The organism is Massilia sp. 2TAF26, from assembly GCF_052115005.1.
Taxonomy (GTDB): domain Bacteria; phylum Pseudomonadota; class Gammaproteobacteria; order Burkholderiales; family Burkholderiaceae_D; genus Telluria.
Genome location: NZ_JBFRFV010000037.1, coordinates 1 through 43503, shown reverse-complemented (window position 1 = coordinate 43503; position 43503 = coordinate 1). Strand labels below are relative to the sequence as shown.

38 protein-coding genes, 1 tRNA gene and 3 pseudogenes are annotated in these 43503 nt (G+C 63.7%); 25 read left to right on the top strand and 17 right to left on the bottom strand.

All coding sequences use genetic code 11. The features are described from left to right. The 3 genes and pseudogenes from AB4Z32_RS24870 to waaF form a co-directional block, all read left to right on the top strand. Positions 1-237 (top strand): annotated as a pseudogene (locus AB4Z32_RS24870) (IS1595 family transposase); the annotation flags it as partial. Positions 238-407: 170 nt separating this feature from the next. Then, positions 408-971, top strand: coding sequence for a D-glycero-alpha-D-manno-heptose-1,7-bisphosphate 7-phosphatase (locus AB4Z32_RS24865; protein WP_442124538.1), 564 nt, complete (start codon positions 408-410; stop codon positions 969-971). Then, positions 968-2101, top strand: a complete 1134-nt coding sequence (waaF, locus tag AB4Z32_RS24860) for a lipopolysaccharide heptosyltransferase II (protein ID WP_442124537.1) — start codon at positions 968-970, stop codon at positions 2099-2101. Before AB4Z32_RS24865 ends, waaF begins: the two co-directional genes overlap by 4 nt. Positions 2102-2115: 14 nt before the next feature. Here the strand turns inward: waaF and ftsH are convergent, their stop codons facing one another. Together ftsH and AB4Z32_RS24850 are read right to left on the bottom strand one after the other, a co-directional pair. Continuing rightward, the gene (ftsH, locus tag AB4Z32_RS24855) at positions 2116-3990 is read right to left on the bottom strand and encodes an ATP-dependent zinc metalloprotease FtsH (RefSeq protein WP_442124541.1); all 1875 of its coding nucleotides are present in this window, start codon (positions 3988-3990) and stop codon (positions 2116-2118) included. Positions 3991-4140: 150 nt separating this feature from the next. Continuing rightward, a complete protein-coding gene (locus AB4Z32_RS24850; RefSeq protein WP_442124536.1) occupies positions 4141-4551 on the bottom strand; it encodes a hypothetical protein in 411 nt (136 codons plus the stop codon). Positions 4552-4668: 117 nt separating this feature from the next. Between AB4Z32_RS24850 and AB4Z32_RS24845 the strand changes: the two genes are divergently transcribed. The 6 genes from AB4Z32_RS24845 (at position 4669) to AB4Z32_RS24820 (ending at position 11791) form a co-directional block, all read left to right on the top strand. Then, positions 4669-5379: a S24 family peptidase gene (locus AB4Z32_RS24845; RefSeq protein WP_442124535.1), complete on the top strand. Its 711-nt coding sequence runs from the start codon at positions 4669-4671 to the stop codon at positions 5377-5379. 3 nt (positions 5380-5382) lie between these two features. Continuing rightward, the gene (locus AB4Z32_RS24840; protein ID WP_442124534.1) at positions 5383-5673 is read left to right on the top strand and encodes a hypothetical protein; all 291 of its coding nucleotides are present in this window, start codon (positions 5383-5385) and stop codon (positions 5671-5673) included. Between the two features lie 46 nt (positions 5674-5719). After that, positions 5720-6085 carry a hypothetical protein gene (locus tag AB4Z32_RS24835; protein WP_442124533.1) on the top strand — a complete coding sequence of 122 codons (366 nt, stop codon included), beginning with the start codon at positions 5720-5722 and terminating at the stop codon, positions 6083-6085. 83 nt (positions 6086-6168) lie between these two features. Continuing rightward, positions 6169-7419, top strand: coding sequence for a TolC family protein (locus tag AB4Z32_RS24830; protein ID WP_442124532.1), 1251 nt, complete (start codon positions 6169-6171; stop codon positions 7417-7419). A gap of 12 nt (positions 7420-7431) precedes the next feature. After that, entirely contained in the window at positions 7432-8652 is a 1221-nt protein-coding gene (locus AB4Z32_RS24825; RefSeq protein ID WP_442124531.1) for an efflux RND transporter periplasmic adaptor subunit, read from the top strand. A 10-nt stretch (positions 8653-8662) separates the two neighbouring features. Continuing rightward, positions 8663-11791: an efflux RND transporter permease subunit gene (locus AB4Z32_RS24820; protein WP_442124530.1), complete on the top strand. Its 3129-nt coding sequence runs from the start codon at positions 8663-8665 to the stop codon at positions 11789-11791. A gap of 26 nt (positions 11792-11817) precedes the next feature. Here the strand turns inward: AB4Z32_RS24820 and AB4Z32_RS24815 are convergent, their stop codons facing one another. Together AB4Z32_RS24815 and AB4Z32_RS24810 are read right to left on the bottom strand one after the other, a co-directional pair. Further along, positions 11818-12075 carry a hypothetical protein gene (locus tag AB4Z32_RS24815; protein ID WP_442124529.1) on the bottom strand — a complete coding sequence of 86 codons (258 nt, stop codon included), beginning with the start codon at positions 12073-12075 and terminating at the stop codon, positions 11818-11820. 105 nt (positions 12076-12180) lie between these two features. Next, a complete protein-coding gene (locus AB4Z32_RS24810) occupies positions 12181-12375 on the bottom strand; it encodes a hypothetical protein (RefSeq protein WP_442124528.1) in 195 nt (64 codons plus the stop codon). Between the two features lie 839 nt (positions 12376-13214). Between AB4Z32_RS24810 and AB4Z32_RS24805 the strand changes: the two genes are divergently transcribed. From AB4Z32_RS24805 to AB4Z32_RS24790, 4 genes are all read left to right on the top strand, one after another. After that, on the top strand, positions 13215-14549 hold the full coding sequence (locus tag AB4Z32_RS24805) for a cytochrome C (RefSeq protein ID WP_442124527.1): 1335 nt from the start codon (positions 13215-13217) through the stop codon (positions 14547-14549). Between the two features lie 158 nt (positions 14550-14707). Then, positions 14708-15256 carry a c-type cytochrome gene (locus AB4Z32_RS24800; protein WP_442124540.1) on the top strand — a complete coding sequence of 183 codons (549 nt, stop codon included), beginning with the start codon at positions 14708-14710 and terminating at the stop codon, positions 15254-15256. 176 nt (positions 15257-15432) lie between these two features. Further along, positions 15433-15849, top strand: a complete 417-nt coding sequence (locus AB4Z32_RS24795; protein ID WP_442124526.1) for a helix-turn-helix domain-containing protein — start codon at positions 15433-15435, stop codon at positions 15847-15849. Then, positions 15813-16415: an IS630 family transposase gene (locus AB4Z32_RS24790; RefSeq protein ID WP_442124525.1), complete on the top strand. Its 603-nt coding sequence runs from the start codon at positions 15813-15815 to the stop codon at positions 16413-16415. Before AB4Z32_RS24795 ends, AB4Z32_RS24790 begins: the two co-directional genes overlap by 37 nt. 7 nt (positions 16416-16422) lie before the next feature. Here AB4Z32_RS24790 and AB4Z32_RS24785 read toward each other — a convergent pair whose 3' ends face one another. Continuing rightward, positions 16423-16794 (bottom strand): Rap1a/Tai family immunity protein, encoded by a 372-nt coding sequence (locus tag AB4Z32_RS24785; protein ID WP_442124524.1) that lies wholly within the window; start codon positions 16792-16794, stop codon positions 16423-16425. A 448-nt stretch (positions 16795-17242) separates the two neighbouring features. Beyond that, positions 17243-17572: pseudogene (locus tag AB4Z32_RS24780) on the bottom strand (ComEC/Rec2 family competence protein); the annotation flags it as partial. Positions 17573-18159: 587 nt separating this feature from the next. Between AB4Z32_RS24780 and AB4Z32_RS24775 the strand changes: the two are divergent. Both AB4Z32_RS24775 and AB4Z32_RS24770 read left to right on the top strand, forming a co-directional pair. Continuing rightward, positions 18160-19551 carry a hypothetical protein gene (locus tag AB4Z32_RS24775; RefSeq protein WP_442124523.1) on the top strand — a complete coding sequence of 464 codons (1392 nt, stop codon included), beginning with the start codon at positions 18160-18162 and terminating at the stop codon, positions 19549-19551. After that, on the top strand, positions 19520-20527 hold the full coding sequence (locus AB4Z32_RS24770) for a trypsin-like serine peptidase (RefSeq protein WP_442124522.1): 1008 nt from the start codon (positions 19520-19522) through the stop codon (positions 20525-20527). The genes AB4Z32_RS24775 and AB4Z32_RS24770 overlap by 32 nt, the downstream gene beginning before the upstream one ends. A gap of 98 nt (positions 20528-20625) precedes the next feature. Here the strand turns inward: AB4Z32_RS24770 and AB4Z32_RS24765 are convergent. The 9 genes and pseudogenes from AB4Z32_RS24765 to AB4Z32_RS24725 form a co-directional block, all read right to left on the bottom strand. Then, positions 20626-21775 (bottom strand): annotated as a pseudogene (locus tag AB4Z32_RS24765) (IS3 family transposase). A 684-nt stretch (positions 21776-22459) separates the two neighbouring features. Beyond that, a tRNA-Pro gene (locus AB4Z32_RS24760) sits at positions 22460-22536 on the bottom strand. 60 nt (positions 22537-22596) lie between these two features. Beyond that, entirely contained in the window at positions 22597-24492 is a 1896-nt protein-coding gene (locus AB4Z32_RS24755; RefSeq protein ID WP_442124521.1) for an MFS transporter, read from the bottom strand. Positions 24493-24638: 146 nt separating this feature from the next. After that, on the bottom strand, positions 24639-25712 hold the full coding sequence (locus AB4Z32_RS24750) for an AbrB family transcriptional regulator (RefSeq protein WP_442124520.1): 1074 nt from the start codon (positions 25710-25712) through the stop codon (positions 24639-24641). Beyond that, the gene (locus AB4Z32_RS24745; protein ID WP_442124519.1) at positions 25700-26767 is read right to left on the bottom strand and encodes an ABC transporter ATP-binding protein; all 1068 of its coding nucleotides are present in this window, start codon (positions 26765-26767) and stop codon (positions 25700-25702) included. Before AB4Z32_RS24745 ends, AB4Z32_RS24750 begins: the two co-directional genes overlap by 13 nt. Positions 26768-26799: 32 nt before the next feature. Continuing rightward, on the bottom strand, positions 26800-28614 hold the full coding sequence (locus AB4Z32_RS24740) for an ABC transporter permease (protein ID WP_442124518.1): 1815 nt from the start codon (positions 28612-28614) through the stop codon (positions 26800-26802). Between the two features lie 96 nt (positions 28615-28710). Then, a complete protein-coding gene (locus tag AB4Z32_RS24735; protein ID WP_442124517.1) occupies positions 28711-29802 on the bottom strand; it encodes an ABC transporter substrate-binding protein in 1092 nt (363 codons plus the stop codon). A 26-nt stretch (positions 29803-29828) separates the two neighbouring features. Beyond that, on the bottom strand, positions 29829-30800 hold the full coding sequence (locus tag AB4Z32_RS24730; protein ID WP_442124516.1) for a tripartite tricarboxylate transporter substrate binding protein: 972 nt from the start codon (positions 30798-30800) through the stop codon (positions 29829-29831). Positions 30801-30836: 36 nt separating this feature from the next. Beyond that, entirely contained in the window at positions 30837-31898 is a 1062-nt protein-coding gene (locus tag AB4Z32_RS24725; protein ID WP_442124515.1) for a porin, read from the bottom strand. Positions 31899-32035: 137 nt separating this feature from the next. On the opposite strand from AB4Z32_RS24725, the gene AB4Z32_RS24720 reads away from it, so the two are divergent. The 3 genes from AB4Z32_RS24720 (at position 32036) to AB4Z32_RS24710 (ending at position 34652) form a co-directional block, all read left to right on the top strand. Then, the gene (locus AB4Z32_RS24720; protein WP_442124514.1) at positions 32036-32725 is read left to right on the top strand and encodes a response regulator; all 690 of its coding nucleotides are present in this window, start codon (positions 32036-32038) and stop codon (positions 32723-32725) included. A 3-nt stretch (positions 32726-32728) separates the two neighbouring features. Then, a complete protein-coding gene (locus tag AB4Z32_RS24715; RefSeq protein ID WP_442124513.1) occupies positions 32729-34237 on the top strand; it encodes a sensor histidine kinase in 1509 nt (502 codons plus the stop codon). A gap of 208 nt (positions 34238-34445) precedes the next feature. Continuing rightward, the gene (locus tag AB4Z32_RS24710; protein WP_442124512.1) at positions 34446-34652 is read left to right on the top strand and encodes a hypothetical protein; all 207 of its coding nucleotides are present in this window, start codon (positions 34446-34448) and stop codon (positions 34650-34652) included. 5 nt (positions 34653-34657) lie between these two features. Here the strand turns inward: AB4Z32_RS24710 and AB4Z32_RS24705 are convergent, their stop codons facing one another. Both AB4Z32_RS24705 and AB4Z32_RS24700 read right to left on the bottom strand, forming a co-directional pair. Beyond that, positions 34658-35977 (bottom strand): homoserine dehydrogenase, encoded by a 1320-nt coding sequence (locus tag AB4Z32_RS24705; protein ID WP_442124511.1) that lies wholly within the window; start codon positions 35975-35977, stop codon positions 34658-34660. A 26-nt stretch (positions 35978-36003) separates the two neighbouring features. Further along, positions 36004-37230: a pyridoxal phosphate-dependent aminotransferase gene (locus AB4Z32_RS24700; RefSeq protein ID WP_442124510.1), complete on the bottom strand. Its 1227-nt coding sequence runs from the start codon at positions 37228-37230 to the stop codon at positions 36004-36006. A 171-nt stretch (positions 37231-37401) separates the two neighbouring features. Between AB4Z32_RS24700 and AB4Z32_RS24695 the strand changes: the two genes are divergently transcribed. From AB4Z32_RS24695 to AB4Z32_RS24665, 7 genes are all read left to right on the top strand, one after another. Next, on the top strand, positions 37402-37773 hold the full coding sequence (locus AB4Z32_RS24695) for an Mth938-like domain-containing protein (RefSeq protein WP_442124509.1): 372 nt from the start codon (positions 37402-37404) through the stop codon (positions 37771-37773). After that, complete coding sequence (locus tag AB4Z32_RS24690) at positions 37770-39449, top strand: glycosyltransferase family 39 protein (protein ID WP_442124508.1); 1680 nt, start codon at positions 37770-37772, stop codon at positions 39447-39449. Before AB4Z32_RS24695 ends, AB4Z32_RS24690 begins: the two co-directional genes overlap by 4 nt. A 16-nt stretch (positions 39450-39465) precedes the next feature. Beyond that, a complete protein-coding gene (locus AB4Z32_RS24685; RefSeq protein WP_442124507.1) occupies positions 39466-39840 on the top strand; it encodes an EamA family transporter in 375 nt (124 codons plus the stop codon). Between the two features lie 72 nt (positions 39841-39912). Continuing rightward, the gene (locus AB4Z32_RS24680) at positions 39913-41052 is read left to right on the top strand and encodes a DegT/DnrJ/EryC1/StrS family aminotransferase (RefSeq protein WP_442124506.1); all 1140 of its coding nucleotides are present in this window, start codon (positions 39913-39915) and stop codon (positions 41050-41052) included. An 11-nt stretch (positions 41053-41063) separates the two neighbouring features. Further along, a complete protein-coding gene (locus AB4Z32_RS24675) occupies positions 41064-42044 on the top strand; it encodes a glycosyltransferase (protein WP_442124539.1) in 981 nt (326 codons plus the stop codon). 170 nt (positions 42045-42214) lie between these two features. After that, complete coding sequence (locus AB4Z32_RS24670; protein WP_442124505.1) at positions 42215-43132, top strand: formyltransferase; 918 nt, start codon at positions 42215-42217, stop codon at positions 43130-43132. 18 nt (positions 43133-43150) lie between these two features. Beyond that, the coding region (locus AB4Z32_RS24665) for an NAD-dependent epimerase/dehydratase family protein (protein WP_442124504.1) at positions 43151-43503 on the top strand (353 nt) is incomplete at its 3' end.

Here is a 43503-nt window from a genome sequence, read left to right as displayed (position 1 = left end):
GCGCGCTCAGGTATCGCGCATGCGTGGGTGAACGTGCAGGCGGGAGAGCGCACACGCGGCGCGATCCACGTGCAAAACGTGAACGGCTGGCATAGCCGGTTCAAGAGCTGGCTGGTGCGGTTTCGCGGCGTGGCAAGCCGTTACCTGATCAATTATTCGGGCTGGCAACGCATGCTGGATGCGCGGCGGCTGACGACGCCCCGGCATCTGCTGCAAGCTGCCGTCCAGCTCAGCTAAATGGCGCAGTCACCGAATTAACGCGAACACAGCCTTTTCTGTTGATGCAGATTCAGTCCCTCCGCTCCCAAGGGAACCCTGCCGTTCCGCGCACAGTCGAACGGCTCAGATCATCATACGGGGGAGGCCATGCGCCGCCTGAACATCCTGCTGCGTGAGGCCTCCTGGCCATGAAGGCAGTCTTCCTGGACAAGGACGGCGCCCTGGTCGACGACCTGCCCGACAAGGTCGAGCCCGGGCGCATCACGCTGTGCAGCGGCGCCGGCGCGGCCCTGCGCCTGCTGTCGCGGCTCGACTACCGGCTGTTCGTCCTCACCAACCAGGCCGGCATCGCCTTCGGACGCTTCGGCGAAGCGGCAATGAGCACCGTCCACGACCGCCTGCAGGACCTGCTGTTCCGCGAACGGCTCATCCTGGACGGCTTTTATTACTGCCCCCACCATCCGGAAGGCAGCGTCGCCGCCTACGCCCGCGACTGCCTCTGCCGCAAGCCCCTGCCCGGCCTGCTGCTGCAGGCGGCGCACGAGCACGGCGTCGACCTGCGCGCCTCCTGGATGATCGGCGACATCCTGCACGACGTCGAAGCCGGCAACCGCGCCGGCTGCCGCACGCTGCTCCTCGATAACGGCAACGAGACCGAATGGCGGCTGGGCCCGCGCCGCATCCCGACCCGCATGGCACCCAACCTGTATGCGGCGGCGGTGCTGATCGCCAGCCATGGAGACCTCGCATGAAGCCGGACCCGCTGCAGTGCTGGCAGCAGGCTCACCGCATCCTCTGCGTGCGCCTGGACGCCCTCGGCGACGTGCTGATGTGCACGCCGGCGATGCGGGCCCTGCGCGACGCCGCCCCCGGACGCAGCCTGACCCTGCTGACCTCGCCGTCGGGCGCGGCGGCCCTGCCCTTCATTCCAGAGGTCGACGAGGCGATCGTGCACGCGGCGCCCTGGATGCAGAGCGAGCTTCCTGCCGGGCCCGCCGGCCTGACGGCGCTGGCATCGGAACTGGCAGCCCGCCGCTTCGACGCGGCGGTGGTGTTCACGACCTATACGCAAAGCGCCCTGCCGGCGGCAATGCTGTGCTGGCTGGCCGGCATCCCGCTGCGGCTGGCGCACTGCCGCGAGAATCCCTACCACCTGCTGAGCGACTGGGTCGAGGATCCGGAACCGCGGCGCATGGTGCGCCACGAGGTGCAGCGCCAACTCGAGCTGGTGGTCCGCGCCGGCGTGCCGCGCCAGGCGGCAGCGCCGCCGCTCTCCTTCGCGCTGCGCGCCGCCGACCTGGCCGCCGTGCGCGTACGCCTGTTGCGCCTGGGTATCGATGCCGACCGGCCCTGGCTGTTGCTGCACCCCGGCGCCAGCGCGGCTTCGCGCCGCTATCCGGCCGGCCACTGGGCGCGTGCCCTCGGCCTGCTGGTGCGCCGCACCGGACTACCGGTGGTGCTGACCGGCGGCGCCCTCGATGCCGCACTGGTGGAGGATATCCGTGCCGGCTGCGGCGTGCCGACGCATTCGCTGGCCGGCCAGCTGAGCCTGGGCGAGCTGGGTGCGGCGCTGAGCCTGGCCGCCGTGGCGCTGACCAACAACAGCGGACCGGCCCATGTGGCGGCCGCGGTCGGCACCCCGGTGGTCGCCCTGTATGCGCTGACCAATCCCCAGCACACGCCCTGGAAGGTGCGCAGCCGGGTGCTGTTCCAGGACGTGCCCTGCCGCTTCTGCTTCAGGAGCACCTGCCCGGCCGGCCATCATGCCTGCCTGGCGGGCGTGGAACCGGAGCGCGTGGTGGAGGCCGCGCTGGAATTGCTGGCGCCGCGCCGGCCCGCTCCCGTCATGCAGGCAGCCGAGGTCCGGCTCGATAGTGGCTAGGATTCGGCGCGAGCTCAGCCCTGGCGCTGCACCAGCTCCCTGGGCGTCGCCGCCTGCTGTTCCTGGCGCAGCAGCGCATCGAGGGCTTCGCGGTCGACGGTTTCCTTTTCCAGCAGCGCATGGGCGAGCGCATCGAGCAACTTGCGCCGCTCGCCCAGGGTCGCGCGCACGCGCTCGTGCGCCTCGGACAGCAGGCGGCCGATGTCGGCGTCGATCAGGCGCGCGGTGCGCTCGCTATATTCCCTGCGCTGGCCCGGCGCCATGGCGTAGAGGGTGCTGCCCGCCGCCTGCTCGAAGGTGGCCAGCCCCAGCTGTTCGCTCATGCCGTACTGCGTGACCATGTGGCGCGCCAGATCGGTCGCCATCTGCAAGTCGTTCTGGGCGCCGGTGGAGACGTCGCCGAACACCAGTTCCTCCGCCACCCGGCCGCCCAGGTAGACGTCGATCCGGTCCAGCAGTTCGCTCTTGCGCAGCAGGTAGCGGTCCTCCGTCGGCAGCTGCTGGGTGTAGCCGAGCGCGGCGATGCCACGCGGAATGATCGAGACCTTGGCCACGCGGTCGGCGTGGCGGCGGAACTCGGCCACCAGCGCATGCCCGGCCTCATGGAAGGCCACCGTTTCCTTCTCGAGCGGATTGATCAGGCGCGAGCGCTTTTCGAGGCCGGCGATGACGCGGTCGATGGCCTCGTCGAAGTCGCTGCGGTCGACCCGCTCCTTGTCGCGCCGCGCCGCCAGCAGGGCCGCCTCGTTGACCAGGTTGGCGAGGTCGGCGCCGGACAGGCCGGGCGTGCGCGCGGCGATGCGGCCGAGGTCGACGTCGTCGGCCAGCGCTACCGTCCTCGCATGGACTTGCAGGATCTGCTGGCGTCCGCGCAGGTCGGGACGATCGAGGGCGACGTGGCGGTCGAAGCGCCCCGGGCGCAGCAGGGCCGGGTCCAGGATCTCCGGACGGTTGGTGGCGGCCAGGATGATCACGCCCTTCGCTGTGTCGAAACCGTCCATCTCGACCAATAGCTGGTTCAGGGTCTGCTCCTGCTCGTTGTAGCCGCCGACGGTGCCGGCGATGCCGCGCGCCCGGCCCAGCGCATCGAGCTCGTCGATGAAGATGATGCAGGGCGCCACCTTCTGCGCCTGCACGAACAGGTCGCGCACGCGCGCCGCGCCGACGCCGACGAACATCTCGACGAATTCCGAGCCGCTGATCGAAAAGAAGGGCACCCCGGCCTCGCCGGCCACGGCCTTGGCCAGCAGGGTCTTGCCGGTGCCGGGCGCGCCGACGATCAGCACGCCTTTCGGGATGCGTCCGCCGAGGCGGCGGTAGCGCTGCGGGTTCTTCAGGAATTCGACGATCTCCATCAGCTCTTCCCTGGCCTCGTCGGCGCCGGCGACGTCGCTGAAGCTGATCCCGGTCTTGCTCTGCATATGGACCCGGGCGCGGCTCTTGGCGATGTCGAACAGCCCGGCCGTCATGCCGCCGCGCTTCAGCATGGCGCTCCACAGCCAGAACAGCAGCAGGATGGGCAGCATCCAGGACAGCAGGGTCGACAGCCACTCGCTGTTCTGCTTGCCGGTATAGCGCACCTTGGCCRCATCCAGGTCCTTGACCAGATCGGGGTCGCTCACGCGGACGGTCGTGAAGGGGCAGCCGCCATCCGCGCCGCACTTGATGGCGTCGAGGCGCTGCTTCGGCAGCACGGCGTCCAGCCCGCTCTGCTCGAGTGTGCCGGCAACCGTGGTGTCGGACAGCGTGGCTTCCTTGACCTTGCCGCTGTGCAGGAGCTGCTTGAATTCGCTATAGGCCAGCGGCGATGTCGTCATCATCTCGAACAGCGACTGCGACAGCGTGAACAGCAGCAGCCCGAACAGCCAATACCAGAGCAAGGGGCGGATCGCTCCGCTCTTGTCGTCAGGCTTGCTGTCGCTGTCCTTCCCGGCTTTGCTGTCCACGCGTCTTCCCCCCGGCGGCTGTACCGCGCAATGACACCGTGTCCTTTGGGGCGTTCACGACTTTGATATTACTCAAATCCGAGCCTACTTGCTTCACAGCGTGTCGCGCACCTGGCGCACGGCCTCGGCGGCATCGTGCGCGATCTCGGCGATGTCCTTGCTGCGGCGCCGCTCGAACCACAGCAGCAGTGCGCCGAGGAGCCACCAGGCCGGCAGGCCGGCCAGCACCAGGAAGGGCGCCGCCGCCAGCAGCACGCCGAGCTCGGCCGGTGCGCCGGCCAGCACCGCGGCCTGCCCCGCCGAGGCGAACAGGGCCGGCCACCAGCAATAGGCGGCGATCGCCAGGAAGGGCCCGGCGACCGTACAGGCCAGCAGCGTGCAGGCAAAGCGCGCGACCGCCTCGCGGCCCGACTTCGGCCACAGCAACAGGAAGCCGAGGCCGGTAGCCGCCAGGCCGGCGGCAAACGGAACAGCGGCGAGCTCGAGAAAGGTGATCGCGTGCATGGCGGGTCTCCAGTGGTTGATGTTTGCCTTGCAAAGGTTTAGTATTTGATACGAGTATAGAACTCTAAACTGATCCAAGTCAAGAATACTAAACCTATCGAGTTTAGGATGCTAAACATGAACTCTCTCGCAGATCGCCTTCTTACCATCCATCGCCACCTGCCCCAGCTGGAGGGCGAGCGCGGCCAGACCGGCCTGGTCAAGGCTTCCGGCGCGTCCAAGAGTGTCGTCAACCAGTGGCTGACCGGGAGGATCAAGTCGATGGATATCCGCTATGCGCTGAACCTCGAACGCGAACTCGGGTTTTCCCACATCTGGCTGATGACCGGCGAAGGCGATCCCCGCCACGCGCCGCTGCATGGCATCGGGAACGTGCTGCCGGTCCACGCCGCCGCCAACGACGACGCCGACTTCGTCCAGATCGAGATGGTCAAGCTGCGCCTGTCGGCCGGCATCACCGGTTTCCAGACCGAGCCGGAGCGCCGCGACGGCGGCACCCTCGGCCTGCGCCGTTCCTGGATCGAGCGCCACCAGCTGCGTCCCGAGCACCTGATCGCCATCCTGGTCAAGGGAGAGAGCATGGAGCCCTCGCTGTACGAGGACGACATCGTGATCGTCAACACCCTGGACACCAAGCCGGTCGACGGCGCCGTGTATGCCTTCAACTACGAGGGCGAAGCGGTGGTCAAGCGCCTGGCGCGCGACGCCGGCCAATGGTGGCTGACCTCGGACAATCCGGACCAGCGGCGCTACCACCGCAAGCTGTGCAAGGGTGCGGAATGCCTGGTGATCGGGCGCGTGGTGCGCAAGGAAAGCGACCGGATCTGAGTCATGAAGATCGAGGTCGCGCTGGCGGTGCTGAAAGGAGTGCGGGTGGCGCTGGCCTTCCCGCCTCCCGCATGGGTCGTGCCCGGCATCGGCGATGCGTTGCTGGCGCGGCTGCAGCCGCACTTTCCGGCGCTGCCGGTGATGCTCGTATCGCGCCAGCCACATGGGCTCCGCGCGCATGCGGCCTTCCAGGCCCAGGCCCTGGTCGAAGGGGCCGAGCTCGATGGGCTGGTGCGCTTCGAGATCGACCTCGACCAGCCGCCGGCGGCGCCGGACGAAGCGCCGCCTTTCTAGCGCCGATGCATGAGGGCGCGTCTGGCCGGATCGCACGGCAGCCGGTATGATGACGTCCATGCGCCGCTGGGTCCTCATCATCCTGTTGCTCGTCTATCCATTCCAGCTTGCGCTGGCAGTGGCGGACAAGTGCTGCGTGACGACTTCCACCGGCGTGACCCACCACAGCGAGGATCGAGGCGCCGGCGAAGCCCGGGCCGCATCCGCCTTCGTGGCCGGCGACGATGCCTCCGGCGTATCCGACCCTCACTGCCCGGCCTGCAGCTTCGGCCACAGTTCCTGCATTCCGACCGACCTGCTCGTGACGCCCGCCGGGCCGCATGCAAGCCAGGCCGTCGCCTTCATCCCCCTCTTCCCGACTTCGCCGCCGGCGGACCGTTTCGAACGGCCGAAGTGGCCGTCCGCCGCTTGAACAGCGCGCGGATTCCCCATACGTCGAGCCAGAGGGCTCGCACGCTCACGCGCGCCTGAAACCATCCACCTTCAGGAGCACGAATGAACACCCCATCGAAACGATTGGCGGTGCTGGTCGTCGCATCCGCACTGGCGTGGCGCTGCGGCGCTGCCGAACCGGTGCGGGCGGCGTCGTCCGGCATCGCCCCCATCGACCTGCCGGCCGCCATCCGGCTGGCGCTCGCCCAGCCCGGCGTGCGCGCGGCCGGCCATGAACTGGCGGCGGCCGAAGCCGCCAGCGCCCAGGCCGGCCGCCTGCCGAATCCCGAGCTGCAGATCCTGCGCGAAGGCCAGGAGGCCGGCAACCGCACCACCACCGTCCAGCTCAACCAGCCACTCGAACTGGGCGGCAAGCGCCAGGCCCGCGTCGCCTTGACCCGGGGCGCCCTCCAGCTGGCCGACAGCGAGCTGAGAGCCCGGCGCCTGGACGTCCGCGCCGACGTCATCGCCGGCTTCCACGAAGCCATGGTGGCGGAACGCAAGAAGGAACTGGCGGAGGCCCTGGCCGCGCTGGCGCGGCGCAGCGCCGAGGTCGCCGGCAAGCGGGTCGCCGCCGGCAAGGTCTCGCCGATCGACGAGACCAAGGCGCGCCTGGCCGCGCTCGACGCCACCGCCGAGCTGCAACAGGCGATGGCCGCGCTGGCCGTCGCCAAAGCCAGACTGTTCGCCCTCACCGGCCAGCCGGCAGATGCCCTCGTGCTCGCGCAAGCGCCCGATGAACTTCCCGCGCCCGAAGCGCTGGCGGCGCTGCGGGCGCGCGCCGGCGAGGCCGGCAGCATCCGCCGCGCGCGCGGCCAGCTGGCGGTGCAGGAAGCCCAGGCGCAGGTGGAACGCGCGGCCCGCATCCCCGACCTCACGGTGTCGGTCGGCACCCAGCGCGACGAGCAGGCCGGCCGGCGCCAGGCGGTGCTCGGCCTGTCACTGCCGCTGCCGCTGTTCAACCGCAACGAGGATGCGCTGCGCGCGGCCCTGCGGCGCAGCGACCGGGCCAGGGACGAACTGGCCGCCGCCGAAACCGCCACCGCGGCGGCGCTGGCGGCCGCGCACGCGCGCTACGAGACCGCCCGGAACGAGGCCGTGCTGCTGCGGCAGGACGTGGTCCCGCAGGCGCTGTCCGCCTACGAGCTGACCCTGAAGGGCTTCGAGCACGGCAAGTTTTCCTTCCTCGACGTGCTGGATGCGCAGCGCACCTGGTTCCAGGCGCAGTCCCGCCGCTGGAACAGCACCCTCGAAGCCTGGCGCGCCCTGGCCGAGATCGAGCGCATCGCCGGCCCCGCCGAATCCAACGAATAGAGAGTCGTAGCCATGACAAAGAAACAGAAACTGACGATCGGGACAATGTGCGCGATCGCCGCCATCCTTGCCGCCCTGCTGCTGTGGCGGCAGCCTTCCTCGCCCGCCGCGCAGGCCGTCGGCGAACATGCCGGCCACCAGGACTCACACGGCCATGACGACCGCCACCCGGACGAGAACACGCAAGCGGAAGATGCGGCCGACGAGCGCAGCGTGGCGATGACGGAGGCGCAGATCAGGGCCAACGGCATCGCCATCGAGCCCGCAGGGCCATCCACGATCCGGGAGCGGCTGCACCTGCCGGCCCAGATCCGCGTCGACGCCGAACGTAGCGTGGCCCTCGCCTCGCCGGCCGAAGGCATCGTGCAGTCGGTGCTGGTATCGCCCGGCGCCGCGGTCAAGCGTGGCCAGGCACTCGCCACCATCCGGAGCCCGGCGGTGGCCCAGTGGCGCGCCGAATTGGGCAGCGCGCTGGAGCGCGAGAAACTGGCGAGGACCACCTGGCAGCGCGAGAAAACCCTGTGGGAAGAAGGCGTCTCCGCCCGCCAGGACCTCGACGCCGCGCAGTCGGCGCTGAACGAAGCCGGAATTGCCCCCCAGGCCGCGCGCCAGCGGCTGCAGGCGCTCGGCATCGCGCTTGATGCCGGCGTGTCGAGCATCGTCACCGTGCGTGCGCCGCTGGACGGCGTGGTGATCGAGAAGCCGGCCGTCGCCGGACAAGCTGTCGATGGCGGCAAGCCGCTCATGACCATCGCCGACCTCTCGCAGGTATGGATCGAAGCAGCCGTCCCCGCCGACAGCCTGGCGCAGATCGGGACCGGCATGCCGGCCAAGGTCAGCGTCAACGGCCTGGGCGAGGCGCTCGACGGCGCCGTCTCCTTCGTCGGCCCGGTTCTGGGCGAAGCCACACGCATGGCCGCCGCCAGGATCACGCTGCCCAACCGCGGACTGAAGCTGCGGCCGGGCATGCTGGCCACGGTCGACCTGCTCGGCACCCCGGCGCATGCCGCGGTGACGGTCGCCAGCGACGCCATCCAGACCATCCACGAACACGACGTCGTCTTCCTGCGCACCGCCGGGGGGTTTCGCGCCCAGGACGTCACGCTCGGACGCTCGGATGGCAAGCGCACCGAGATCGTGAAGGGATTGCCGTCCGGCGCCGCCTACGCGGCGGGCGGCAGCTTCCTGCTCAAGGCGGACCTCGGCAAGGCCGAAGCCGAACACGACGACTGAGCGAGGCCACATGTTCCAGAAACTCATCGAATTCGCCATCGCACGGCGCTGGCTGATCCTGTTCGCCGTGCTCGGCCTGGCCGGCCTGGGCGTCTACAACTACCAGCGCCTGCCGATCGACGCGGTCCCGGACATCACCAACGTCCAGGTCCAGATCAACACCGGCGCCGCCGGCTACTCGCCGCTCGAAGTCGAGCAGCGCATCACCTTCCCCATCGAGACCGCGATGAACGGCCTGCCCAGGCTCGAGCAGACCCGGTCGCTGTCGAAGTACGGACTGTCGCAGGTGACCGTGGTGTTCAAGGAAGGCACCGACATCTATTTCGCGCGCCAGCTCGTGGGCGAAAGACTGCAGCAGGCGAAAGCCGCGCTGCCGGCCGGCGTGGAACCGGCGATGGGGCCGACCGCCACCGGCCTGGGTGAGATCTTCTACTGGACCGTCGAAGCTACGGACGAGGCCCGCAAGCCGGACGGCAGCCCCTATACACCAGCCGACCTGCGCGAAATCCAGGACTGGATCGTGGCGCCGCAGCTGCGCGGCGCGGCCGGCGTCACCGAGGTCAACACCATCGGCGGCTATCTGAAGGAATACCAGGTGGCGCCCGACATGGCCAGGCTGTCGGCCCACGGCCTGTCGCTGGCCACGCTGGTCAACGCCATCGATCGCAACAACGTGAATGCCGGCGCCGGCTACATCGAACGCGGCGGCGAACAGTTCGTGGTGCGCACGCCGGGCCAGGTGAAGTCCCTCGAAGAGATCCGCAACATCGTGCTCGACGTCGTGCAGGGCGCGTCGATCCGCGTGCGCGACGTCGCCGACGTCATCCCCGGACGCGAACTGCGCACCGGCGCCGCGACCGAGAACGGCCGCGAAGTCGTGCTCGGCGCCGTCTTCATGCTGATCGGCGAGAACAGCCGGGCGGTGGCCGAAAACGCGCGCCGCAAGCTGGCCGACGTCAGCCGCTCGCTGCCGCTTGGCGTGCAAGCCCTGCCCGTCTACGACCGCTCGGTGCTGGTCAACAAGGCCATCGCCACGGTGCGCAAGAACCTGGTCGAGGGCGCCCTGCTGGTGGTCGCCATCCTCTTCCTCTTCCTCGGCAACCTGCGCGCCGCCCTGGTGACGGCGCTGGTGATTCCGCTGTCGATGCTGATGGTCTTCACTGGCATGGTCAAGGCCGGCGTCAGCGCCAACCTGATGAGCCTGGGCGCCCTCGACTTCGGCATCATCGTCGACGGCGCCGTGGTCATCGTCGAGAACTGCATCCGCCGCCTGGGCCTGGCGCGGGACGCCGCCGGCCGCGACCTGACACGCGAGGAGCGCTTTGCCGTCGTTGCGGAAGCCGCAGCCGAAGCGCGCCGTCCGCTGCTGTTCGGCCAGCTGATCATCATGACGGTCTACCTGCCGATCTTCGCCCTGTCCGGCGTCGAAGGGAAGATGTTCCATCCGATGGCGATCACGGTGGTGATGGCGCTGGCGGCGGCGATGCTGCTGTCGGTGAGCTTCGTGCCGGCCGCGGTCGCCCTCTTCGTCGGCAAGCACGCAGGCAGGCACGAGAACAGGCTGATGGACCAGGCCCGGGACTGGTATCGGCCGCTGCTCGACTGGACCCTGCGCAACCGGCCGGTGGCGCTGACCTTCGCTGCCTTGAGCGTGCTGCTGAGCGGTTTGCTGGCGACCCGGCTGGGCACCGAATTCGCGCCCAACCTGAACGAAGGCGACCTGGCGGTGCTGACCATGCGCATTCCGGGCACCAGCCTGCAGCAGTCGGTGCGGATGCAGCAGCATCTCGAAGCCAGCCTGCTGAAGCAGTTCCCGGAAATCGAGCGCATGTTCGCGCGCATCGGCACCTCGGAAGTGGCGACCGACCCGATGCCGCCGAACGCCGCCGACAGCTACATCATCCTGCGGCCGGAAAAGGACTGGCCGAAGCCGCGCAAGTCGCATGCGGAACTGGTGGCGGCGGTCACGGAAGCCGCTAACGCGATCCCGGGGAATAACTACGAGTTCTCGCAGCCGATCCAGCTGCGCTTCAACGAACTCATCTCCGGCGTGCGCAGCGACGTCGCGGTGAAGGTCTTCGGCGACGACACCGCGGCGATGACGGCCACCGCCCAGCAGGTCGCCCAGGTGCTCGGCAAGGTGGGCGGCGCGGCCGAGGTCAAGATGGAACAGCTCGAGGGGCTGCCGGCGCTGACCTTGACGGTGGACCGCATCAAGGCCGCGCGCTACGGCCTGAACGTGGCCGACGTCCAGGAAGCCTTCGGCACCCTGGTGGGCGGACGCGAGATCGGCATGGTGTTCGAAGGCGACCGCCGCTTCGCCATCACCGTGCGCCTGCCGGAAGGTACACGCAACGACATCGACAGCCTGCGCCAGCTGCCGATCGCGCTGCCGGCCCGGGATGGCCGCGCGGCCAGCATTCCGCTGTCCGAAATCGCCACCTTGAGCTTCGTGCCGGAAGCGAACCAGATCAGCCGCGAAAACGGCAAGCGCCGCATCGTCGTCACCGCCAATGTGCGCGGGCGCGACCTGGGGTCTTTCGTCGGCGAGCTTCGGTCTCGTCTGGGCACCGTGAAGCTGCCGCCGGGCGTGTGGCTCGGTTTAGGCGGGCAGTTCGAGAATCTGCAGGCGGCATCAACACGCCTGGCCATCGTGATCCCGGCCGCGCTGGCGCTGGTGTTCGCCCTGCTCTACCTGATGTTCAACAGCGTCAAGGATGGACTGCTGGTGTTCAGCGGGATCCCCTTCGCGATGAGCGGCGGCGTGCTGGCGCTGTGGCTGCGCGGACTGCCGCTGTCGATTTCGGCGGCGGTCGGCTTCATCGCGCTGTCCGGGGTCGCGGTGCTGAACGGGCTGGTGATGATTTCTTTCGTGCGCTCGCTGCGCGAGCAGGGACATGGGCCAGAAGAGGCGATGCGCAAAGGCGCGCAGGTGAGACTGCGGGCGGTGCTGATGACGGCGCTGGTGGCCTCGCTTGGCTTCGTGCCGATGGCGCTGGCGACCAGCACCGGGGCCGAGGTGCAGCGGCCGCTGGCGACGGTGGTGATTGGCGGGATTCTGTCGTCGACGGCGCTGACTCTGCTGATCCTGCCGGCGCTCTATACCTGGGCGTATCGGAGTACCAACGGAAAATCGTAGCAGGCGGCGGCGCGCGCTTTGCCATCCTATTGGGGATGCTTGTCCAGCCGGGCATCGATCCAGGCGCGCGCCAGCTTCATTGCCGCTTCCCTTGCTTCGGCTTCCGTGGCGTAGGTCTTGATCTGGTCACGCGGATGTTCGTGCAGGGTTCGCGTGAACATCGGGTTGGTGGTCGGCTCCAGGATCATGAAGGCGTCCGTCAGGGCGTCGCCAGGTTTGCCGGAGGAATGGATGAGGATGGTGTGGTCGCGGTACACGGCGGTGTTGGCGTCTTGGGTTTCCATGGCGGTTCCTTTGCGTGAAAGACAATCCTAGCACGCTCTACGCCGGTATTCGGGAAGCGAAAAAGGCCAGCCCGAAAGCTGGCCTGCCACATTGATTCTCCGCCCCTACTTCAGCGGCCAGAACCACACATCTTTGCTCGTCCAGTAGCAATCGATCCCGCAGGCCAGCGCCCCGGCCCCGCCGAGTAGCGGCGAAACGATGTCGATATGGCCGCCTTCGTAGATGCCCCCTTCGCCAATCGCCGGACCGCCGCTGAACTTCTCGGGAGCGCCCAGCATGGTCGGCCTGGACAGGATCATGGACAACCTGGCCTGCCCGGGCTCGATCATCTTCCCCTTGTGTGGCCCGATCTTAACCTGAAGTCGGCCGCCGGGAATGTGGACGCCAGAGCGCAGCAAAGCGAGACTGAGCCGAATCGAGCAGGTATTTGCATAGAAGGTAATCGCTCGCATGGCTAGAGCGCTTTCACGCTGACCTGCCATAACCCGAGTGGCGAATATATCGCTTGCACTCGTCCGCAAGAAATTGGCTCAGTAGGCAACCGATGGCTTTCCGGAGCTCGTCAATAGTCCGTTTGGCCGCTTTTCTGAGCAGGGTTTTGAGCTTGGCAAAGACCTGTTCGTTCATCTTGAAACCACTACTGTCAGCGCCCCTGCTCGGCGCTGACATCCAACCACACCCGGCCTTGGCGCTACAACATGATCGCGGGCTATCCTATTCGCATCGGCCCAGGGCCTTCAAATCCAAGCCAAGACTCACACTGCCGAAGCTGCACAAATTTATTGGCTCAAAAGAACCATGCTGACACCCGCTGCTGTTAGGTTCTGTGGAGCGGCCAAAAATGGTGAATGCGAAATGATCCAAACGAATAATATTTTACAGTTTTGATATACATCAAATTTTCTGCGCTGAGACTATTTAATCTATCACATATCTTATCTTCTGGGTTTTACGTGACAAAAAGAAATATTTAGTTTTTTCAATAAAAGTTGAGGATTTTATTTTTTAAGTGTGTAGCATTTCTCATAATTCGGCGAAAATTGCGAGAATTGGTGACTCTAAATTCGGTAAGTATCATTGAAAATTCCATCTACATTTATATGTGGAAGTCTTGGGGTGATACCATAAGGTGCTGATCATGATTCCATTCAGACTGTCGTTTTTTGGTGCCCTACGATCAGCATCTTTTAACATCATTGCTTTTTTTATTTTTCTATTACCCCATATACCTTCCAACGCACTGCCAGCATTTGCACGACAAACAGGACAAAATTGTGTAGCGTGCCATGCAGGCGGCCAGTTTCCCGAACTTACACCGTACGGTCGGCTATTCAAGTTGACTGGGTATACTATTGGCCGGCACGAGATTCCGGTGTCGGTGATGGGTGTAGCCAGCTTAAGCAAGAGTAGCAACCCGACCGCAGATGCTGCGTTCGCAAAAGATGCGGTGGCAATCTTTCAAACCGGTAGCGTGTTTTTTGCGGGGAAAGTAACGGAAAACGTTGGACTTTTTTCCCAGGTAACGCTTAACAACTACGACAGCCAAGATCCGAATACTGGTCACTGGAAGTACAAGGTCACTTCGGATAACTTCGATTTGCGCTATGCCGACCGCTACATCGACCAGAATAGGGATCTAATCTTCGGATTGTCACTGAACAACAATCCCACCGTGGCTGACCCGTGGAATACGGCACCAGCGTGGATACAATACGTGCCCACGAAATTTGGAGTGACGGGGCCTGATGCCGCGCCAATCGTCGCCCAGCTCGGGGCACAGACTGCTGGAATCAGCGCATATGCTTTTTGGAACCAGAATGTGTATGCGGAGCTCGCGGCATACCAAACAGCAAACGGGATCTGGTCGTTCCTGAGTCAGGGAATATCGAACATCGACCAAGTCAAGCTACGCGGCACCAGTCCCTATTTGCGCCTCGCCTATAGTCGCGACTGGGGACCTCATAGCACAATGGTAGGGGCGTTCGCATTTAATGCGAACGTGTACCCAGATAACTTAAACCCGTCCGGCCCCACCATTTCTTATCGCGACCGGGGAATTGATGCCCAATATCAATATCTCCTTGATCCCCACACGATCACGGCCCAGCTCAGTTACGTCAACGAATCGATCGGCAATGGCGACGTCACAGGCATCGCAACAAATTCGCACAATCGCCTCAAACAGCTTCGCTTGAAAGGAAGCTATGTGTACCGCGCGAAGTACGGAGCAAGCCTATCGTATTTCAGCACGACCGGAACTTCCGATAGCACGCTGTACGCCGACCCGGCAGGCAATCCCGACACTCGCGGCTGGATACCGGAGATCTTCTGGACGCCTGTTCAGTATGTTAGAGTCGGTGCGCAGTATTTTACGTTTGACCGCTTCCATGGGGCGTCGCGCAATTACGACGGCGCAGGGCGCTCGCCGGGCGATAACAACACACTCTTCGTTTACGTTTGGGGAGCATATTGATGGACGGCCACAAATTTTTCGTTCGGTCTTCCACGGCGTTCGCGGTTTCGAGACTCTGTTTGCTCCCGAGATTGCCTGTGATGTATGGCTGGGCTTGTATCGCGATGTTGGGTGCATGCTCAGCGGCTGACCGCTCACGCTCTCTGGAAGACGCCAGCGTGTCGCCGGTAACAACCGCTCAGCAAGTCTGTTCGAATTGTCACGGGGTCCGTGGCGTGTCCGCATCGTCCAATTTTCCGAACCTTGCAGCGCAACCCGCTGTATATCTGGAGTCCCAACTAAAAGCGTTTCGCTCACATGGTCGCTTCGATCCACCGGGTTTCGAATATATGTGGGGTATCAGTTCGAAACTCACCGATCGACAGATCGCAGGCCTCGCCGCCTATTTTTCAGCGCAGCCCGCACCGTACGTACAAACGCAGAAACATCCGACGGAAAAGCGCGGAAAAGTTATTTTCGAAAATGGCATTGCAGCCAATGCAGTCCCGGCGTGCAACTCATGTCACGGCGCGCACGGAGAGGGTTCTGGTCAGTTCCCGCGCCTCGCCGGGCAGCACGCGGACTACGTGATCAAGCAACTTCAGGTATTTCAGCGGACTGATGAGCGCCCCAATGGTGCCATGATGAAGCCGATTGCCCACTCGCTTACTTTGGAGGATATTGAAAGTATAGCCGTGTATGTTGAGTCGATACCACCAGACCATTAATCGCACGGCGGCCAGGCGACAAAGACTACATATTTCGAATGGCAGTGTCGTCTATGTGTCCGCTACGGTATATCCGGGCCAACTCGCAGATGCTGTTCAAGGATCGCATTAGAGCGTATTCGACCAGACTAGCAAGGTGAAGTAGTGGAACTTGCGGCGCTGGCGAACGATCCAAGGTGAAACAGGTGATCGGGAGTACAGTCATGGTTTGGCATCAAGGAAGGGCCTATTCGCAGGATCTGCGCGAGCGCGTGCTCGATACCGAAGGCAGTATCAAGGCGCTTGCTGCCCGGTTCGGTGTGAGCGAGTCCTATGTGGCAAGGGCGCGGTCCCGGCGCCGTCGGCTCGGCCAGGACACACCCGGGGTGCAGTGCAACCACGTTCCATGCAAGCTCGCCGGCATGGAACAGATTCTGGCCGATCAGGTGGCAGCGGCGAACGACCTGACGCTGCAACAGTTGTGTGAGTGGCTGCAAGCCGAGCATGGCGTGCAGGTTGCCGTGTCGACGTTGTGGAAGACCCTGGCGCGGATGGGGATCAGCCTCAAAAAAAGTCGTTGCGTGCCACCGAGCAGCAAACCTGTCAGGAGATAGCGCAGGCACGCCAGACATGGCAAGCCGAGCAACCTGAACTGGACGTGGACCGACTGGTCTTTCTGGACGAGACCTGGGCCACCACCGACATGACCCCGACGCGCGGACGTTCGCCGGTCGGCACACGTTGCATCGGGCACGCACCGCAAAGTCACTGGAAAACGACAACCCTGATCTGTGCCTTGCGCTGCGAAGGCCTGGTTGCGCCATGGGTCATCGATGGCCCGGTCAACGGGGCGGCGTTCCGCACATGGGTTCAACAAGTACTGGTCCCGGTGCTGCATCCAGGCGACATCGTGGTGATGGACAACCTGGGTTCGCACAAGGTCGCCGGGATTGCAGAGGCGGTCCAGGCTGCCGGCGCGCAGGTGCGCTATCTGCCTCCATACAGTCCGGACTACAATCCCATCGAACTGGTCTTTGCTAAGTTGAAAACCCTGCTCAGGAAAGCGGCCAAACGCACCGTCGACCAGCTTTGGTCGGCCATTGGCTGCCTACTGGACCAATTCCCACTCGATGAGTGCGAGCGCTATATTCGCCATGCTGGCTATGGCAAGTCAGCTTGAAAACGCTCTAGCTCCCGGCCGGGCAAGGGAAGCGGGCGGCATACAGGCGCACCAGCTCGGCGGCGCTGCCTGGCATGGTGCCGGCAGGCTGGCGCAGCTCGCTCCATATCCGGTCGTCCACCTCGGACGGCTTCATGCCCGGCGGCGCACACCATAGCCGTCCATGGGTGGCATCGACCACCCCAGCCTGATAACCCTCCGCGTAGCGCTGCCGGTAGGCCGCGTCGGCGCTCTGCTTCCACTTGTCCACGCCCGGCTGACCGGCCACTTGCGCCACAAAGTCATTGCCGGACAGGTGCCAGGGGAAGACGCCCAGGGGACGCGCCGCTGCGGCGCAGCCGGCCGACAGTACCAGAGCAGAAAGAAGGGATCGTCGCATCGGTTTCTCCATCGTGGTGTCATGGAGAAGTTTCCTGTTGCTGGTTTTACAGCAACTTATTTACCGTCAACCTTAGGCTGGCGGTGGGTCAACGGCGCTTGCGCGCCGTGGCCGGATTCGGCAACTACGGGACAGGTGAGGGAGAGCCCGGCGCCGCGCCTTACATGGTGCCGAGGCAGCTGTATTGAGGCTAAAATTTACACCCTGCTTTTTTAGGTAAGCAATACTGCTGTGTGGCAACAAAAAATATTAGGCGACTGATGTGACCTGATCGGCTAACACCGTGGCGATAAGAAAAGCGGCGTAGCTTACTGAGTGAAAAACGCCTTAAACATGCTCTATCGCACGACAAGCCTCCGCGCTGCCCACGGCCGAGCGTGACCGACCACTACCTACACCAGGCCGTCCTCAGCTTTTCCTTCACTCCTGCGCCGCGCAGCCCGATCCCGCCATAGCCGCCGAACAGGATCACCGCCACCGCGCCGAAGGATAGCCAGAATCCCGGCCACAGCATGGCCCAGGGATCGAGCAGCACGACCAAGGCCAGCGCCGCGCACTGCACGTAGTGACGCTCGATAGCCTGCCCATCCACGGCGCCAGCGCGACCACCGTCAGCACGTACAAGAGCGCGACCACCGCCCGCTCAAGTCCACACCTTTGGTGCCGGCGGCCGCAGCGGGAGCTGGGCGGCGATGAAGAAGGACCGCCGCCAAAGGCTGGAGACGACCAGTGCAGCCAGCCCGGCAATCATCGTGATATGCAGGCCCGAGATGGGGATGTTGATGGCATGAATACAACAATTGGCATGCATTGAGAATATGTAAGGTCGGAATCTTGGCGCGGCTACAACCACCACTCCCAGTAGCCGAGCTTTTCATTGGTGGATTCTCAGGCTCGACTGGGGAGGGCAGCCTCACTATAGATACTCGCAGGAAACCAATCGGGATTGAAGAGCAATTTATAAGGGTGAAGCGTAAAGCGTCAATTAAAACCGTAGGCTGAATTAGATGTAGGCAACAGAGAGAAGGTTGTGCGATCGAATTACCGAATTTGCTAGGCCGAGTCTACACATTTTGAAAACCTATCGCTTGAAATTGCCTAATGCAAATTAATCGAATATACAACGATTAGGAAGCTCCCGAAATTTTTTCTTGCCCCCCTTCTGAATGCGCAGTAATTTAAATGCTATTTAAATTAATATTTGGCTTGGCGGGACCCACCTGTCCGGGCGATTTATATTGCCTAAAGGAATATCTACAAGAAAAATTAATCCCAGAAAGGAACGCGCCTATGAAACCGAACTGCATATTAACTTTCATTTCCTCATTGATATTTTTCGCTACCGTCCTTTGCATGGAGACTGCCATGGCCGAGCAAGATGTTTCTTCGCCGAACAATAATCCTGACCTAACTTTAGAAGATCAAAGGAAAAAAATTGAAGCAGAAACGCTACTCAACAATGCAAAAAAGAGTCTTTCCGATAGTCAAAAAAGTCTCGCCGCAGCCCTCGTTTCACCTAGCGCGAGCAAAATAAGCAATGACGAAGAGCTCGCGCGGCTCACAAGCGAATTAAACTTAACCAAGGCAAAATCGGATAAGACAGCGGCAGAACTAGAACTTGCCAAGAGTAAAATAGGAAATATTCCAGACGGACCGTTTACCGGGACAGTTACCCTGGGAGAAAAGAGCGGCAATGCGGAGGCTGCATTATTAGCTGCTGTGGCAATAAAACAGATTGCAACTCGCATCGTTACGCATATGGATGCGGCTTATGCTGAGCGCACTCAGCGAGCGACCCCGAGAAACATAATTATAATGTCGACAGCAGACATTCCAAGTTTCAGTGCAGTACAAAACTTCAGAATCCAAAAATCTGTTATAGAGCAGGCTTATAAAGACTCGGAAAAAAAAGCTGAAGATGCCGATGAACGCGCTGCTCCACCCGCAACTCCAGAGTTTGTCGCCCCGCAAACTATTGGCCTCGCATTAGATGCGACCAATAAGCTACTGAATTTTTTTCGAACCGACTACTCGATTAAGGGCGTAGATATTACTGTTGAGGATTTAATGCTCGTAAACGCTCTTGGCGGGGAGATTACAAATACGCGCAAAACAAAGTATCAGGTAACCTTACCGACAACGTTCAACGGAAATGCACTTGCAACCGCCGGGTCATCAGTGATTTCGGTTTTCTTCGGCTTAGCACAGAAACGTGACGAATGCGTCGCGCGTTCAGCGCGGCACAGCCGCACTGCGGACTTCTATGTTGCGGAAAGTAAAAAGCCTGAGAAAAACGAACCCGACCGCACAATCGACGCCGAACGAGCCAACGTTCAAAAAGCGGCAGCCGATCAATGGAAATCAACCGCCACGTTAATAGATGCATTTCTCACTAAAATAACTACGCCAGACGAAAAAGGGATTATACCACTGTCTGCACTAACTAAAGAAAATTCAATTGCCGATGCGCTAAGTAAGGATACCGATATTTTGATTGTCAAAATTCATAACGCAAACGGAAGTCTTTACACAAAGAAAAATCTATTGACCGCGTTAGGAAAGATGCCTTTCTTCATTATGGGCAGCGCCGTTGCGAGCTTTTCCTTATTCGACGGACGGGACGGGAGGCTGTTATCAGCGGATTTAATTCCCATCCACGGCGGATATACTTCGGTCCAGGATGTAAAGAACACTGTAGAGATAAACGAAAGCCAGGAGCATCAAAATGACACAAAACAAAACGCAGCGGATAATTGAAAACGTGCAACGCATTACGCAACGCGATGGCGTTGGCCCATATGAGCTGTCGAAGATAATGGACACGAGCAATGGAGGAAAAGTCGGGTTTGATCAATATGAGAAGGCACTCGCCACTTCGTCTTTGGCAGCATTAAAAACGGGACAGAATCTTAATCCAGATCAGGTAATTAGCCTCGAAAAAATACTATACCCGACGTTGCGGCCGTCGGCAGATATCACCTATGATACTTTTGATGACCTGGACTCGAACTGGAACGATGTTAATGAAGCTCGTCCCGCTCTGGTACCACTTATTAAAGGTATAGGTAGAGTAAGTGTAAAAGGAAATCCTTTAGGAACTGTTGTAGGTACAGCGTTTATAGTTGGCGAGAACGTGCTGATGACCAATCGGCATGTCGCAGAGGTCTTTGTCAGTGCGCCGAATGAAAGCAAAGAACTGTCCTTCAAACCCGGGATGAGCGCCAAAATTGATCTGAAGCAAGAAGTCGCAATTCCCGACTCAATTGTTCTAGATGTAGTTGCGCCCGTCCAAATACTACATCAATGGGACGTCGCGATATTTGAAATCGCCAGCTCTCCAACCGGGGTTACCCCCCTCCCTTTATGCAGTCGAAAACCCGCAATTATAGAAAACAAAACGGTAGTTACTATAGGATACCCTTCATACGATCCTGATGAGGACTCGACGGCACAATCCCTGGTTTTTAGAAACACATATTCAAAGAAACGTATTATGCCGGGAAAGGTCAACGGATTAGGTTTGATTGAATCCTATGGAACTCAAGTAAATGCTCTAATGCACGACTGTTCTACACTAGGTGGTAACTCTGGCTCTGCTGTAATTGACATAGAGCTAGGACAAGTCACCGGACTGCATTTTCTAGGAAGTGCCCATGTATCTAATTATGCGGTTCCCCTGTGGGAATTAGCATCCATTCCAGAAGTAAAATCCGCAGGGGTGATCTTCGCCTAACCAAAATGGCGGTGCTACGGCGTTAGTGAAGGTGAAAGTGAAGGTAAAGGCGACGGTGACGGTGGCGGTGACTGTGATGGTGAATCGCCACTATTTTCCTAGATACTCTCCAGCCGTAAGAAATGTTGCTTTTCAAATTCGACTGGTGACAGTCGTTCGTTGAAGCTGTGGCGCCGCTTCGGAATGTAGAACATCTCGATGTAGTCGAAGATGTCCTGCCTAGCTTCGTCGCGGGTAGCATAAACCTTGTGGCGAACGCGCTCCTGTTTCAGCAGCTGGAAAAAGCTCTCCGCCACGGCATTATCATGACAGTTGCCGCGTCTGCTCATGCTCTGCACCATGTTGTGTGATTCGAGGAAGTCGCGCCAGTCGTAACTGCTGAATTGACTTCCTTGATCGGAATGTACCAGCATTGGGGCTGACTGTTTTCGACGCCATTCCGCCATCAATAAAGCACTCATTGCCAGCTCTTTGTCGATGCGCGAACTCATGGACCAGCCGACACTTGGCGCGAAAACAAGTCAATAACGACAGCCAGATACAGCCAACCTTCGTAAGTGCGCAGGTACGTGATGTTCGTTACCCAGACTTTGTTTGGCTCGGTCACATTGAATTTTCGCTGCAAATGGTTCTGCGCCACGACGGATGGCGCACCGCCGTTCTTGTACTTGCGCTTGGCGTAGCCAGTTTGGGATCGAATTGCTTCACTGCGCATCAGGCGATGAACCTGATTGATGCCGCAACGTTCGCCCAGTTCCTGCAAGTCGTCGAAGACTTTACGATATCCATAGACTGCAGCGCTTTCCAGCCACGATTGCTTGATGTGACCAAGCAGGCGCCGGCTATCTTTCGCTCGCAGACTTTCAGGATTGCTGCGCCAGGCATAGTAGCCGCTGGGATGGACTTTCAGCACCTTGCACATGCGCTGAACCGAAAACATCGCCTGATGCTGATGAATGAAGGCGTACCTTACCCTGACGTCTTGGCAAAGTACGCCGCGGCCTTTCGCAGAATGTCGCGCTCCTCGGTGACGCGCTTGAGCTCAGCTTTCAGTCGCCGTACTTCATCGGCCTGTACGTCCTGCGCCTCGCGCTCATCCGCAGGGGCGCTGTAGTGCATCGTCCAGGCATAGATGCTATGAATGCTGACCCAGAGCCGTTCGGCCACCTCTGCCGTTGGGTGTCCACGATCGGTCACTTGTTTGACCGCCGCGATCTTGAATTCTTCCGTGTACCGCTTTCCACTCATATTGACTACTTTTGCCTAGGATTATGGCTCAGGAGTATCTAGTGTAGTGGTGGCGATTCAGTCCAGTGTATCCATCCCAGTCGACCTGACTCGTAGCGCAGCGTGGACAAGAGGAAGCGCACGCCACATTCGCTTCCTCCAACGACCTGTACAAACCTCTTGTAGACGAATGCTCAGTTATCTGCGAAAGCACATAGGTCACGCCCAGCCTTGGCCAGTGGGTCGCCTTCGGTCCGCGATGCCAGCCGAGCACACAATACGCCGGCGGTGTCCACGTACGTGTACGCTGCTGGCCTACAGACCGCTCATTTCTTGCGGGAGACCGTCGCAATGAACAGTTAGTGTGAAGAAAAAAGTTCGTCATGACGAACTCAAATTTCGTCGCGACGAAATTTGCGAGCTGCCACGGTACTTGGAACGATGATGTATCGGTACCGCGCCCGTTTGTCCCAAAGTGCAAGGCGACGGAAACGCCTGAAGGCTTACTAGGCCCTAGCCAGCACCGCAAACAACAGCGGCGGACGCTGCAGGATGCCCAGATCAATCAGCAGCCACTATGTCAGCGCGGTGTCGGCCAACCTCACCCTGCGTCTTGACGTTAGCTGGTGTACCCATAGGTGTACCCATTGGGCTCAGCGGCTGCAAACGAAAAAGGGCTAGCTTCCGCTAACCCTTTGAATTCATTGGTCGGGGCGAGAGGATTCGAACCTCCGACCACCTGCACCCCATGCAGGTACGCTACCAGGCTGCGCTACGCCCCGACTCGGCCTGCAATTATATCAGAGCCCGACGCAAGGGTTAAGCTTTTTGTCACACAGCATCTATTTCCAGTCGCCGCGCAGCGCCAGCACCTCGTCGTACAGCCCCTCCGGCGTCACCTCCTGCGGCGGCACCGGCCGGCCCACCGCCAGCGCCAGCCGTGAACGCCAGCCGCGCGAGAACGAGCGCTCGAACACGTTCGACGGATCGCGCGAGAACAGGCTGCCCCACAGGCCGCGCAGCGCCATCGGGATCACCGGCACCTTGCTGCGCTCGATGATCTTGGCGACGCCGCCGCGGAACTCGCCGATCTCGCCGTCCCGCGTCAGCTTGCCTTCCGGGAAAATGCAGACCAGCTCGCCTTCGTGCAGGGCCTGGGCGATGTCGACGAAGGCCTTCTCCATCAGCCACGGGTCTTCCTTGCTTGGTGCGATCGGGATCGCCTTCGCGGTGCGGAAGATGAAGCCCAGCAGCGGCGTCCTGAAGATGCGGTGGTCCATCACGAAGCGGATCGGGCGCGGGCTGGCGGCCATGATCACGATGGCGTCGACGTAGCTCACGTGGTTGCAGACCAGGACTGCCGCGCCCTCTTCCGGGATGCGGTCGGTGTCCACCGTCGAGACGCGATGAATGGTGTGGATCAGCAGCCAGGCCAGGAAGCGCATCAGGAATTCCGGCACCAGCGAGAAGATGTAGATGGCCACCACCGCATTCAGCAGCGCCGTGGTCAGGAACATCTGGGGAATCGAGAAGCCCTGCTTGTACAGGAACACGGCGACGCCGGCCGCCGCCACCATGAACAGCGCGTTCAGGATGTTCATGCCGGCGATGGTGCGCGAGACGTGCTTCGGATCGCAGCGGGTCTGGATCAGGGCGAATAGCGGCACGATGAAGAAGCCGCCGAACACGCCCAGCAGCAGCACGTCGGCCAGGATGCGCAGCGTACCGGTCTGGTGCAGCAGGCCGGTGAAGTCCACCGTGGTGGTGTTGGTGTAGCCCAGGCTGGCGAAGTACAGGTCGATGCCGAACAGCGACAGGCCGATCGCGCCGAAGGGCACCAGGCCGATCTCGACCTTGCGGCCCGAGAGCTTCTCGCACAGCAGCGAGCCGGCGCCGATCCCCAGCGAGAAGATAGTCAGCAGCAGCACGAACACGCTGTGGTCGCCGTGCAGGTAGTCCTTGGCGTACAGCGGGAACTGCGACAGCACCAGCGCGCCGTAGAACCAGAACCAGGAATTGCCGAGCATGGACAGGAACACCGTGCGGTTCTGGCGCGAGTAGCCGATATTGCGCAGCGACTCGGCGATCGGGTTGCGGCTGATGACGAGGTCCGGCGCCGGCGCCGGCGAAGCGGGAATGCGCCAGCTGGTGGCCAGGCCCAGCACGGCGACCAGCAGCGTGCCGATCGCGACCAGGTGGATGCCCAGGGTGCCGTGGCCGGCCAGTACCGCGCCCATCACCTCGCCCAGCAGGATGCCCACGAAAGTGCCCATCTCGATCACGCCATTGCCGCCCACCAGCTCTTCCGGCTTCAGGTGCTGCGGCAGGTAGGCGTATTTGACGGGGCCGAACAGGGTCGAGTGCACGCCCATGCCGGCCACCGCCGCGATCAGGAGCCACAGCGTATGCGTCCACCAGCCGACGGCCGCCAGCGCCATGATGCCGATTTCGAGCAGCTTGACCCAGCGCGCCAGCCTGCCCTTCTCGACCTTGTCGGCGATCTGGCCGGCGGTCGCCGAGAACACGACGTAAGGCAGGATGAACAGGCCGGGGATCAGGTTGTTGAGGATGGCCGGCGGCAGCGTGGTCCAGGACAGCGCGTCGTAGGTCAGCACGACCAGCAGCGCGGTCTTGAACAGATTGTCGTTGAAGGCGCCGAGGAACTGGGTCCAGAAGAAGGGACCGAACCGGCGCTGGGTCAGCAAGGCGAATTGGCTGGGATGGCTGGAGTGGCTCATGCGGTCGGGTCGCGGTGTTGTGAGAGATGCGTAATCTACCGCACAACACCGGACTTGAATACACGATGTTGCCAAACACTAGATATAGTCGCGCAAATCGATACCATTCCACCAAAAATACGCAACATCATCGACACAAAGCAGCGTCATACGCCACTCGCGGAAGCCCCGCGCAAGCGCGCCCAGGTCCGGTACAGCGGTCCGATCGCCAGCACCACGACCACCATGCGCGACACGTGGAAGGCCGTCACCACCGGCACGCCCAGGTGCAGTACGCGCGCCGTCAGCGACATCTCGGCGATGCCGCCCGGCGAAGTCGCCAGCAGCATGGTGCCGGGATGCAGGTCCGTCACCTCGGCCACGCACAGGGCGAATACCGCGGCCAGCAGCATGGTGCAGACGGTGCACAGGGCCACGCTGGCCAGGTAGCGCGGCGCCGTGTGCACGAAACGCGGCGTGAAGCGCGTTCCCAGCGAGACGCCGATGAAGAGCTGGCCGGCGCGGATCATCCATTCGGGCAGGCGCGACAGCTGGATGCCGGCCGCGGTCAGCAGCAGCGCCACCAACAGCGGGCCGATCACCCAGGCGTTCGGCACCTGCAGGCGCTTGAGCAGCAGCGCGGCGGCCGACGTCAGCGCGATCAGCACCAGCAGGCCGCCGAGGTGGACGCTGGCGGCGAGCGGCACGAACATGTCCAGCCCCGCGCCCCAGCCATGGCTGCTCCACCAGCGCACCGCGAAGGGAATCGTGCCGACCACCATCATGATGCGCAGGCTGTGGGCGGCGGCCACGCGTTCGACCACGGCGCCGTGGCGCTCGCCCTGCACCGCCATCTCGGAGGCGCCGCCAACCGCCATCGCGAAGAAGGCGGTGGCTTCGTCGCTGCCGGACAGGCGGCGCAGCATGGCGCCCCCCAGCATGCCCAGGCAGATCGCGAAGACCACCGCCAGCGCGATCCACGGCAGGTTGCGGCCCAGCGCGGCCAGCACCGGGGCGCTGAAGTAGAGGCCGAGCGCGGTGCCGATCGCCCACTGCCCTGCCTCGCGCGCCTGCACCGGGGCGCCGAGGCGGGCGCCCAGCATGCAGGCCAGCGCGGTCGAGAACAGCGGCCCGATCATCCACGGCAGCGGGGTGTCGAGCGCGATGCAGGCTTCGGCTGCGCCGAAGGCCAGCAGCAGCGCTGGCAGGAAAGTGCGCAGCGTTCCTTTTAGAACACCCACAGCTTCTCGGCCGGCATCTCGAGCCAGTACTGGCCCGGGTCGATGCGGTGCTTGGAATAGGCGCGCACGCTGGACGAGCCCTGCTTGAACAGGCACTCCCAGCGGTCGCCCAGGTACATGCAGGTCGACAGCGGCAGCTGGATGCCGTTCTCCACCGGCTGGCGGCCGATGCGCACTTCCTCGACGCGGATCAGGGCCGCAGCCTCGGCGGCCTCGCTGCCGGCGCCGCGCGCGGTGGCGTTCAGCGCCATGCCTTCGACCTGCAGGCGGGCCGCCTCGCCGTTGCGCGACACCACGCGCGCCGGCAGGCGGTTGTTACTGCCCATGAACTCGGCGGTGAACAGGGTGTCGGGCGACTCGTACATCGATTGCGGCGTGCCCTGCTGCTCGATCTTGCCGTTGTTGAGCAGCAGGATGCGGTCCGAGATCGCCATCGCCTCGGCCTGGTCGTGGGTCACCATCAGGGCCGACAGGCCCAGGCGCACGATCAGCTCGCGCAGGAAGGCGCGCGCTTCTTCGCGCAGCTTGGCGTCCAGGTTCGACAGCGGCTCGTCCAGCAGGATCACGGGCGGGTTGTAGACCAGGGCGCGGGCGATCGCCACGCGCTGCTGCTGGCCGCCGGACAGCTGGTGCGGGAAGCGCTCGCCCAGGTGGCCGAGGCCGAGCTGGGACAGCACTTCATTCACCGTCGCCTCGATCTCGCGCGCCGGCGTCTTGCGCAGCTTGAGGCCGTAGGCGACGTTGTCGAACACGGTCTTGTGCGGCCACAGCGCATAGGACTGGAACACCAGGCCCAGGTTGCGCGCCTCGGCCGGCAGCTCCAGCTTCCTGCTGCCGTCGAAGACGCGGCGCTCGCCGATGTCGATGGTGCCCGACTTCGGGCTCTCGAGGCCGGCGACGGCGCGCAGCAGCGTGGTCTTGCCGCTGCCCGATGGGCCCAGCAGGGCCACCACTTCGCCGCGCTGCAGGTGCATCGACACGCCTTTCAGGATCGGGTTGGCGGTGGCGCCGCTGCCGTAGTCGAGGTGCAGGTCGTTGACGGTCAAAACGTTCATGGTGAGGTCTCGCAATTCGTTAGTCATGGTGCTTAGTTGTGCAGCTTGACGCCGAAGCGCAGCGCAATGCCCAGGCCGATGGCCACGAGCGTGATGTTGATGAAGGACAGCGCCGCCACCAGGTCGGTCGAACCGCCGGCCCACAGCGACACCAGCATCGCGCCGATCACTTCGGTGCCCGGCGAGAGCAGGTACACGCCGGTCGAGTATTCGCGTTCGAAGATCAGGAACACCATCAGCCAGCCGCCCAGCATGCCGAACTTGATCAGCGGGATGGTGACGTCGCGGGTGACGCGGCCGCGGCTGGCGCCGGCCGCGCGGGCCGCCTCTTCCAGTTCCGGTCCCACCTGCAGCAGCGAGGTCGAGATCAGGCGCATGCCGTAGGCCAGCCACACCACCGAATAGGCCAGCCACAGCGCGAAGATGGTGGAGCGGACCTGGCGCAGTTGCGGGATGAAGTGTGCGGACAGCCAGCGCGCCACGTCGTTGTCGAAGTTGTGCAGGAAGCCGTCCAGCCAGCTCGGCACGAACAGGAAGACCCACAGGAAGGACAGGCCGGCCAGCAGGCCCGGCACCGCACGCGGCACCAGCACGCTGTAGTCGAGCAGGCGGGTCACGCCGTCCGGCTTGCGGTGCATGGCCAGGGCGATCGCGGTGTAGCACAGAACGGCCAGGCCGCCGCCGATCACGCCGATCAGGATGGTGTTGACGATGCCGCGCACCAGCGACGGCTGTTCCCAGATGTCGCGGAAGTGCTGCAGGGTCAGCACGTCGGCCAGGTTCACGCCCTCGCCCCAGTACTGGACGAAGGAACGCAGCACGATGCCGGACAGCGGCAGCACCACGGTGACCAGGATCCAGGCGCCCAGCACGGCCAGCGCCACCCATTTCCATTTGCCCAGCGGGAGCTGCTTCTGGCGGGCGCCCTTGCCCTTGATCGACACGTATTTGTTGGCGGACTTCAGCAGCCAGCGCTGCAGCATCACCAGCGGCATGGTCACCGCCACCAGGCACACGGCCACCGCCGCCATCAGGTGGTAGGACGGGGTGCCCAGCTTGTTGGTCAGCTTATACAGGTAGGTGGCCAGCACCAGGTGGCCTTCCGGATCGCCCAGCACCAGCACCAGGCCGAACACCTCGAAGCCGAGGAAGAACACCAGCACGCCGGCATAGGCCAGGGCCGGCATGATCATCGGCAGCGAGACGTTGAGCATCACCTGCCACGGCGAGGCGCCGGAGACGCGCGCGGCTTCCTCGACGTCCGAGCCCAGGCTCTTCAGCGCCGACGACGCGTACAGGTAGACGTGCGGCACGTGGGTCAGGCCGGCGATCACGACGATGCTGGGAAAGGAATACACGTTCCAAGGAATGACGCCCAGCAGCTGGTGCACCCAGGTAGTGTAGAAACCGACCGGTCCCATCGACACCACATAGCCGAAGCCCATCACCATCGGCGACACGAAGATCGGCACCAGCAGCACCGGCGCGATCCAGCTGCGGCCCGGCAGGTCGGTGCGCACCATCAGGAAGGCCAGCATGCCGCCCAGCGGCACGGCGATGGCGGCCAGGCCCGAGGCCAGCAGCATGCCGTTCTTGAAGGCCAGCCAGAAATCGCTGTCGTCGAAGATGAAGCGGAAGGCGTCCAGCCCGAGCACCTTGTCGGGCATGAAGAAAGGTGCCGACAGTACGCTCTGGTAGAACACCAGGAACAGCGGCAGGAAGATCGCCAGGCAGGTGAGCAGGACGACGATGGCACGGGTCCAGTTCAGGCGCGGCTTGCGGGCGGCCGCAGCGTCATGCGCGGCGCCGGACTTCGCGCGTGCGCCCGGCAGGGAAAAGGTAGGCATGATGAGATCCGATCGGGAGGGTGAAACCGGTAACACAGAGCAGTGCGCATGGCGCTGCCCGGCAGGCGGAGCGCAGCCGCGCCCCGCCTTCGACACTTACTTCTTGCCGGCGGTGGCTTTCCACTCCTTCAGGAAGGCCATGCGGATCGCCGGATCCAGGTATTCCGCGACGCTCGGGTTGACCGGCAGCGGCTTGATGTTCTTCTCGCCCACCATCTTGATCAGGTCGCTCGACGTGGTCTCGCCGGTGACGTCCGAACGGATCGCATACAGCTTGGAGCCGTTGGCGATGACGGTCTGGCCGCGCTGCGACAGGATGTAGTCGGTCCACAGCTTGGCGGCGTTCGGGTGCTTGGCGGCCTTGTTGATGAAGTGGACGCGCGAAATCACCAGGGTGTAGTCCTTCGGCAGCACCACGCCCAGCGAGGGGTCGGTCTTGGCGCGCACCAGGGCGTAGGAGCCCAGTACGTTGTAGCCGATCAGGTTCTCGCCCGACGAGATACGCTCGAGCATGGTGCCGGTCGAGGACTGCACGCGCACCTTGGCGGTGCCGAAGGCCTGCTCCAGCTGCTTGAACTGCGGGAAGTCATGCTCGTCCTGGGTCATGAACATGAAGCCGACACCGGACTTCTCGATGTCGTAGGTGGTGACCTTGTCCTGGAACTTCGGCTTGCTGATGAGGCTCACGAATTCGGCATGGGTATGCGGGACTTCCGCTTCGCTCACGAGGCGCTTGTTGTAGACGAAGGCGGCCGGCTCGAAGGTGGTGCCGTAGGCGGTGTCTTTCCACACGGCCCAGCCCGGGATCTTGGACGCTTCGACCGATTTGTAGGGCATCGCGTAGCCGCCGGCGGCCAGCTTCATCTGCAGGTCCATCGCCGAGGACCACAGCACGTCGGCGGTGTCGCCGCCGGCCGCGTTCTCGGAGATGAAGCGGTTGTACACTTCGGTCGAGTTCATGTCGTTGTACTCGACCGAGATGCCCGGGTAGAGGGCATTGAAATCCTTGATCAGCGGCTGGGCGGCCTTGCTGTCGGTGGCGCCGTAGATCACCAGCTTGGCTTCCTTCTTGGCGCCGTCGACCAGTTGCTGGTAGTTGGCGGGATAGCCGGCCGGCACCTGGGCCAGGGCCAGCGGAGCCGCCAGCACGGTTACGGCGGCGGCGATGAGGGTCTTGGTGAAATGCATGTCGTCTCCTTGATTTATTGGTCTGCTCAGCGGACCAGGTTGAACTGCCTGGCCTGCCGGTTATAGTCGGCTACAGCCTGTTTGATATAGTTGCTCAGCGCATCGCCGGTCAGCGAGAAGGGATGCAGGCCCGCTTCCGCGCGCATCTTCGCGAAACCGGGGTCGGTCTCGATGTGCTCGAAAGCCTGGACCCAGCGCCGGTAATCGGCATCCGAGACCCCCGGCCCCATCCACAGGCCGCGGATGATGGGCCAGACCACGTCGTAGCCCTGCTCGCGCGCGGTCGGCACCTTGGACAGCACGCCCGGCAGGCGATGGTCGGCCAGCACCGCCAGCACGCGTATCTTGCGCGGGTCGACGTACAGCGTGGCCTCGGAAGTGTCGCCCGAGATCACCTGCACGTAGTCGGCTTGCATCGCGGTGAACTCTTCGCCGCCGCCTTCCAGGGCGACGAAGCGCAGCTGCCTGGGGTCGACCCCGGCCTGGCGCGCCAGCAGCGCCATCTTGATCCAGTCCTGGCTGCCGATGGTGCCGGACATGCCGATCAGGACCTTGGCCGGGTCGCTCTTCAGGGCATCGACCAGGTCGCCCAGCTTGTGGTAGGGCGAATCGGCGCGTACCGCGATCATGCCGTAGTCGGCGCCGAGGGCGGCGACCCAGCGCACGTCGTTCGCGGTGGCCTTGCCGAACTTGCCTTGCGCAAGGTTGAGCAGCGAGCCGCCCGAGAACGCGACCAGGGTGTCGGGTTCCGCGCGGCGCTGCGATTCCATCGTGTGCCAGGCAACCGCGCCGATCCCGCCCGGCATATAGCTCAGCTTCAGCTTCGGCGCGTTCGGTCTCGCCTGCAGGGCTTTCTGGGCCAGCTTGCAGGTGATGTCCATGGCGCCGCCCGGCTTGGACGGCACCACGCATTCGGCATCGGCGGCAATTGCCGGGATGGCGGCCGCAGCCAGGGAGTTAACCATGGCCGCGGCGATCAGGATTCTGAGTGTCTTCATGAATCGCATGATACTGGCGCGGATGGCCGGCGGCGATCAGAAGCGGTGCTGGATGCCGGCCGTGAAGCCGTTCTGGGTCGAACCGAAGCCCGGATCGTCGCGCGACAGGCCCACCAGCTGGCCGTGGTCGGCCTTGGCGTGGGCGGCGACCATGTACAGGTCGGTGCGCTTGGACAGCGCGTACATCGCGCGCGCCACCAGCATGGTCGGGTCGGCGTCCTTGGCGGCCGGCAGTTCCTTGGTGTTGACGTGGTAGACGGCGCCGGTCAGGGTCCAGGCCTGCACGTTGTAGGTGATGCCGCCCCAGTAGGTGTCGCCGCGCAGGTCCGGGGTCGCGGCCTTGCCCGACTCCAGTTTGTAGCCGCGCATGCCGGCCACGTAACGCCACTGGCCGGCCTTGTAGTCGGCGCCCAGGTGGTAGGCGGTGGTCTTGTCGCGGTTGCCGGTGGCGGCCACGGTGTTGCCGTTGACCTGCTCATAGGACGCCATCACACCAAAGCCGCCGCCGAACCAGGAGCCGCCGACCGCGTACTTGCGGCCGTCCGCCTGGCTGTTGGCCTGCTCGCCCAGGCCGATCGTGGCGCCGTAGGTGAAGCCGCCGGTGTGGCCGGTGTACTTGATCAGGTTGTCGAACGCGGTCGTCATGCCGTACTTCGACGGGCCGGTGGCGTTGCCGCTGGTGGCCCAGGAATAGTTGGGCGCGAAGCCGAGCGGGTCGAACTTGATCACCAGGTCGTAGGTCGTGGTGAAGGAACGGCCGATCACCACGCGGCCGAAGCCGCCTTCCAGGCCGACGTTGGCCTGGCGCTTGAACAGGGTGCCATCCTGGGCGCCGGTATCCAGCAGGACGCCGCCCTCCAGGTTGAACACGGCTTTCAGGCCGCCGCCCAGGTCCTCGGTGCCGCGGAAGCCCCAGCGCGAGGTGTTCTTGCCGCCCGAGACCACGCGGGTCATGCTGTTGCCATTCGGCCCGGCATTGGTGACGTACTCGACGCCGGCGTCCATCAGGCCATAGACCTGGACGTTGGATTGGGCTTGGGCTTGGGTGTTCAGGGAAAACGCTGCCAGGACGGCGAGCGCGAGGGCCGACTTCTTCATGGTGTCTCCGGTTGTAAAAATTCTTTTTTGTAACTACTTGTTGGAGCCAACTATATGCGGGCCCAGCTTTCAATCAGCTTTCAGTCGCCGAAAGCCACCACTATCCGCGGCCGGCGGTTTCGGCTTACACTAAAAAAATGCGAATCCTGTTAGTCGAAGACCACGTCGAGCTGTCCCATTGGGTATCCAAGGCGCTGCGCGATGCCAAACTCAGCGTCGAATGCGCCACCACCGGCGCCGATGCCGACGCCCTGCTCCATACCCAGGACTACGCCCTGGTGATCCTGGACCTGACCCTGCCGAAGATGGACGGGCTGGAAGTGCTGCGCCGCCTGCGCGCCCGCGGCGGCCAGCGCGCACGCACGCCGGTGCTGATCCTGACCGCGCGCGGCGGCCTGGAAGAACGGGTGCAGGGCCTGAACCTGGGCGCCGACGACTACCTGGCCAAGCCTTTCGAACTGGCCGAACTGGAAGCGCGGGTCAAGGCCCTGCTGCGGCGCAGCGTCGGCAACGAAGCCCTGGTGCACCGCTGCGGGCAGCTCAGCTTCGATACCGTGGCGCGCATGTTCAGCTACTGCGGCGAGCCGCTGCAGCTGACGCCGCGCGAGCACGCGCTGCTGGAGACGCTGATCGCGCGCAGCGGCTGCGCGCTGTCGAAGGAAAAGCTGTTCGACGCCGTGTTCGCGCTCGACGACGACGCCAACCTCGACGCCATCGAGCTCTACATCCACCGCATCCGCAAGAAGCTCGACCGCCATCCCGAGGGCGGCGCCGCCATCGTCACCCTGCGCGGCATCGGCTACCTGCTGCAAGAGCGGCCGGCCTGAGCGATGCACGCCGCGCGGCTGCCTTCCCTGTTCCGCCGACTGGCCGGCGCGGTCCGCCGTCCCGCCACGGCGGCGCCGCTCGGCAGCCTGCGCAGCCAGCTGCTGCGCTGGCTGATCGTGCCGCTGGTGGCGCTGGTGGCGATCAACGCCGTTTCGCTCTACCGCGACGCGCTGGACGCCGCCGACATGGCCTACGACCGCTCACTGCTGGCCTCGACGCGCGCGCTGGCCGAGCGGGTCTCGGTCCATGACGGCAAGGTGGTGGCCGACGTGCCCTACGTGGCGCTGGACAGCTTCGAGACCGATACCCTGGGCCGCATCTACTACCGGGTCGGCGGCCTGCACGGCGAGACCGTGTCCGGCTACGACGACCTGCCGCCGGTGCCGAAGAACGTGCCGCGTTCGGAACTGTATCCGGCCCTGGTGCGCTTCTACCACGCCGACTACAACGGCGAACCGCTGCGCATCGCCGCCCTGCTGCAGCCGGTGTACGACGATTCGATGCGCGGCATCGCCCTGATCCAGGTTGGCGAGACCCTCGACGCGCGCCGCGCGCTGTCGCGCCGCATCCTCCTGAACACCCTGCTGCGCCAGGCCCTGCTGGTGCTGGCGGTGGCGACGCTGGTGTGGTTCGCGGTGCGCCTGGTGCTGCAGCCGCTGATGCGCCTGAAGCAGGTGGTCGAGAATCGCGCGGTGTCCGACCTGTCGGACGTCGACGCCTCGCTGGTGCACCGCGAAGTACGGCCGCTGGTGGCGGCGATGAACGGCACCATGGCGCGCATGCAGAGCCTGATCGCCAGCCAGCGGCGCTTCATCGGCGACGCCTCGCACCAGCTGCGCACCCCGCTCACGGTGCTCAAGACCCAGGCCGAGCTGGCGCTGCGCGAAGACGATCCGGCCGCTCTGCGCGCGATCGTGCGCTCGATGGCGGCCACCACCGATTCCACGGTCCACCTGGCGAACCGCCTGCTGACCCTGGCCAGGCTCGAACACGGCAACGGCGGCGCCGACAACCGCCCGGTCTCGCTGGCGGCGCTGGCGCAGCAGGTCGGCCTCGAACTGGCCCTGCCGGCGGTGCAGAAGAACATCGACCTGGCGCTCGAAGCCGAGGACGAGGAAAGGACCACGGTGCAGGGCCAGGAGCTGCTGCTGCACGAACTGCTGACCAACCTGGCCGACAACGCGATCCGCTACACGCCGCCGGGCGGCAGCGTGCTGCTGCGCGTGCGCCGCGTGGCGGACGGCGTGCTGCTGGAAGTGCAGGACAGCGGCCCGGGCATCGACGAGGCCGAATACGACAAGGTGTTCATGCCCTTCTACCGCGCCCAGGCGGCGCTGGAGATCAATCCCGGCGGCACCGGGCTGGGCCTGGCGATCGTACGCGACATCGCCGGCCTGCATGGCGCCAGGCTGGCCATGCAGCGCGCCGACAGCGGCCGCGGCCTGAAAGTCTGCGTCCTGTTCGCCGCCACGCCGGTAATCGCACCCGCGGACGAGCTTGTTCTACATTAAAGAAAGGCTGGGTTTCTCGCAAGGGAATGGCAGGCACTACCAGACTGGACTTGAGGTAGCGGCAAATGCCGCCAAACAGGAGCTGTTTAGCAACGCATATTGCGCGTAACCAAGCATGCGAAACGGCAAAACTTGGTGGATTTGAGCAAGCACAAGCTTCCCTGAAGCACGGGCTTTTTGTGCAGTGCAGCGCGGGTAGAATGCGCGCATGGATACGACCCGTCACCTCTACCACGAGTACGGCGCCGCCGATGCGCTGTTCGACCAGATCGAGCAGGAACTGCTCGCCCTCACCACGGCCCCGCTCGAGGGCCGGGAGGAAGCGCCCCGCTGCGTCGACGAATTCGCCGACGACTTCTTCAGCTGCTGGAGTCGCCCCCCCAGTCATGCCGAGGGGCCGGGACTGACGCGCTGAGCCTTTCAGCCCAGGGTTTCGAGGCGGATGCGGACCACCTTGCCCACCACCGTCGACAGCTGCTCGAACTTCTCGATCGCGGCGTTGACGTATTTTTCGCGGGTCTGGTGCGTGATGATGACGATGTCGGTGCGGGCCTTCTCGCCCGGCTCCTTCTGCAGCACGGCGTCGATCGAGATGCCGGCTTCGGCCAGGATGCGGGTCAGGTCGGCCATCACGCCCAGCTGGTCCTGCACATAGACGCGCAGGTAGTAGGCGGTGCGGATCTCTTCCATCGGCAGGATCGGCAGGTCGGCCAGCTCGCCCGGATGGAAGGCCAGGTGCGGCACGCGCGAATACGGATCCACCGTCGCCAGGCGGGTCACGTCGACCATGTCGGCGATCACGGCGGATGCGGTCGGCTCGGCGCCGGCGCCCTTGCCGTAGTAGAGCGTGGTGCCGACCGCGTCAGCCTTCACCAGCACCGCGTTCATCGCGCCTTCGACGTTGGCGATCAGGCGCGTCGACGGAATCAGGGTCGGGTGCACGCGCAGCTCGATGCCCTCGGCGCCGTCGACCACGGTACGGCGGGTGATGCCCAGCAGCTTGATGCGGTAGCCGAGCTGTTCGGCATAGCGGATGTCGACCGCCTGCAGCTGGCTGATGCCCTCGACGTGGCTGCCGGCGAACTGCATCGGGATGCCGAAGGCGATCGCGGCCATGATGGTCAGCTTGTGGGCCGCGTCCACGCCTTCGATGTCGAAGGTCGGGTCGGCTTCCGCATAGCCCAGCTCCTGGGCCTGCTTCAGCACGGTGTCGAAGTCCAGGCCCTTGTCGCGCATCTCGGACAGGATGAAGTTGGTGGTGCCGTTGATGATGCCGGCCACCGATTCGATGCGGTTGGCGGACAGGCCTTCGCGCAGGGCCTTGATGATCGGCACGCCGCCGGCCACGGCCGCCTCGAAGGCCACCATCACGCCCTTGGCATGGGCCGCCTCGAAGATCTCGTTGCCGTGCATGGCCAGCAGGGCCTTGTTGGCGGTCACCACATGCTTGCCGTTGGCGATCGCCTGCAGCACCAGTTCGCGCGCCAGTTCATAGCCGCCGATCAGTTCGACGACGATCTCGATCTCGGGGTTGTTGACGACCGCGAAGGGGTCGGCGACCACCTCGACGTCTTCGCCGACGATACGGCGGGCGCGCTCGAGATTGCGGGCGGCCACCATGGCCACTTCGATGCCGCGGCCTGCGCGGCGGCGGATTTCTTCCTGGTTACGCTGGAGCACGTGCCAGGTACCGGCGCCGACGGTGCCGATGCCTAACAAGCCTGCTTTGATGGGTTTCATATACTGTTCTATCTACTCTATCGTTCTCAGCGCGCGTAGCGGCGCCGGTAGCCGTCGAGGAAGCGCGCAATGCGGCCGCACGCGTCGGTCAGGTCGTCGGAATTGGGCAGGAACACCAGCCGGAAGTGATCCGGGGCGATCCAGTTGAAGCCGGTGCCTTGCACCAGCAGGACTTTTTCCTCGGACAGCAGCTCGCAGATAAATTGCTGGTCGTCAGCGATCGGGTAGATCTTGGGGTCGAGGCGGGGGAACATGTACAGCGCCGCTTTTGGCTTGACGCAGGACACCCCCGGAATGTCGGTGAGGAGTTTGTGCGCGAGGTCGCGCTGGCGCGCCAGGCGGCCGCCGGGGGCCACCAGGTCGGCGATGCTCTGGTAGCCGCCGAGCGCGGTCTGGATCGCGTACTGGCCCGGCGCGTTGGCGCACAGGCGCATCGAGGCCAGCATGTTCAGGCCTTCGATGTAATCCCTGGCATGGCGTTTTTCGCCCGACACCACCATCCAGCCGGCGCGGTAGCCGCAGGAACGGTAGTTCTTCGACAGGCCGTTCAGGGTCACGAACAGCACGTCGTCGGCCAGCGAGGCCAGCGAAACGTGTTCTTCGCCGTCGTAGAGGGTCTTGTCGTAGATCTCGTCGGCGTAGATGATCAGGCCGTGCTGGCGCGCCAGCTCGACGATTTCCAGCAGCACGTCGCGCGAATACAGCGCGCCGGTCGGGTTGTTCGGATTGATGACGACGATCGCGCGCGTGTTCGGCGTGATCTTCTTGCGCATGTCGGCAATGTCCGGCATCCAGCCGGCCTGCTCGTCGCAGATATAGTGCACCGGGTTGCCGCCAGCCAGGCTGACCGCCGCCGTCCACAAGGGATAGTCGGGCGCCGGCACCAGCACTTCGTCGCCGCTGTTCAGCAGGCCCTGCATCGCCATCACGATCAGTTCGGAAGCGCCATTACCCAGGTAGATGTCGTCGATCTTCACCCCGGTAATGTTCTTTTCCTGGGTGTAGTGCATGACGGCCTTGCGCGGCGCAAACATGCCCTTCGAGTCGGTATAGCCGGCGGCGCCGGACATATTCCGGATCATGTCCTGCACGATCTCGTCCGGCGGGTCGAAGCCGAATACGGCCAGGTTGCCGATGTTCAGTTTGATGATCTTGTGGCCGTCGTCCTCCATCTGGCGCGCTTTTTCGAGCGCGGGGCCGCGGATTTCGTAGCAAACGTCGTCCAGCTTGTTCGATTTCAGGATCGGTCGCAAAATGTCACCCTGCCAATGTAATTTGTTGCAATGCGAAAAATCCCATTCTGCCCAATAAGGAAGGATTAATCAACCCGGCCGCTGGTGTAGCGGAAAAACCAATTACAATATGCGGCTTGCGCGCTCCCGCGCATCGTTTGTTTTTACGGCACGCACACTCACGGCTTTCATATGAAGCTACATTCCAGTAATACCGAAAAATACCAGACCGTTACCGGCTACGACCAGTCCGGCGTCGAAATCAATGCCAAGCGCTACGACTACAGCGTGCTGGTGATGCCCGAGACGCCGCCGCGTCCCTGGAACGTGACCCGGTTCGAAGACCTCACCGCCGAACATTTCGAAGAGATCGCCGCCGACAAGCCCGACGTGGTCGTGCTGGGTACCGGCGAGCGCCAGCGCTTCGTGCATCCGCGCCTGGTCGCCAGCCTGTCGAACCAGCGCGTGGGGGTGGAAAGCATGGACAGCCATGCCGCCTGCCGCACCTATAACATCCTGATGGGCGAAGGGCGCAAGGTGACGCTGGCGTTGATCATCGAATGAAAGAACTCCACAAGAACAAGACCCTCGTCTGGACCCTGTTCATCGCTTTCGCCGCCGTGCTGCTCGGCGTGCTGAGGGCGCGTACGCTGGTGCCACCCGATGAAGGGCGCTACGCCGAGATGGCGCGCGAGATGTTCGCCAGCGGCGACTGGATCACCACCCGCCTGAACGGCATCAAGTATTTCGAAAAGCCGCCGCTGCAGACCTGGATGAACGCCCTGACCTTCGAAGTCTTCGGGCTCGGCGACTGGCAGGCCCGTCTCTGGACCGGCCTGTGCGGCCTGCTCGGCGTCGGCCTGACCGGCTATGCCGGCATGCGCGTGTTCGGCGCCCGCATCGGCTTCTACGCCGCGCTGGTGCTGGGTTCCTCGCTCTACTGGGTGATCTGCAGCCAGGTCAATTCGGTCGACATGAGCCTGTCCGCCATGATGACGATCGCCCTGTGCGCCCTGCTGGTGGCCCAGCGCGACGACGCCACGCCGAGCGAGCAGCGCAACTGGATGCTGCTGTGCTGGGCCGGGATGGCCCTGTCGGTGCTGGCGAAGGGCCTGATCGGCCTGGTACTGCCGGGCGGCGTGCTGGTGTTCTACACCCTCTTTTCGCGCGACTGGAAGATCTGGACCCGCCTGCACCTGGTCAAGGGCCTGCTGCTGTTCTTCCTGATCGCCGCGCCCTGGTTCGTGCTGGTCGGCCTGAAGAATCCGGAACAGCCGCACTTCTTCTTCATCCACGAGCACTTCGACCGCTTCCTGAAGAAGGAACACCACCGCGAAGCCGCCTGGTACGTGTTCTTCGTCCTGCTGGCGGTGGGCAGCCTGCCCTGGGTCGGCGTACTGGTGCAGGGCCTGGTGCTGGGCGCAAGGGGAGAAAGAGGCGGCCAGGACGCGCCGGCCCGCTTCAAGCCGCGCCTGATGCTGCTGGTCTGGACCGCCTTCATCATCCTGTTCTTCACAAAGTCGAATTCCAAGCTGCCCGGCTACATCGTGCCGGTGTTCCCGGCGGTGGCCATGCTGATCGCGAACTACCTGGACGTCGGCACCCGCCGCAGCCGCATGCTGACCGCTGCCCTGACCGCCCTGTTCGGCGCCGGCCTGCTCGGCTTCGTGCCCTTCATGCTGCGCCTGGCGCGCCATCCGGGCGAGGACCTGCTGTACGCGGCCTACCAGCCATGGGTGCTGGCGGCCGGCCTGGTGCTGCTGATCGGCGGCGCCCTGTCCATGCTGTACGCGCGCCAGATGCAGCGCGACCTGACCGTGCTGGTGCTGGCGATCGCCGGTTTCGCCGGCACCCAGCTGCTGCTGGCGGGTTTCGAGCCGATCGGCAAGGTACGCGCCGGCACCAACCTGATGCCGGCCCTGGCGGCCGCCGGCGCCACCGATCCGGCCACCCGCGTCTACTCGGTCGGCATCTACGAACAGTCGCTGACCTACTACCTCAAGCGCACGGTGACCCTGGTCGACTACTGGGACGAATTCACCTTCGGCCTCGAGCAGCAGCCGCAGCTCTCGATCCCGACCATCCCGGCCTTCGTGCAGCAATGGCGCGCCGACGCGGCGGCCGGTGTCAGGAGCGTCGCCATCACCCGTCCCGAGATCGCCGCCGACCTGCAGCGCCAGGGCGTACCGCTGCGCATCGTCGCCGCCGATGCGCGCCGCACCGTGATCGCCACTCAGTGATGCTCACCTCTGAACTATGAACCTCACCACTTTCGCTTTCATCATTTCCGGCGTGCTCCTGAACGCCTGCGCCCAGGTGCTGCTCAAGGCCGGCACCAACGCCCTGGGCGGCGCCATCCACCTCACGGTGGGCAACGCCTTCGAGACCTTCATCCGGGTCGCGTCCCAGTTGCCGATCCTGGCCGGCCTGGCCTGCTACGCCCTCTCGCTGGTGGTGTGGATCATGGGCCTGTCGCGCACCGACGTGACCATCGCCTACCCGATGCTCTCGCTGGGCTATGTGGTGGCGGCGCTCGGGGCCTGGATGTTCCTGGGCGAGACCATTTCGCCGCAGCGCCTGCTGGCCATTGCCGTGATCATGGTCGGCGTCGCCCTGCTGGCGCGCTCCTGAGGATCGGCCGGTTCATCCGACTGATAGAATGACAACCGCATTTTTACCAATAACAATTCGATCGAGCTTCCCATGACTGCCGAGCTGCCCTTCCTGCCCTTTTCCCGGCCCACCATCGACGAGGACACCATCACCGCTGTCGGCGAGGTGCTGCGCTCCGGCTGGATCACCACCGGTCCCAAGAACCAGGCTTTCGAGGCGCAGCTGTCCGAGTATTTCGGCGGGCGCCCGGTACGCACCTTCAACTCCGGCACCTGCACCATGGAGATCGCGCTGCGCATCGCCGGCGTTGGACCGGGCGACGAGGTGATCACCACCCCGATCTCCTGGCCGGCCACCGCCAACGTCATCATCGAAGTCGGCGCCACCCCGGTATTCGCGGACATCGATCCGGTCACCCGCAACATCGACCTCGACAAGCTGGAAGCGGCGATCACCCCGCGTACCCGCGCCATCATCCCGGTCTACCTGTCCGGCCTGCCGGTCGACATGGACCGCATGTACGAGATCGCGACGAAGCACAAGCTGCGCGTGGTCGAGGATGCCGCCCAGGCCATCGGCTCGCTGTGGAAGGGCAAGCGCATCGGTTCCTTCGGCGACTTCGTCTCCTTCAGCTTCCAGGCCAACAAGAACCTCACCACCGGCGAAGGCGGCTGCCTGGTGCTGAACAATCTGGAGGAAGCGCGCCTGGCCGAGAAATACCGCCTGCAGGGCGTGACCCGCAGCGGCGTGGACGGCATCGACGTCGACGTCCTCGGCGGCAAGTACAACATGAGCGACATCATGGCCACCATCGGCCTGGGCCAGATGAAGAACCTGGACAAGCTGACCGCCCATCGCGCGGCGCTGGCCCGGCACTACTTCGACTGCTTCGGCGACGACTTCGAGGAAAAGTACGGCGCCCAGCTGCCGATCAAGGCCTTCGGCAGCAGCAACTGGCACCTGTTCCAGATCATCCTGCCGGACCACGGCCCGGGCACCCGCGCCGAGTTCATGACCCGCATGCAGAAGGAACACAATATCGGCACCGGCTACCACTACGCGCCGATCCACCTGTTCACGATGTACCGCGAACGCGGCTTCAAGGAAGGCATGTTCCCGGTGTCCGAGAAGATCGGCCGCCTGACCGTGACCCTGCCGATGTTCAACGCCATGACCATCGCCGACGTCGAGCGCGCGGTCAAGGCCGTCAAAGCGGTGCTGGCAAAATGACGCTGGCTGCCGTGAAACCGGAGCTGTCGATCGTCATCCCGGTCTATAACGAGGAAGCCGGCCTGGCCAACCTGTTCGCGCGCCTGTATCCGGCGATGGACAAGCTGGGCCTGCCCTACGAGATCATCTACATCAACGACGGCAGCCGCGACAACTCGGTGTCGATCCTGGCCGAGCAGTACCGCCAGCGTCCCGACGTGACCCGCGTGGTCCTCTTCAACGGCAACTACGGCCAGCACATGGCGATCCTGGCCGGCTTCGAGCAGACCCGCGGCGAGATCGTCATCACCCTCGACGCCGACCTGCAGAATCCCCCGGAAGAGATCCACAAGCTGGTGGCCAAGATGCGCGAGGGCTACGACTACGTCGGCTCGATCCGCCGCAAGCGCCAGGATTCTGCCTGGCGGACGGTGGCATCGAAGATGATGAACCGCCTGCGCGAGAAGATCACCAACATCCACATCACGGACCAGGGCAATATGCTGCGCGCCTACGGCCGCAACGTGATTGACCTGGTCAACCAGTGCGCCGAAGTGAACACCTTCGTGCCTGCGCTGGCCTATAAATTCTCGCGCAAGCCGACCGAGATCGTGGTCGAGCACGAGGAACGCGCGGCCGGCGAATCGAAGTATTCGCTGTACAGCCTGATCCGCCTGAACTTCGACCTGATGACCGGCTTCTCGCTGGTGCCGCTGCAGTTCTTCTCGATGCTGGGCATCACGATGTCGCTGCTGTCGGCGCTGCTGGTGCTGTTCCTGCTGATCCGCCGCTTCGTCCTCGGCGCCGAAGCCGAAGGCGTGTTCACCCTGTTCGCGATCGCCTTCTTCTTCATGGGCGTGATCCTGTTCGGCATCGGCCTGGTGGGCGAGTACGTCGGCCGGATCTACCAGCAGGTACGCGCACGGCCGCGCTATGTGGTGCAGACCATCCTGCAGGGCATGCCGGCCGGGGCCGAGGTGGAGGCGCTGGAGAAGCGGCAGGTGGTGCGCTGAAAAGCAGTCGCAGATGAGATACGTCGTCCCCGCGAAAGCGGGGACCCATGCTGAGGCGCCGAAGTCGAACAAGAATTCGATCGGCAGATGGACCGAATTCTGATGCTCAGTATGGGTTCCCGCTTTCGCGGGAACGACCATGAATTAATCCGACCTATCGACTTCCTGACATGAACAACCCACAAAAACGCGCAGTCGTCTTCGCCTACCACAACGTCGGCGTACGCTGCCTGAAAGTCCTGCTCGCCGGCGGCGTCGACGTCGCCCTGGTCGTCACCCACCAGGACAGCGCCACCGAAAACATCTGGTTCGAGTCCGTGCAATCGCTGTGCGAAACCGAAGGCATTCCCTTCGTCACCCCGGACGATGCGAAGTCGCCGGAGCTGCTGGAACGGGTGAAAGCCGCCCGGCCGGACCTGATGTTCAGCTTCTACTACCGCCACATGCTGCCGCAGGCCATCCTCGACGTGGCGCCGGCCTACAATATGCACGGTTCGCTGCTGCCGGCCTACCGCGGCCGCGCGCCGACCAACTGGGCGGTGCTGCATGGCGCGCTCGAGACCGGCGCTTCGCTGCACGAGATGACCGTCAAGCCGGATGCCGGCGCCATCGTGGCCCAGCAGGCCGTGCCCATCCTGCCCGACGATACCGCCTTCGAGGTGTTCGGCAAGGTGACGGTGGCGGCCGAGCTGGCGCTCTACAATGTGCTGCCGCAGCTGCTGGCCGGGACCGCGCCGCGCACGCCCAACGACCTGACCAGGGGCGGCTACTTCGGCGGCCGCAAGCCGGAAGACGGCCGCATCGACTGGTCCCAGCCTGCCAGCCAGGTCTATAACCTGCACCGCGCGGTGGCCCCACCCTACCCCGGCGCCTTCACGGACGTCGGCCCGCGCCGCTACGTGATCGAGCGCGCCCGCCCCTACCGCGGCGACATCCAGGCCCTGGGTTTGCCGCCCGGGCTGGCGGTGGTGGATAATGCCATCCTCGGCGTCTGCGGCGACGGCCGCGCGATCGCCATCCATAGCCTGCTGGCCGACGGCCTGCGCATCTCGCCGGCCGAACTGAAGGCCCAACTGTCCGCCGAATAACGCATACCAAAACACACCATGAAAAAAGTCCTCATCCTCGGCGTCAACGGCTTCATCGGCCACCACCTGTCCAAGCGCATCCTCGAGACCACCGACTGGGAAGTCTACGGCATGGACATGAGCACCGACCGCATCACGGAGCTGCTCGCTCATCCGCGCATGCACTTCTTCGAAGGCGACATCACGATCAACAAGGAGTGGGTCGAGTACCACGTCAAGAAGTGCGACGTGATCCTGCCGCTGGTCGCAATTGCGACCCCGTCGACCTATGTCCAGGCGCCGCTGCGCGTGTTCGAACTCGACTTCGAAGCCAACCTGCCGATCGTGCGCTCGGCCGCCAAGTACGGCAAGCACCTGGTGTTCCCGTCGAC

Excerpts from the sequence above, each read along its gene's own strand:
- AB4Z32_RS24680 (WP_442124506.1), top strand. The coding sequence starts at position 39,913 with ATGACTGCCGAGCTGCCCTTCCTGCCCTTTTCCCGGCCCACCATCGAC.
- AB4Z32_RS24830 (WP_442124532.1), top strand. The coding sequence starts at position 6,169 with ATGAACACCCCATCGAAACGATTGGCGGTGCTGGTCGTCGCATCCGCA.
- AB4Z32_RS24710 (WP_442124512.1), top strand. The coding sequence starts at position 34,446 with ATGGATACGACCCGTCACCTCTACCACGAGTACGGCGCCGCCGATGCG.
- AB4Z32_RS24705 (WP_442124511.1), bottom strand. The coding sequence starts at position 35,977 with ATGAAACCCATCAAAGCAGGCTTGTTAGGCATCGGCACCGTCGGCGCC.
- AB4Z32_RS24685 (WP_442124507.1), top strand. The coding sequence starts at position 39,466 with ATGAACCTCACCACTTTCGCTTTCATCATTTCCGGCGTGCTCCTGAAC.
- AB4Z32_RS24810 (WP_442124528.1), bottom strand. The coding sequence starts at position 12,375 with ATGATCCTGTCCAGGCCGACCATGCTGGGCGCTCCCGAGAAGTTCAGC.
- AB4Z32_RS24695 (WP_442124509.1), top strand. The coding sequence starts at position 37,402 with ATGAAGCTACATTCCAGTAATACCGAAAAATACCAGACCGTTACCGGC.
- AB4Z32_RS24850 (WP_442124536.1), bottom strand. The coding sequence starts at position 4,551 with ATGCACGCGATCACCTTTCTCGAGCTCGCCGCTGTTCCGTTTGCCGCC.
- AB4Z32_RS24690 (WP_442124508.1), top strand. The coding sequence starts at position 37,770 with ATGAAAGAACTCCACAAGAACAAGACCCTCGTCTGGACCCTGTTCATC.
- AB4Z32_RS24865 (WP_442124538.1), top strand. The coding sequence starts at position 408 with ATGAAGGCAGTCTTCCTGGACAAGGACGGCGCCCTGGTCGACGACCTG.
- AB4Z32_RS24775 (WP_442124523.1), top strand. The coding sequence starts at position 18,160 with ATGGCCGAGCAAGATGTTTCTTCGCCGAACAATAATCCTGACCTAACT.
- AB4Z32_RS24770 (WP_442124522.1), top strand. The coding sequence starts at position 19,520 with ATGACACAAAACAAAACGCAGCGGATAATTGAAAACGTGCAACGCATT.
- AB4Z32_RS24735 (WP_442124517.1), bottom strand. The coding sequence starts at position 29,802 with ATGCATTTCACCAAGACCCTCATCGCCGCCGCCGTAACCGTGCTGGCG.
- AB4Z32_RS24825 (WP_442124531.1), top strand. The coding sequence starts at position 7,432 with ATGACAAAGAAACAGAAACTGACGATCGGGACAATGTGCGCGATCGCC.
- AB4Z32_RS24805 (WP_442124527.1), top strand. The coding sequence starts at position 13,215 with ATGATTCCATTCAGACTGTCGTTTTTTGGTGCCCTACGATCAGCATCT.
- AB4Z32_RS24785 (WP_442124524.1), bottom strand. The coding sequence starts at position 16,794 with ATGCGACGATCCCTTCTTTCTGCTCTGGTACTGTCGGCCGGCTGCGCC.
- AB4Z32_RS24815 (WP_442124529.1), bottom strand. The coding sequence starts at position 12,075 with ATGGAAACCCAAGACGCCAACACCGCCGTGTACCGCGACCACACCATC.
- waaF (WP_442124537.1), top strand. The coding sequence starts at position 968 with ATGAAGCCGGACCCGCTGCAGTGCTGGCAGCAGGCTCACCGCATCCTC.
- AB4Z32_RS24835 (WP_442124533.1), top strand. The coding sequence starts at position 5,720 with ATGATGACGTCCATGCGCCGCTGGGTCCTCATCATCCTGTTGCTCGTC.
- AB4Z32_RS24820 (WP_442124530.1), top strand. The coding sequence starts at position 8,663 with ATGTTCCAGAAACTCATCGAATTCGCCATCGCACGGCGCTGGCTGATC.
- AB4Z32_RS24755 (WP_442124521.1), bottom strand. The coding sequence starts at position 24,492 with ATGAGCCACTCCAGCCATCCCAGCCAATTCGCCTTGCTGACCCAGCGC.
- AB4Z32_RS24720 (WP_442124514.1), top strand. The coding sequence starts at position 32,036 with ATGCGAATCCTGTTAGTCGAAGACCACGTCGAGCTGTCCCATTGGGTA.
- AB4Z32_RS24670 (WP_442124505.1), top strand. The coding sequence starts at position 42,215 with ATGAACAACCCACAAAAACGCGCAGTCGTCTTCGCCTACCACAACGTC.
- AB4Z32_RS24725 (WP_442124515.1), bottom strand. The coding sequence starts at position 31,898 with ATGAAGAAGTCGGCCCTCGCGCTCGCCGTCCTGGCAGCGTTTTCCCTG.
- AB4Z32_RS24840 (WP_442124534.1), top strand. The coding sequence starts at position 5,383 with ATGAAGATCGAGGTCGCGCTGGCGGTGCTGAAAGGAGTGCGGGTGGCG.
- AB4Z32_RS24745 (WP_442124519.1), bottom strand. The coding sequence starts at position 26,767 with ATGAACGTTTTGACCGTCAACGACCTGCACCTCGACTACGGCAGCGGC.
- AB4Z32_RS24715 (WP_442124513.1), top strand. The coding sequence starts at position 32,729 with ATGCACGCCGCGCGGCTGCCTTCCCTGTTCCGCCGACTGGCCGGCGCG.
- AB4Z32_RS24845 (WP_442124535.1), top strand. The coding sequence starts at position 4,669 with ATGAACTCTCTCGCAGATCGCCTTCTTACCATCCATCGCCACCTGCCC.
- AB4Z32_RS24730 (WP_442124516.1), bottom strand. The coding sequence starts at position 30,800 with ATGAAGACACTCAGAATCCTGATCGCCGCGGCCATGGTTAACTCCCTG.
- AB4Z32_RS24740 (WP_442124518.1), bottom strand. The coding sequence starts at position 28,614 with ATGCCTACCTTTTCCCTGCCGGGCGCACGCGCGAAGTCCGGCGCCGCG.